Annotated in this window: 49 protein-coding genes (2 of these 49 only partly in view); 27 read left to right on the top strand and 22 right to left on the bottom strand. The window is 59.9% G+C overall.

Annotated elements, in window-relative coordinates; all coding sequences use genetic code 11:
- The 4 genes in view from edd to AB6K10_RS10635 are tightly spaced (at most 48 nt apart) and all read left to right on the top strand, a layout consistent with a single transcriptional unit that may run on beyond the window.
- Positions 1-865, top strand: the final stretch of a protein-coding gene (gene edd, locus AB6K10_RS10650; protein WP_339118671.1) for a phosphogluconate dehydratase. The gene continues 1,025 nt to the left of window position 1, outside the view; 865 of the gene's 1,890 nt are visible here — the last part of the coding sequence; its start codon lies beyond the left edge, outside the window; its stop codon occupies positions 863-865.
- Entirely contained in the window at positions 865-1,830 is a 966-nt protein-coding gene (gene glk, locus AB6K10_RS10645; RefSeq protein WP_339118670.1) for a glucokinase, read from the top strand. The genes edd and glk overlap by 1 nt, the downstream gene beginning before the upstream one ends.
- Positions 1,831-1,845: 15 nt before the next feature.
- Positions 1,846-2,715: an aldo/keto reductase gene (locus AB6K10_RS10640; RefSeq protein WP_339118669.1), complete on the top strand. Its 870-nt coding sequence runs from the start codon at positions 1,846-1,848 to the stop codon at positions 2,713-2,715.
- A 48-nt stretch (positions 2,716-2,763) separates the two neighbouring features.
- Entirely contained in the window at positions 2,764-3,729 is a 966-nt protein-coding gene (locus AB6K10_RS10635) for a carbohydrate kinase (protein WP_339118668.1), read from the top strand.
- Positions 3,730-3,750: 21 nt separating this feature from the next.
- Here AB6K10_RS10635 and AB6K10_RS10630 read toward each other — a convergent pair whose 3' ends face one another.
- The 4 genes from AB6K10_RS10630 to zwf form a co-directional block, all read right to left on the bottom strand.
- Positions 3,751-5,232 carry a glycoside hydrolase family 32 protein gene (locus AB6K10_RS10630; RefSeq protein WP_339118667.1) on the bottom strand — a complete coding sequence of 494 codons (1,482 nt, stop codon included), beginning with the start codon at positions 5,230-5,232 and terminating at the stop codon, positions 3,751-3,753.
- A 181-nt stretch (positions 5,233-5,413) separates the two neighbouring features.
- Positions 5,414-6,076 (bottom strand): bifunctional 4-hydroxy-2-oxoglutarate aldolase/2-dehydro-3-deoxy-phosphogluconate aldolase, encoded by a 663-nt coding sequence (locus AB6K10_RS10625; RefSeq protein WP_159341832.1) that lies wholly within the window; start codon positions 6,074-6,076, stop codon positions 5,414-5,416.
- A gap of 42 nt (positions 6,077-6,118) precedes the next feature.
- On the bottom strand, positions 6,119-6,784 hold the full coding sequence (pgl, locus tag AB6K10_RS10620) for a 6-phosphogluconolactonase (RefSeq protein WP_285264383.1): 666 nt from the start codon (positions 6,782-6,784) through the stop codon (positions 6,119-6,121).
- Position 6,785: 1 nt separating this feature from the next.
- Positions 6,786-8,279: a glucose-6-phosphate dehydrogenase gene (gene zwf / locus AB6K10_RS10615; RefSeq protein WP_339118666.1), complete on the bottom strand. Its 1,494-nt coding sequence runs from the start codon at positions 8,277-8,279 to the stop codon at positions 6,786-6,788.
- A 324-nt stretch (positions 8,280-8,603) separates the two neighbouring features.
- Between zwf and malE the strand changes: the two genes are divergently transcribed.
- From malE to trkA, 7 genes are all read left to right on the top strand, one after another.
- Positions 8,604-9,791, top strand: coding sequence for a maltose/maltodextrin ABC transporter substrate-binding protein MalE (gene malE, locus AB6K10_RS10610; RefSeq protein WP_159341829.1), 1,188 nt, complete (start codon positions 8,604-8,606; stop codon positions 9,789-9,791).
- Between the two features lie 62 nt (positions 9,792-9,853).
- Positions 9,854-11,413 carry a maltose ABC transporter permease MalF gene (gene malF, locus AB6K10_RS10605; RefSeq protein ID WP_339118665.1) on the top strand — a complete coding sequence of 520 codons (1,560 nt, stop codon included), beginning with the start codon at positions 9,854-9,856 and terminating at the stop codon, positions 11,411-11,413.
- A 10-nt stretch (positions 11,414-11,423) separates the two neighbouring features.
- The gene (malG, locus tag AB6K10_RS10600) at positions 11,424-12,314 is read left to right on the top strand and encodes a maltose ABC transporter permease MalG (protein ID WP_253018945.1); all 891 of its coding nucleotides are present in this window, start codon (positions 11,424-11,426) and stop codon (positions 12,312-12,314) included.
- A 183-nt stretch (positions 12,315-12,497) separates the two neighbouring features.
- On the top strand, positions 12,498-13,985 hold the full coding sequence (locus AB6K10_RS10595) for a TrkH family potassium uptake protein (protein ID WP_285264379.1): 1,488 nt from the start codon (positions 12,498-12,500) through the stop codon (positions 13,983-13,985).
- An 11-nt stretch (positions 13,986-13,996) separates the two neighbouring features.
- On the top strand, positions 13,997-15,088 hold the full coding sequence (locus tag AB6K10_RS10590) for an ATP-binding protein (protein ID WP_339118664.1): 1,092 nt from the start codon (positions 13,997-13,999) through the stop codon (positions 15,086-15,088).
- Positions 15,078-15,803 carry a response regulator gene (locus AB6K10_RS10585; RefSeq protein WP_285264377.1) on the top strand — a complete coding sequence of 242 codons (726 nt, stop codon included), beginning with the start codon at positions 15,078-15,080 and terminating at the stop codon, positions 15,801-15,803. The genes AB6K10_RS10590 and AB6K10_RS10585 overlap by 11 nt, the downstream gene beginning before the upstream one ends.
- Positions 15,800-17,173, top strand: coding sequence for a Trk system potassium transporter TrkA (gene trkA, locus AB6K10_RS10580; RefSeq protein ID WP_159341823.1), 1,374 nt, complete (start codon positions 15,800-15,802; stop codon positions 17,171-17,173). Before AB6K10_RS10585 ends, trkA begins: the two co-directional genes overlap by 4 nt.
- Before the next feature lie 40 nt (positions 17,174-17,213).
- Here trkA and AB6K10_RS10575 read toward each other — a convergent pair whose 3' ends face one another.
- From AB6K10_RS10575 to AB6K10_RS10545, 7 genes are all read right to left on the bottom strand, one after another.
- Entirely contained in the window at positions 17,214-17,951 is a 738-nt protein-coding gene (locus AB6K10_RS10575) for an anti-sigma factor (protein ID WP_339118663.1), read from the bottom strand.
- Positions 17,948-18,571 carry a sigma-70 family RNA polymerase sigma factor gene (locus AB6K10_RS10570; RefSeq protein WP_285264375.1) on the bottom strand — a complete coding sequence of 208 codons (624 nt, stop codon included), beginning with the start codon at positions 18,569-18,571 and terminating at the stop codon, positions 17,948-17,950. Before AB6K10_RS10570 ends, AB6K10_RS10575 begins: the two co-directional genes overlap by 4 nt.
- 125 nt (positions 18,572-18,696) lie before the next feature.
- A complete protein-coding gene (locus AB6K10_RS10565) occupies positions 18,697-19,221 on the bottom strand; it encodes a DUF3455 domain-containing protein (RefSeq protein WP_253018951.1) in 525 nt (174 codons plus the stop codon).
- 115 nt (positions 19,222-19,336) lie between these two features.
- Complete coding sequence (ugpC, locus tag AB6K10_RS10560) at positions 19,337-20,452, bottom strand: sn-glycerol-3-phosphate ABC transporter ATP-binding protein UgpC (RefSeq protein WP_339118662.1); 1,116 nt, start codon at positions 20,450-20,452, stop codon at positions 19,337-19,339.
- Positions 20,440-22,122: an alpha-amylase family glycosyl hydrolase gene (locus tag AB6K10_RS10555; RefSeq protein ID WP_339118661.1), complete on the bottom strand. Its 1,683-nt coding sequence runs from the start codon at positions 22,120-22,122 to the stop codon at positions 20,440-20,442. The genes ugpC and AB6K10_RS10555 overlap by 13 nt, the downstream gene beginning before the upstream one ends.
- 147 nt (positions 22,123-22,269) lie before the next feature.
- Positions 22,270-24,975 carry an HTH-type transcriptional regulator MalT gene (gene malT / locus AB6K10_RS10550; RefSeq protein ID WP_339118660.1) on the bottom strand — a complete coding sequence of 902 codons (2,706 nt, stop codon included), beginning with the start codon at positions 24,973-24,975 and terminating at the stop codon, positions 22,270-22,272.
- Between the two features lie 158 nt (positions 24,976-25,133).
- Complete coding sequence (locus tag AB6K10_RS10545) at positions 25,134-26,669, bottom strand: carbohydrate porin (protein WP_159341817.1); 1,536 nt, start codon at positions 26,667-26,669, stop codon at positions 25,134-25,136.
- Positions 26,670-27,138: 469 nt separating this feature from the next.
- Between AB6K10_RS10545 and AB6K10_RS10540 the strand changes: the two genes are divergently transcribed.
- From AB6K10_RS10540 to AB6K10_RS10515, 6 genes are all read left to right on the top strand, one after another.
- On the top strand, positions 27,139-28,410 hold the full coding sequence (locus tag AB6K10_RS10540; RefSeq protein WP_159341816.1) for an ABC transporter substrate-binding protein: 1,272 nt from the start codon (positions 27,139-27,141) through the stop codon (positions 28,408-28,410).
- A 14-nt stretch (positions 28,411-28,424) separates the two neighbouring features.
- Positions 28,425-29,417, top strand: coding sequence for a sugar ABC transporter permease (locus AB6K10_RS10535; RefSeq protein WP_339118659.1), 993 nt, complete (start codon positions 28,425-28,427; stop codon positions 29,415-29,417).
- Positions 29,417-30,259, top strand: coding sequence for a carbohydrate ABC transporter permease (locus tag AB6K10_RS10530; RefSeq protein WP_139528481.1), 843 nt, complete (start codon positions 29,417-29,419; stop codon positions 30,257-30,259). The genes AB6K10_RS10535 and AB6K10_RS10530 overlap by 1 nt, the downstream gene beginning before the upstream one ends.
- Positions 30,260-30,326: 67 nt before the next feature.
- The gene (locus AB6K10_RS10525; RefSeq protein WP_339118658.1) at positions 30,327-31,943 is read left to right on the top strand and encodes an alpha-glucosidase family protein; all 1,617 of its coding nucleotides are present in this window, start codon (positions 30,327-30,329) and stop codon (positions 31,941-31,943) included.
- A 65-nt stretch (positions 31,944-32,008) separates the two neighbouring features.
- Complete coding sequence (locus AB6K10_RS10520; protein WP_253018955.1) at positions 32,009-33,115, top strand: ABC transporter ATP-binding protein; 1,107 nt, start codon at positions 32,009-32,011, stop codon at positions 33,113-33,115.
- A 178-nt stretch (positions 33,116-33,293) separates the two neighbouring features.
- Entirely contained in the window at positions 33,294-34,343 is a 1,050-nt protein-coding gene (locus AB6K10_RS10515; RefSeq protein WP_253018956.1) for a LacI family DNA-binding transcriptional regulator, read from the top strand.
- A gap of 24 nt (positions 34,344-34,367) precedes the next feature.
- On the opposite strand, the gene gap is transcribed toward AB6K10_RS10515, so the two are convergent.
- Positions 34,368-35,372 carry a type I glyceraldehyde-3-phosphate dehydrogenase gene (gene gap / locus AB6K10_RS10510; RefSeq protein WP_159341812.1) on the bottom strand — a complete coding sequence of 335 codons (1,005 nt, stop codon included), beginning with the start codon at positions 35,370-35,372 and terminating at the stop codon, positions 34,368-34,370.
- Positions 35,373-35,614: 242 nt separating this feature from the next.
- Between gap and pyk the strand changes: the two genes are divergently transcribed.
- The gene (pyk, locus tag AB6K10_RS10505) at positions 35,615-37,081 is read left to right on the top strand and encodes a pyruvate kinase (RefSeq protein WP_339118657.1); all 1,467 of its coding nucleotides are present in this window, start codon (positions 35,615-35,617) and stop codon (positions 37,079-37,081) included.
- A gap of 54 nt (positions 37,082-37,135) precedes the next feature.
- Positions 37,136-37,612, top strand: coding sequence for a methylglyoxal synthase (locus AB6K10_RS10500; protein ID WP_339118656.1), 477 nt, complete (start codon positions 37,136-37,138; stop codon positions 37,610-37,612).
- An 18-nt stretch (positions 37,613-37,630) separates the two neighbouring features.
- Here AB6K10_RS10500 and cra read toward each other — a convergent pair whose 3' ends face one another.
- On the bottom strand, positions 37,631-38,605 hold the full coding sequence (cra, locus tag AB6K10_RS10495) for a catabolite repressor/activator (protein WP_339118655.1): 975 nt from the start codon (positions 38,603-38,605) through the stop codon (positions 37,631-37,633).
- A gap of 237 nt (positions 38,606-38,842) precedes the next feature.
- Between cra and ptsP the strand changes: the two genes are divergently transcribed.
- The 5 genes from ptsP (at position 38,843) to AB6K10_RS10470 (ending at position 46,838) form a co-directional block, all read left to right on the top strand.
- The gene (ptsP, locus tag AB6K10_RS10490; RefSeq protein ID WP_339118654.1) at positions 38,843-41,713 is read left to right on the top strand and encodes a phosphoenolpyruvate--protein phosphotransferase; all 2,871 of its coding nucleotides are present in this window, start codon (positions 38,843-38,845) and stop codon (positions 41,711-41,713) included.
- Entirely contained in the window at positions 41,713-42,684 is a 972-nt protein-coding gene (gene pfkB, locus AB6K10_RS10485) for a 1-phosphofructokinase (protein WP_339118653.1), read from the top strand. Before ptsP ends, pfkB begins: the two co-directional genes overlap by 1 nt.
- Positions 42,681-44,420, top strand: coding sequence for a PTS fructose-like transporter subunit IIB (locus tag AB6K10_RS10480; protein ID WP_339118652.1), 1,740 nt, complete (start codon positions 42,681-42,683; stop codon positions 44,418-44,420). Before pfkB ends, AB6K10_RS10480 begins: the two co-directional genes overlap by 4 nt.
- A gap of 235 nt (positions 44,421-44,655) precedes the next feature.
- Positions 44,656-46,323, top strand: a complete 1,668-nt coding sequence (pgi, locus tag AB6K10_RS10475) for a glucose-6-phosphate isomerase (RefSeq protein ID WP_044629392.1) — start codon at positions 44,656-44,658, stop codon at positions 46,321-46,323.
- Positions 46,324-46,457: 134 nt separating this feature from the next.
- Positions 46,458-46,838, top strand: coding sequence for a gamma-glutamylcyclotransferase family protein (locus AB6K10_RS10470; RefSeq protein WP_339118651.1), 381 nt, complete (start codon positions 46,458-46,460; stop codon positions 46,836-46,838).
- A gap of 6 nt (positions 46,839-46,844) precedes the next feature.
- Here the strand turns inward: AB6K10_RS10470 and AB6K10_RS10465 are convergent, their stop codons facing one another.
- The gene (locus AB6K10_RS10465; protein ID WP_339118650.1) at positions 46,845-47,408 is read right to left on the bottom strand and encodes a cysteine hydrolase family protein; all 564 of its coding nucleotides are present in this window, start codon (positions 47,406-47,408) and stop codon (positions 46,845-46,847) included.
- 157 nt (positions 47,409-47,565) lie between these two features.
- On the opposite strand from AB6K10_RS10465, the gene AB6K10_RS10460 reads away from it, so the two are divergent.
- Both AB6K10_RS10460 and AB6K10_RS10455 read left to right on the top strand, forming a co-directional pair.
- Positions 47,566-48,645 carry a PA0069 family radical SAM protein gene (locus tag AB6K10_RS10460; RefSeq protein ID WP_339118649.1) on the top strand — a complete coding sequence of 360 codons (1,080 nt, stop codon included), beginning with the start codon at positions 47,566-47,568 and terminating at the stop codon, positions 48,643-48,645.
- 38 nt (positions 48,646-48,683) lie between these two features.
- Complete coding sequence (locus tag AB6K10_RS10455) at positions 48,684-48,977, top strand: winged helix-turn-helix domain-containing protein (protein WP_339118648.1); 294 nt, start codon at positions 48,684-48,686, stop codon at positions 48,975-48,977.
- Here AB6K10_RS10455 and AB6K10_RS10450 read toward each other — a convergent pair.
- Genes AB6K10_RS10450 through coxB form a run of 4 tightly spaced genes read right to left on the bottom strand, consistent with a single transcriptional unit; the run spans position 48,898 to position 55,127 of the window.
- Positions 48,898-51,204, bottom strand: coding sequence for a cation-translocating P-type ATPase (locus AB6K10_RS10450; protein WP_339118647.1), 2,307 nt, complete (start codon positions 51,202-51,204; stop codon positions 48,898-48,900). The two genes, AB6K10_RS10455 and AB6K10_RS10450, sit on opposite strands and share 80 nt — an antisense overlap.
- The gene (locus tag AB6K10_RS10445) at positions 51,195-51,539 is read right to left on the bottom strand and encodes a hypothetical protein (protein ID WP_285264364.1); all 345 of its coding nucleotides are present in this window, start codon (positions 51,537-51,539) and stop codon (positions 51,195-51,197) included. The genes AB6K10_RS10450 and AB6K10_RS10445 overlap by 10 nt, the downstream gene beginning before the upstream one ends.
- Before the next feature lie 4 nt (positions 51,540-51,543).
- The gene (ctaD, locus tag AB6K10_RS10440) at positions 51,544-54,069 is read right to left on the bottom strand and encodes a cytochrome c oxidase subunit I (RefSeq protein ID WP_339118646.1); all 2,526 of its coding nucleotides are present in this window, start codon (positions 54,067-54,069) and stop codon (positions 51,544-51,546) included.
- On the bottom strand, positions 54,066-55,127 hold the full coding sequence (gene coxB, locus AB6K10_RS10435) for a cytochrome c oxidase subunit II (protein WP_339118645.1): 1,062 nt from the start codon (positions 55,125-55,127) through the stop codon (positions 54,066-54,068). Before coxB ends, ctaD begins: the two co-directional genes overlap by 4 nt.
- Positions 55,128-55,195: 68 nt before the next feature.
- On the opposite strand from coxB, the gene AB6K10_RS10430 reads away from it, so the two are divergent.
- On the top strand, positions 55,196-55,654 hold the full coding sequence (locus AB6K10_RS10430) for a DUF2231 domain-containing protein (protein WP_339118644.1): 459 nt from the start codon (positions 55,196-55,198) through the stop codon (positions 55,652-55,654).
- A 49-nt stretch (positions 55,655-55,703) separates the two neighbouring features.
- Here the strand turns inward: AB6K10_RS10430 and AB6K10_RS10425 are convergent, their stop codons facing one another.
- From AB6K10_RS10425 to AB6K10_RS10410, 4 genes are all read right to left on the bottom strand, one after another.
- Positions 55,704-56,129, bottom strand: a complete 426-nt coding sequence (locus AB6K10_RS10425) for a CopD family protein (protein WP_285264360.1) — start codon at positions 56,127-56,129, stop codon at positions 55,704-55,706.
- Positions 56,130-56,221: 92 nt separating this feature from the next.
- The gene (locus AB6K10_RS10420; protein ID WP_253019001.1) at positions 56,222-57,022 is read right to left on the bottom strand and encodes a DUF2797 domain-containing protein; all 801 of its coding nucleotides are present in this window, start codon (positions 57,020-57,022) and stop codon (positions 56,222-56,224) included.
- 46 nt (positions 57,023-57,068) lie between these two features.
- Complete coding sequence (locus tag AB6K10_RS10415) at positions 57,069-57,353, bottom strand: YeaC family protein (RefSeq protein WP_159341799.1); 285 nt, start codon at positions 57,351-57,353, stop codon at positions 57,069-57,071.
- 41 nt (positions 57,354-57,394) lie between these two features.
- Positions 57,395-57,671, bottom strand: partial view of a rhomboid family intramembrane serine protease gene (locus tag AB6K10_RS10410; protein WP_339118643.1) — the final stretch only. Its footprint extends 575 nt past the window's final position; the window shows 277 of its 852 coding nt (coding positions 576-852); its start codon lies beyond the right edge, outside the window; it ends in the stop codon at positions 57,395-57,397.

Genomic DNA, 57,671 nt, shown 5'->3' with positions numbered 1-57,671 from the left:
GAAGGTGTACCCCAACGGCCAGGCAGACATCAACCACTTCCAGGCAGCGGGCGGCATGAGCTACCTGTTCCGCGAACTGCTAGGCGCAGGCCTGCTCCATGGCGATATTCCCACCGTGTTTGGCACCGACCTGACCGCTTACACCCAAGAGCCCTTCCTGGAAGATGGCAAAGTGGTATGGCGCGAAGGCCCGGAAAAGAGCCTGGACGAAGAAGTGCTGCGCCCGGTCGCTACACCTTTTGCCCCCACCGGCGGCCTGACCGTGATGAAAGGCAACCTGGGCCGCGGCGTGATCAAGGTCTCGGCGGTAGCCGAAGAGCACCGCATCGTCGAAGCGCCGGTGAAGATCTTCGAAGACCAAAACGAGATGAAAGCGGCATTCGAGTCGGGTGAGCTGGACCGCGACGTGATCGTCGTCGTGCGCTTCCAAGGCCCCAAAGCCAACGGCATGCCCGAGCTGCACAAACTGACGCCGTTCCTTGGCGTACTTCAGGACCGTGGCTTCAAGGTTGCCCTCGTCACCGATGGCCGCATGTCTGGCGCATCGGGCAAAGTGCCCGCCTCTATCCACATGAGCCCGGAAGCGCTGGACGGTGGCCCGCTGGCAAAACTGCGTGATGGTGACGTGGTACGCCTGGATGCCAACGCCGGTACGCTGGAAGCCAAAGTAGACGCCGCCACCTGGGCCGAGCGTGAACTCGTCGTTGCCAATCTAGACCACTACCATGTGGGCCTGGGCCGCGAGCTGTTCTCTGGCTTCCGCCACCTCGCCATGCGCGGCGAAGAGGGTGCAGGTTCCCTGGGCGGCTTCGAAGCCGACGATCTCGCTCGTCAAGAAGGTCAGATTTTTCAAGAGGACGCCTGATGCGACCGGCATTAATCGGGGACATTGGCGGCACGAATGCTCGCCTGGCGTTGGTCACGCCGGGCGAGGTAACGCCCCACGACATTCTTAACCTACCCTGCGCCGATTACCCCGGCGTGATCGAAGCGATTCAGGACTATCTCGCACGGGTGGGCGCAACCGGCGACAACGCGCCCAAAGAAGCTTGCTTGGCGTTCGCCTGCCCGGTGCACGCCGAGCGGGTAAAGATGACCAACAACCATTGGGACTTTATGAAAAGCGACGTTCAGCAGGCGCTGAATCTGTCGCTGTTTAAAGTTATCAATGACTTCACCGCCCAAGCACTGGGCGTTCCTCATGTGGGGGAAGATAATCTGGTGGAAGTGCAGCCTGGGGAAGCCCAGTCGCACTCGACCCGCTTGGTCATCGGCCCCGGTACGGGGCTAGGCGTGGCTGGGGTGTTCCCCGGCCAGCATGCCTGGATTCCGCTGCCGACTGAGGGCGGCCACGTTACCTTTGCGCCCACCGACACCACCGAACGCGCGCTGCTGGACGTGTTCTTACAGCGCCACCAGCGGGTCAGTGTGGAGCGCATCCTTTGCGGCCAGGGGCTGTTAGAGCTGTACCAAGCCCACTGCACCCTGGAAGGCCAAGCGCCGCGCTGCGAGACCCCCGCTGACGTGACCCAAGCGGCTAACCAGGGCGATGCCATCGCCACCGCCACCCTGCTGCGCTTTTTGAAAATTCTCGGCGACGTGTGCGGCGATGCCACCCTGACCATGGGCGCCCGCGGCGGCGTGTATCTCTGCGGCGGCATTCTGCCCCGCCTGTTGGACTGGCTGCCCAAGTGCGAGCTTCGCGCAAGCTTTGTTAATAAAGGGCGCATGGGCGCGTACAACGCCGACATCCCGGTGTGGATTGTGACTCACCCATGGACCGGCCTGCTGGGTGCCGCCGAAGCGCTGCATAACGAAGAAGTCTTTTAATTGATGGGAAACGCCATGGCTGCTGTTACGTTCGACGTGCCGTTTGTACTCGGCATGATGCGCCTGCATGAAGCGCAAGAGATGCACCAAGCGAGCCGCTTGGCCGACTGGATCGAAGCTCGCTTAGAACAGGGTTTGCACTGGTTCGACCATGCCGACATTTATGGCAACGGAGCGTGCGAAACGCTGTTTGGCCAAGCGCTGCGCGCCCGCCCGGCACTGGCTAAGCGGCTGAATGTGGTGACCAAAGCCAGCATCGCCAACGACAACCCGGCACCGGATTCCGGCAAGATCAAGCACTACAATGCCAGCCCAGACTACCTAAGCCGCGCCATTGACGATGCGCTGGGCCGTTTGGGCGTCGAGCGCCTGGACCACTTTCTGATTCACCGCCCGGACCTGCTGATGGATGCCGATGCCACGGGTCGCGCGCTGGATGATGCCATCGAGGCGGGCAAAATTGGTGCGGCGGGTATTTCCAACCATCTGCCCAACCAGTGGCGCAGGCTGCAACGCCATATGCACCACCCGCTTCAGGCCAACCAGATCGAACTCTCCATTGCCCATAGCGCGCCGCTGTTTGATGGCAGCTTTGACGACCTGGGTGCCGATGGCCATGCGCCCATGGCGTGGTCTCCGCTGGCGGGCGGCCAACTGATGCAGGGTGAAGTGAGCCGCGTATTGAACCGTTTAGCAGGCGAGCTGAACAGCACGCCCGGCGCGTTGGCGCTGGCATGGCTGCGCACCCTGCCCGGTCGCCCAGCACCGGTGGTGGGCAGCGTGAAACCGGAGCGTATTGCCGACATGCTGAACGGCCCGGAGACGCTGCCCAGAGAAGCTTGGTATGAACTGCTGGAGGCCGCCCGCGGCCACTGCGTCGCTTAGGCTCGCCACCCACTCAACATGAATGCTAATAATGACAAGGAACGACCTATGACGCCGGTGATTGCTTTCGGTGAAGCCTTGATTGATATGCTCTCGAGCCGCTTGGGCGATAACACAGGGCCGGAAACCTTTACCCCCTACGCTGGCGGCGCGCCCGCCAACGTGGCGGTGGCCTGCGCGCGGCTCAACGTGCCCAGCAAGTTTTTGGGGATGGTGGGTAATGATACCTTTGGGCACTTTCTAATTCGTGAGCTGAAAAGCCACGGTGTAGATACCCAGGGCGTGGTGCTCACCAAAGAGGCCCGCACGGCGCTGGCGTTTGTCTCCCGCGACAGCAGCGGCGAGCGCACCTTCGATTTCTACCGCCCACCGGCGGCGGACCTGCTCTACCGCCTGGAGCATCTGCCCCACGGCGTGTTCGAGCAGCCCGCCATTGTGCACCTGTGTAGCAATAGCCTGACCGACCCCGACATTGCCGAGACCACCCTCGCGATTGCCGCCATGGCCAAGCGTGCGGGCTGCCTTGTGAGCGTGGACGCCAACCTGCGCCACAACCTATGGACAGAGGGCGCTGCGGATACTTGGCTTGTCACCGAGCTGATCGACAGCGCCGAGCTGGTGAAAGTATCTCTCGAAGAGCTGGACTACCTACGTGGCGACCACCCAAAAGACGCGTGGCTCGCCGAGCGCATGGCCGCAGGGGTTAAAGTGGTGGTCGTCACCGATGGCCCCAATAACGTGGTGCTCAAAGGCATCGGCATTGACCAAACCGTGACCCCGCCCAGCGTCACGGCGGTGGACACCACCGCCGGTGGCGATGCCTTTATTGGCGGCCTGCTCGCGGAGCTTTCAAGCTACGGCATCAGCGAGAGCTGGCACCAGGACAGCGCGTTTCTCACCCGCGCGGTGGACATTGCCTGCCGCTGCGGCGCCCACGCGGTCACCCGCCCCGGCGCGTATGCCGCACTGCCCACCCACGCCGATATCGAAGCCCTGCGCAGTTCGGCAGGCTAACGCTCAGCGTCGTCGAGTTCGCTACTCGGCGACGCTTTGGGTAACCCCTTCCGCCACATCCACCCGCCCGCTGACGACTTCCAACGTAACCGGTTGACGGCGATGATCGACAAAGCTCACCTGGGTGATGCAGCGCTGCTCAGCGGCTCCTTCGATCAACATTTCCAGCGTACCGTGATCGCACCACCACCTCACCGTCACCGTTAACCCATCGACGCTGCCCGCCGCGTGATCACAGGAAAAGTGCTCATCGAACGCGGCCTGACCGTTACTCCCTTGACGCTCATAGTGTAGCGACGTTGTTGATTCACCTGCGGTCAGCCACAGTCGCTGCTGATAGCCCTGCTGTAGTGATAGCGCCAGCTTCGTACCTGCCGTGAGCACCAGCGTCAGTTGACCATGAATGGCCTCCCCATCGGACAACGCAATGCAGTGCTCCCCTGCCGTTTGCAGCGAGCGAGGCGATAGGCGGCGAGGGGCGCTGAGCACTTGAGCTGCTTCGCGAGCAAAATGCTGATGTAACCGCACCCCACGAGAAGTCGCACGCAGCGTCAGCTCTCGCGGCAGGCTCATGGTGCCTCGCCAGCCCGTTTCGGGGGCATGGTTGGCGTACTGCCAGTTGTTCAACCACGCCAGCGCAAGCTGCCGCCCGGGGGTATTCGACCAGCTCTGCACCGCGTAAAAATCCCGCCCTTCGTCCATCATCAGCACGGTGTCGGCAGCGTTATCATTGGTGAAACGCTGGCCGTCAAACTCGCCGATAAAGTACTGGGTAAACGAGCCAAACGGGTTCTCCGGCGTGGCGCCAATGCCTACCACCAGCACCCAGCGCGTGGCGGACTCATCCGGCCCAGCGCCTTCCACCGGCAGCTCAAACAGATCCGGACATTCCCAGGGGTGCTGGGTATGCGCGCCCTCGCCTTCGCCAAAGGCGCTAGCAAACTGCCACTCCAGCAGGTTATGGGAGGTATAGAAGTGAATCTCCTGCCCACAGGCCAGCGCCATTACCCAGCGCTGGCTAGGGCCATGCCAAACCACTTTAGGGTCGCGGAAATCTTTAAACCCAGGCGGCGGCAGAACCGGATTCCCTTCGTACCGCTGCCAGGTACGGCCCTTGTCGCGGCTATACGCCAAGCACTGGGACTGCTGGTAATCCTCCGGGTCATCAGAGAGCACCCGGTGGCAGGTGTAAAACGCCAGGAGCCCCGGCTGGCCGTCAAACAGCCCCGTGACATCGTGCTCATCCACCACGGCGCTACCCGAAAAGCAGGCACCCTCTTCGTTGGGTGCCAACGCGATGGGCAAGTGCCGCCAATGGCAAAGGTCACGGCTAACCGCATGCCCCCAATGCATTGGCCCCCAAACGGTGCTGAACGGGTGGAACTGATAAAACAGATGGTACTCGCCCTCGAAAAACACCAACCCATTGGGGTCGTTCATCCACCCCATCGGCGGGGCAAAATGCACTGCCGGGCGCTGGGGTTCAAAATCCGCTAACGTCATGCTTAAACCCTAACTTAATCGTTTAAGTTAGCGTATCACGACTGCTTATGTTCTGAACCATCCCCTTTAGGTGTAGACACAAAAAAGCCCGAGCATGGCGACATGCTCGGGCAAACGTCTTGCTCACACGACCCGACATCAGTGAGGCAAGTAACGAGAGTGCTCGGTAAGGTGTTACCTATTAGTGATGAAAACGCTCCGCCGCTTGGCGGGCGAGTTCGCGGATGCCGTCCCAATCTTCGGCATCGACCATTGCTTTCGGCGTCAGCCAAGAGCCGCCTACACACATCACGTTGGGTAGTGACAGGTAAGATTCGGCGTTATCAACGGTGATACCACCCGTGGGGCAGAAACGCGCTTCGGGGATCGGTGCGCCGAACGCTTTGATCGCTTTGGCACCGCCGCTGGATTCCGCGGGGAAGAACTTGAAACGGCGGTAGCCGTACTGCCAGCCGGTCATCAGCTCAGAAATGGTAGACACGCCCGGCAGCATCGGTACGGGGCTCTCTACGCCATAGCGGTAAAGCGCTTCGGTGGCACCCGGCGTAACGACGAAATCAGCGCCAACTTGCTCAGCTTGACGGTACTGGGCAGGCGTGAGTACGGTGCCGACCCCAATGCTGGCGCCCGGTAGCGCCTCTTTCATGCGCTTGATGGCTTCCAGGGCACAGTCGGTACGCAGGGTAATTTCCAGCACGGTGAGGCCACCCTCAACCAAGGCGCGACCCAGCGGTACGGCGTCTTCCAGGCGCTCGATGGTGATCACCGGGATCACTTCGGCTTTCAGGCAAATGCTGTCCAGCTCGGCGGTGCGCGTTGAGGGTAGCTGTTTATCGATGGTCATGAGTGAGTCTCCAAGCAAATTGTTATTGGCGAAAGTGTAGCGTTAGGGCGCCCAGTAGATCGCCAGCGGGCAAGATAAGAACGCGCGGATGGGCAGTGTACGAACATCGTCACCATTTATGGCATTCGCCAATACGGCACGCTTATCGTCGCCGGTAATATGTAGAATGTGGCGCTTAGCCTGATGCAGGCGGTCCGCCGAGAAGGTAATGCGCGGCTGCGGCTGGCTGGGGGTACGCACGGCCACTAGCGGCTCATCAGTAGAAAGCGCTAGGTCCAGCTCTTGGCTATCGGGGAACAGCGAGGCCGTATGGCCATCGCCGCCCATGCCTAAAATCACCACGCTCGCGGGCCAAGCAAGCCCGGCGGTCGCTTCTGCCACCGCTGCCACGCCCTCTTCCGGGGTGCCAGCGTCCGAGGTGAGCGGCACGAAGTTAGCCGCCGCCGCTGGGCCTTGCAGCAGGTTGTCGCGCACCAGCTTGGCATTGCTGTCACTGCTTTGCTCGTCGACCCAGCGCTCGTCGGCCAGGGTGATATCGACCCGCGCCCACTCTAGCGGCTTTTGCGCCAGCGCTTTGAAAAACGGCACGGGCGTTGAGCCACCGGAGACTACCAGCAGCGCACGCTTCTGGTGGGAAAGATCGTCGGCTAGCGCCTGATAGACGGCTTCCGCTAGCTGCTCGGCTAGCGCTTGACGTGCTTCACTCATGTTAATAATCCTCGTACCAGCTGCGGCCATCCTGGGTAATCATGGCAATGGAGGCGACCGGCCCCCAAGAGCCAGCTGGGTAGCGGCGCGGCGGCGTTTCGCGTGACTTCCAGCCATTGATGAGCTGGTCGCACCAGCGCCACGCGTGCTCTACTTCATCACGGCGAACGAACAGGTACTGCTGGCCTTTCATGACTTCCAGCAGCAGGCGCTCGTAGGCATCGGGAATACGCGATTTCGGGAAGGCGCTGTTGAAATCCAGGTGCAGCGGGCCAGGCCGTAGGCGCATGCCTTTATCCAGGCCGCTATCCTTGGTGAGCACCTGAAGGGCAATGCCCTCTTCCGGCTGCAGGCGGATAATCAGCTTGTTGGAGGCAATGCCACGCTGGTCCGGGTCGAAGATGTAGTGCGGCTGCTGGCGGAAGTGAATGACGATCTGCGAGAGTTTCTCCGGCATCCGTTTACCGGTGCGCAGGTAGAACGGCACGCCCGCCCAGCGCCAGTTGGCCACTTCGGTTTTCATGGCCACGAAGGTTTCGGTCTGGCTCTGGGTATTGGCACCCTCTTCTTCCAGGTAGCCCGGCACGGATTGGCCGTCGCTGGTGCCCGCAATGTACTGGCCGCGCACAACGTCGCGTCCCAGCGATTCGCCGGTAAACGGTTTCAATGCCTTGAGCACCTTCACCTTCTCATCGCGGATAGCATCGGCATCCAGGTTCGAGGGCGGGTCCATGGCGATCAGGCACAGCAGCTGTAGAAGGTGGTTCTGCACCATATCCCGCAGCTGCCCCGCATCGTCAAAGTAGCCCCAGCGCCCTTCGATACCGACTTTTTCGGCAACGGTGATTTCAACGTGGGAGATATGGTTCTGGTTCCACTGGGTACCGAACAGCGGGTTGGCAAAGCGCAGGGCGATCAGGTTTTGAACCGTCTCTTTGCCCAGGTAGTGGTCGATGCGGTAGATACGCGACTCGGGGAACACGGCACCAATGGCGTCGTTGATCTCCTCGGAAGAGGCTAGGTCATAGCCAATCGGCTTTTCTACTACGACGCGGGTATCGTCATCGAGACTGTTGCTGGCCTGCAGATTGCGGCAAATGTCGCCGTAGATGCGTGCCGCCACGGAGAGATAGACCACCATCGGGCGCTTGCTGCCCTCGCGCCACTGGCGAATGGCGTCATAGCCCTCAGCGTTGGCGAAGTCGAGCTTGAGATACTCTAAGCGGTTCAGGAACCGCTCCAGGCTCTCTTTATCCTGCTCGTCTTTTTTCAGGCGCTTTTGCAGCGCGCCGCTGACTAGCTGACGGAACGCGGAAGTGTCGTACTCCTGACGCGCCAGCCCCATGATCCGCGTGCTTTCGGGCATCAAGCCTTCGCGGTCAAGATGATACAGCGCAGGAAACAGCTTGCGCATGGCAAGGTCGCCAAGCGCCCCAAAAAGCGCTAAATCAATAGCGTGATTCGGATCGCCCAGCGGGGCATGTGACTGGCTCATCTCAGCTCCTATTTATAATTAGGTCATCTAATGTAGTTAGATTACCTAAAATCTATCTGATGTGAGGCATTATACGCAATAATTCGTGTAATTTTACTACAAAATATTGTCGCCTGCTGCCCTTTCCGGTGCGTTTTACAGCGACGATGTCGCGCCCTGACCGCCTAAGCTTCTACCTTTACTCTACGCCCCTCGGATACGCCACCCCTCCTCCCCCCAAGGAGGAGGTGGCCTTGTGCGTAATTAGCGACGCTGACCGTGAACAAAGCGCGTCATATGAGAACGCGCACGACAACAACAACGTCACAATGAGGTATGCACATCATGGCAATGGTTCGTCCATTTTTCACGCCGCTGCTCGCCGCGACGCTAGCGGCCACCGCCACACTCCCCGCCTTCGCCTTTGAGGATGACCGCTTGACCATCTGGATGGGCGATAACAAAGGCCAGGAGGGCATCCGCGCTGTCGCTGACCAGTTCCTGGAAGATACCGGCATCGAAGTGGAAGTCGTGTTTCCCGACAACCTGACCGACCGTTTCCAGCAGGCGGCAGGCAGCGGCCAAGGGCCGGATATCGTCATCTGGGCCCATGACCGCATGGGTGAGTGGGCACAAAGCGGCCTACTCAAACCGATCGCTCCCAGCGACAGCTTCCGCGACGCGTTTTACGACTTCACCTGGGAGGCGGCGCTGTGGAATGGCGAGACCTACGGTTACCCCATCTCGGTGGAATCGCTGGGGCTGATTTACAACAAAGCGCTGGTGGAAACGCCGCCCGAGAGCTTTGCCGAGCTCATGGAGCTGGACGCCACGCTCTCCCAAGAAGGCAAGAAAGCCATCCTGTTCGATTACAGCGAACCCTACTACGGCTGGACGCTGCTGGCAGCCAACGGCGGCTACCCGTTCAAACAGACCGACAGCGGTTATGACGTCAGCGACATCGGCGTCAATAACGAGGGTGCCTTGCAAGGGGCTGAGCTACTGGTCGAACTGATCGAAAGCGATGTACTCCCCCGTGGCACGGACTACAACCTGATGGATACGCGCTTTAACCAAGGCGAAGTAGCCACCATGATCAGCGGCCCTTGGGCATGGCCTAACCTGGAGCGCAGCGGTATCGATTATGGTGTCGCCCTGCTGCCCAAAGTGGGTGACGAGCGAGCCAAGCCGATGTTCGGCGTAATGACCGCGATGATCAACTCTGCCACACCCAACGACTTCCTAGCGGTGGAGTTCCTGGAGAACTACCTGCTCAGCGAAGAGGGAATGCGGACGTTCAACAACGACGGTTCGCTGGGGGCCGTTGCCCATATCGACTATCAAGCCGAGCTGGCGGGCAACCCTAACATTGCCGCCACACTTGAGAACGCCGAAGTGGGCATGCCGATGCCCAACATTCCTGAAATGGGCGCCTTCTGGGCCGCCATGGAGCCTGCGCTGCAGAATATTGGCAGCGGTCGCCAATCGCCCCAAGAAGCGCTGGATGCCGCTGCGCGCCGTATGCGCCAGTAGCCTCCGTTTTAGCCTCTACTGCCCGGTAGCACCTGCTGCCGGGCAGCTTTCAGGACTCCATCATGTACACCACCAACGCGTCTCGTGGCCTGCCCCGCCACCGCTCTCGCCATCTTACCGAACGCTATACCCGCTGGGCCATGCGCGGCGTCATTGCCGTGCTGGTCGTCGCGCTACTGTGGCTGGTGCTGGCGTTTCATCTCAACGGCCAGTGGATGTTTGCCCTGCTGTTCTTGGTACTTGGCGGCTCGCTGGGCGTGGTCTTCACAAAACGCACGCTGATGAGCCATCGCTATATCTTTCCTGCGATTGCCGGACTTGGCGTGTTCGTCATTTTCCCGCTGTTGTACACCATAGGGATCAGTTTTAGTAACTACAGCTCTACCAACCTGCTCTCAGAAGAGCGGGTACGCGACCAGCTCATGAGCCAAACCTATCAAGCGGAAGGCAACGCCTTTGATCTGGCGCTTTATCCCGAAGGTGATTTGGTACGGCTCTATTTGGAAAGCCCTCAGGGCCAGCGGTTCGTGTCGTCACCGCTCAATTTTGCGAATCAGGAAAACCGCCAAATTGGTGTGCAGGCCACCGATGCCCCGCCTGCACAGGCAGCGCTGGGCATGCGGGCCATCATTCAAGCGCGTGATGCTCTGCAAGGTTTGCGGCTAGTCACGCCCGATGGCAGCGAACTGCGTATGGCGGGCTTGCGCCAGTTTGCGCCGATGGTAAACCGCTACGAGGCCCGCGAGGATGGCGCGCTGTATGATCGCCGCGATGAGCGACTGCTTACCCCCGACCCCAGCATTGGCTTTTTCGTGGCTGACGACGGCGAGCAAATTACCCCCGGCTGGCCGGTCAACGTCGGCATGGCCAACTACACTCAGATTTTCACGGACCCGGACATTCGCGGCCCGTTCATGCAGATCTTCGTATGGACCTTCGTGTTTGCCGCCCTCACCGTGGTGTTTACCCTGGCCGTCGGGTTCGTACTGGCCTCGCTGCTGCAGTGGGACCAGCTCAAGGGCAAGGCCGTTTATCGCACGCTGCTGATTTTGCCCTATGCGGTGCCAGCGTTTATTTCGATTCTGATTTTCAAAGGCATGTTCAACCAGCATTTCGGTGAGATCAACATGATCCTGGATACCCTGTTTGGGGTACGTCCGGAGTGGTTCACCGACCCGTGGATGGCACGTAGCATGCTGCTGATCGTCAACACCTGGCTTGGCTACCCCTATATGCTGCTGCTCTGCATGGGTTTGATTCAGGCCATTCCCCAGGATTTATACGAAGCCTCGGCGGTAGACGGCGGAGGACCGCTCACCAACCTGTTCAAAATCACCCTGCCGCTGATCATCAAACCGCTCACACCGCTGCTGATTGCCGCCTTTGCGTTCAACTTCAATAACTTCGTGCTGATCGCGCTGCTCACCGGCGGCAGCCCGGATATTTTGGGGGCCAGCACTCCGGCGGGCACCACTGACCTGCTAGTGAGCTACACCTACCGCATCGCCTTCCAGGATGCGGGACAGAACTTTGGCCTCGCGGCGGCCATTGCCACGCTGATTTTCCTGCTGGTGGCAGGCATGTCGCTGCTCAATTTGCGCCTTTCCAAAGTGAAGGTTTAGGAGGTTACTGATGCCCATGGTTCAACCCCGCTCCGTTGGCGCTCGCCGTTTAGGTGCCCACTTGGCGCTGATCTGCTTCGTATCGCTGATCGTCTTTCCGCTGCTACTGGTGATCTCGATCTCGTTTCGGGAAGGCAACTTTGCCACCGGCAGCCTGATTCCTGAAAACTTCTCGCTGGAACACTGGTCGCTGGCGCTGGGGATTCCCTGGGAGCGCGCCGACGGTACCGTAGTCCAGCCCCCCTTCCCCGTGCTGCTGTGGCTGTGGAACTCCATCAAGGTGGCCGTGGTGTCGTCGGTGTTGATTCTGATGCTCGCCACCACCAGCGCCTACGCGTTTGCCCGCATGCGCTTCAAAGGCAAGGAGCCGCTGTTAAAAGGCATGCTGATTTTTCAGATGTTCCCCGCAGTGCTGTCGCTGGTGGCGCTCTATGCGCTCTTTGACCGGCTGGGGCAGTTCGTCGGCTGGCTAGGCATCAATACCCACGGCGCACTGATCGTGGCTTCGCTGGGCGCGGTAGCGCTACATATCTGGACGATCAAAGGCTATTTCGAATCCATCGACGGTTCGCTGGAAGAGGCCGCCATGGTCGATGGCGCCAGCACTTGGCAGGCGTTTCGCTACATTTTGCTGCCACTTTCCGTGCCGATCTTGATGGTGGTATTCATCCTGGCGTTTGTGATGAGCATTATGGAGTACCCCATGGCCTCGGTACTGTTGGTGGACGAGCACAAGCTGACACTCGCCGTGGGTGCTCAGCAATACCTCGCCGATCACAACCAACGCTGGGGTAACTTCGCCGCTGCCGCCGTGCTCTCAGGCCTACCCATCACCGTCGCGTTTCTGATCTGCCAACGTTGGATCATCGGTGGTTTGACCGCCGGGGGCGTGAAGGGATAAGCAGGCACTTACTAGGCTGTTTCCTCGCTTGAGCATGTTGCTCGTGACCGGCGCCCAACAGCGCCGGTCTTTTATTGCTTGGGTAATTTTTAGGGAAATTTTACGGACATTTTTTTATCGGCATGATGAGATAGCCTTATTAGCCTTAGGGCATTCTAGAGCGGACCCACACAGAGCGGACTTATGGCCACGTTCCCTAGCGCGCGTTACTACCAAACGACTTACCGAAACTGGGCGCCCATTTTCAAAATCATGTCGGTACTATGGCTCGTGCTGGCCATGTTCATGACGCTGCCCCTGATCGTACTGGTCATCGAAAACGATCCCGACGCCCCGGCGTTTGCCGTCTCGCTGATGATCATTCTCAGCGCGACCTTCCTTACCTGGGCGCTTACCCGTGGCGTGCCGCTAGAGCTCAAACCCTGGCAGATGTTCATTTTGACCGCCGGTAGTTGGACCAGCATTAGCTGCTTTGCCAGCCTGCCGCTGATTCTAGGCGCTCCCCAGCTCAGCTTTACCAACGCCGTGTTCGAATCGGTATCGGCGATCACCACCACCGGATCTACCGTCTTGGTGGGCATCGAAAACCTCTCGGACGGCTTGAAACTGTGGCGCGGCTTGATGCAGTGGATGGGCGGGATCGGCATCATCGTCATGGGCATCGCCATTTTGCCGTTTCTGAAAGTGGGTGGGATGCGGCTGTTCCACACCGAGTCGTCCGACTGGTCCGATAAGGTCATGCCACGCACGGGCGGCATTGCCAAAGCCACCCTCGCCGTTTACGTAATTTTGACGCTCGCGGCCATGCTGAGCTATTGGCTGGGAGGCATGCTCCCGCTGGATGCCATCGTTCACGGCATGACGTCCCTGGCAACAGGCGGCTTTGCCAACTCCGACGCGTCGTTTGGAGCGTATGCCGAGCAGCCCTGGCTACTCTGGATGGCGAGCTTTTTTATGCTCAGCGGCGCGCTCCCCTTCGTGCTGTACATTCGCTTCATTCGCTCTTCGAAGAGCGCGCTTTGGAAAGATCAGCAGGTGCGCGGGCTTCTCAAACTGCTGCTGGCTGCCATCGTAATACTGAGCGCGTGGCGAGTCGTACAAGGCGACGACTGGTTCGTCTCGCTGACCCATGTGACCTTCAACGTCATTTCCGTGGTCACCACCACCGGGTACGCCTCCGATGATTACACCCTGTGGGGCTCACTGCCCATTGCCGCCTTCTTTTACCTGACGTTCGTGGGCGGCTGTAGCGGCTCCACCAGTGGCGGCATGAAGATCTTTCGCTTCCAGATTGCCATGCTGATGCTGCGTAACCAGCTGCGCTATTTGATTCACGCCAACGGCGTGTTCACCAACCGCTTCAATCAACAACCGGTGACCAGCGACATTTCGCGCAGCGTGGTCGCATTCTCCTTCTTCTTTTTCATCACCATTGCGGTGCTGGCGTTAGGGCTCGCCGCGTTGGGTCTAGATCTTGTCACGGCGCTCACAGGTGCCGCCACGGCAGTGGCCAACGTGGGCCCGGGGCTCGGCGACATCATTGGCCCCGCCGGCAACTTCGCCCCGCTGCCGGATGCCGCCAAGTGGCTGCTGTGCATCGGCATGTTGATGGGCCGCTTGGAGATTTTGACCGTGGTCGTATTGATGACGCCGATGTTCTGGCGGCGTTGAGGAGCTCGATCATGACGGCATCACGACGCCTGCCTACCCGACAAGAGTGGGCGCTGGTGGTGGGCACCAGCCTCGCGGCACTGCTGGCCGCTTGGTGGCTATTCGCCTGGCTCGCGCTAGCCAACCTATCGCTGATTTTCTTGACGGCAGTGCTGGCCTGCGCCGTCTTGGCCGGCAGCTATGCCGCTTTTATCAGCGCGCTGTTGAACTTCGTCATTTTCAACGTGGGCTTTACCGAGCCCTACTTCTCCTTAGCGGTTGCCGAGCGCGAACAGCTAGTCACGCTGCTGTTCTTTTTGATCGTGGCGCTGGTGGTCGGCAACATTACTGGGGTAAGCCGCGAACGTATGCTGGCTCTCAACGCATCGCGGCTGGCAGAGGAGCAGGAGCGCCTGCGCTCTGCGCTGCTCGCGTCCGTTTCTCATGATCTACGCACGCCGCTGGCGTCGATCATAGGCTCCGCCAGCTCCCTGCGCGCGCTCGACCCTCAACTGACCTCACAGGATCGTTTCGAACTGCTAGACGGTATCTTGAACGAGAGCGAGCGCTTGAATCGCTACATTCAAAACCTGTTGGACATGACGCGGCTGGGGCACGGTGAGCTTGCCATCCAACGAGACTGGATCAGCGTCGACGACTTGGTGGCCTCAGCCCGTAAACGCTTAGCAGGGTCGTTGACTCCGTTCAACGTGCAGCAGGTATGGGACAGCGAGCTGCCACTGCTACATGTTCACCCCGCGTTGGTGGAGCAGGCGCTCGTCAATGTCTTGGAAAATGCCGCCCGCTTCTCTCCGGCTGGCGGCCAGATCACCATTTCGGCCGCCACCGATAAGACGGCCTCCAGGATGACGCTCACCGTGAGCGATGGGGGCCCGGGCATCCCACGCGACTTACGTGAGCAGGTGTTTGAGATGTTCTTCACCGGCAACGACGGCGACCGCAGCTTGCACGGCACTGGCCTCGGTCTCGCCATTTGCCGCGGAATGCTGGGCGCTCACGGCGGAACAGTAACGGCCACCGATGGCCCTGATGGCCACGGCACGAGCATCATCATGACGCTGCCCTTGCCGACGACGTCGCAGGAGCCTCACCATGAGGACTAAGCCTGCTCGCATTCTCATCGTCGACGATGAGCCCGCTATCCGTCAGTTCTTGCGCATTAGCCTCGTCTCACAAGGATTTCTGATTAGCGAAGCCAGCACCGGGCAACAGGCGATTCGGACGGTGGACGAAGCGGTAGGCGCCGAAGCGATCGATGTCGTTCTACTGGACCTTGGCTTGCCCGACATGGATGGTCAGCAAGTGCTTCGTGCTCTGCGCCAGCAAAGCGCGCTACCGATCATTATCGTGTCGGTGCGTGGCCAGGAGTCCGAGAAAGTCACCGCGCTGGATAGCGGCGCCAATGACTATGTCACCAAGCCCTTTGGCATTCAGGAGCTACTGGCCCGTATTCGGGCAGTTCTGCGCCACTATCCCACTGCAACTGAGCCATCTCGCTACCAGTATGGTGCCCTGACGCTGGACATCGACGCCCACTTGGTGACCTTGAGCGGCGAGACAATACATTTGACGCCCAAAGAGTTTGCCGTGCTGGCACTACTGATCAGTCGGGCAGGCCGCATCGTGACGCAAACCCACCTGCTGAAAGCCATTTGGGGCCCTACGCATCAGGAAGACACCCACTATTTACGCATCGTAGTCAGCAAACTACGCCAAAAGCTAGGGGATGATCCGCAGGCCCCTAGCTTGTTACAGACGGAGCCTGGTATCGGTTACCGCTTCTGTGTCGAGTTCGACCGTGAGGAGTCCAACCAATGAAGATCATCATTCTAGGCGCAGGCCAAGTGGGCGCGACCCTTGCGGAGCACCTCGCCCGCGAGGAGAACGACATCACCGTCGTCGATACCGACGGCGCAAAACTGCGCGAACTGCACACCAAACTGGATATCCGCACGGTGACCGGCGCGGGCTCCTACCCCATCGTGCTGCGCCAAGCGGGCTGCGAAGACGCCGACATGCTGATCGCGGTGACCAACACCGACGAAATCAACATGATCGCCTGTCAGGTGGCCCACACGCTGTTTCGCACCCCCACCAAAATTGCCCGGGTGCGCTCCACCGCTTACCTCACCCGTAAAGGGCTATTCGCCCACGAAGCGATCCCCATCGACGTGCTGATCAGCCCCGAGCAGGTAGTCACCGACCACGTGCGCCGCTTGATCGAACACCCCGGCGCGCTGCAGGTGCTGGAGTTTGCCGGTGGCTTAGTGCAGCTGGTGGCGGTGAAGGCCTTCTACGGCGGCCCGCTGGTGGGTCAGGACCTGGCCTTTTTGGGCAAGCACATGCCTAACGTGGAAACCCGCGTGGCGGCCATTTACCGCCGCAACCGGCCAATCATTCCCCGAGGCGACACGGTGATTGAAGCCGACGACGAGGTGTTCTTTTTGGCCGCCCGCCGGGATATTCGCGCGGTAATGAGCGAGCTGCGTAAGGTGGAGCGGGACTTCCGCCGGGTGGTGATTGCCGGGGGCGGCAATATCGGCGAACGGCTAGCAGAGCACTTGGAGCACAGCCATCAGGTCAAGATCATTGAGCATAGCCTGGAGCGCTGCACCACGCTTTCCGAGCGGCTGGATCGCACCGTGGTGCTCCACGGCAGCGCCACCAGTAAGCGGCTGCTGGAAGAGGAGAACATCGAAGACTGCGATATCTTCTGCGCGCTGACCAACGACGACGAAGTGAACATCATGTCGTCGCTGCTCGCCAAGCGGCTGGGGGCAAAGAAGGTGCTCACGCTGATCAACAACGCTGCCTACGTGGATTTGGTGCAGGGCGGCGATATCGACATCGCCATTTCCCCCCAGCAGGCCACCATTGGCAGCTTGCTGACCCACGTGCGCCGGGGAGATATCGTCAATGTTCACTCCCTGCGCCGGGGCGCGGCGGAGGCCATCGAGGCCATCGCCCACGGTGATAAACAGTCGTCGAAAGTGGTGGGCCGCACGATCCGCGAGATTGATCTACCCGACGGCACCACCATAGGTGCCATCGTACGCGGTAAAGAGGTACTGATTGCCCACGGCGACGTGAGGGTGGAGAGCGGCGACCACGTGATTCTGTTCGTGATCGACAAACGACGCATTCGCGACGTGGAGCGCCTGTTCCAGGTCGGGTTGAGCTTCTTTTAACAGAAGCTTTCAATAAACATCGCCACCAGGGGTGGCGATGTTAGATTTCGACCGCGCGGCCAATAAACTCAATCGGGCCGGTGGGCAGCCCAGAGGGCGAGCCAGAATCATCTTCCAGCGTCAGCTCGAATAGCTGGTTATCCTCAAGCGGCGGTAACTGATCCAAACGCAGGCGCAGCGGTTGCCCTGGCTCGACGAGCCCCAGCGAGACAGGCGCTTGCCAATCATCGGCTTTGGTCCAGAACTCAAGCGCTTTGCCCTCGGGCACCTCAAACGTGCCCAAAGGAATCAACTGAATCTCCTGGCGATTCGCGGCCTGCACCACCCACCCCGCCGACTGAGTTTGCGGCGCGAGCAGCACCACCATGTACTCTGGCGTTGCGGGAGCGGTCGTGACGTTGGTCAGCAACACCCCCATGGCCAGCGCAGCCGCTAATCCCGCCCCAGCGATTCCGCGCCAAACCGGCAGGCTGTGCCACCAACGGCTACCCGGCACATGAGCGTGCGGCGCACGACGGGAGACCGTTTGTGGTGCTCGGGTGGCCGATGCGTTTAGGCTGCGCTCAATACGCGGCCAGAGATAATCGGAGGGCGTAACCGGCTCCACCATCGCGGTATAGGGAAAGAAACGCTCTTCCCAAGCCGTCACTGCTTTTTGCAATTCAGGGTCGTTGGCTAAACGCGCCTCAAAGGCTTCACGCTCGGCCATGGGCAGCGTGCCTAGCACGTACTCCCCGGCCAGGGCATGAAGGTCATCGGGTTCGTTCGAAGGGCTCATGCCATACACTCCCGTAAGCGAAGCAGGCTGCGCTTGATCCAGGCTTTGACCGTACCTAGCGGCGCGCCCGTGTGCGCCGCAATCTCTGCATGGGACAAACCATCCACATAGGCATGCAGCACGCAGTTACGGCGTTCGGTTTCCAACTGCTGCAGGCACTCGTCCATCCGTTGGCCGGTTTGCCAATCGAAGGCGTCCGTCACCCGCGACGCCTGTTGGAAGGTGTCGTCGTCATCGAGTTCGTGGGGGTCATCCAGGTCGACACTCACTTCGCGGTCACGGCCACGGATGGCATTCAGCGCCAAGTGGCGGGCAATGCTGAAGATCCAGGTACGGGCCGCGCCTTTTTGCGGGTCGAAGCTGTCCGCGCGCTGCCAAATGTTCAGGCAGGCATCGTGAACGATATCTTCCGCCATGCCTCGGTCTTTCACTATGCGCAAAACAACGCCCAGCAGCTTGGCACCTTCCTGTTGATAAAGCTGTTGGAGCGCTGCGTGCTCTCCCCGGGCACAGCGGGCGAGCGCATCAGCGTAATCGAATTCTTGAGCGGGCCTTACGTGGCCGTTCTCGGTACTAATGGTGTTAGCCTTACCTGTTTCAGACATATCACGTTCAGACACATATTCGCTCCCTGGTAACGCGCCGGCATCGGTCGTCGCACTGCCAGAAGCATAGCGGCTAGGGAGCCTGGATACGAGTCCCTAGCCTTACTGAACTTAATAAAGTTTAGTCAGTATTGGAACGCTTAGTTAGCGGTCCAGAAGATGTAGTCGGCTTGATACGTCACGACGGCAGTGGCGCCCTCGTGGCCCTCATCACAGGCAACGTCAGGGGCAACGCCGCCTTGAGTGTTCAGGCGCTGGATGTAGCTCACGCCGCTCATGGCGCCTTCGCCTTCAGCTGGGTTGGCTTCAACAAGCTGCAGCGGAATGTTGCCATCGCCATTCGGCGCCACGGCTAGCTGGGTGCCGGTAATTTTAGAACCATCCAGGGCTTCCCAAGTGGCGGGCGGGCCGTAGTAGCTGCCTACCTGGGTGCCTTCGCTATCGTTCAGCGCAGCGTGCGGGCCTTTAAATACCCAGCCCATGGTGCCGTCTTCTTTGGCTTCACACATGTAGGTAATAGCGCCAACGCCCACGGTTTCGAGAGCGACGGTGTTGCCGTCCGGTACTTGGACTTCGGCGGGCGTCATGTCAGCCAGCGCGACGTGACTGAAGGATGCAATCAAGGTAGCGGCGAGAGTAGCACGCGTCATATGTTGGATGGTCATTTCAGTCTCCTTGGGTTTTGTATCAACCGCTTTAAATAGCGGCTGTATAGGGGATACACACAAGGAGACCGATTGGATGCACTCTTTTTTAAAAAAAGTTTAATTCTTTAAAAAATTATCGGCTCACCCCATCCACCGTGACTTGGCGCGGGCAGGCATTGCCGTTGGCATCAAACAGGTGGCAGCGCTGACCAGCGATTCCCAAGCGCGAGACCTGCCCCTCTTCCAGCCGTGTCAGGCCATCCAGGCGCTGGGTCAAAGGGGTATCGATACCCGCCACCTGCCAGTGAGCGAGGGTTTCATAGCCCAGCTTTTCGGCCACCATCAGGGTCGCGCTCAGCGTTGCATCCGCTTGCTCCGCCGGCACAAGGTCTTCGGCCCGCAGCCCTAACGTGGCGTGCTCACCGGCCTGAAGCTGCTGACCGTTTACCGCCACCGCCAGCGTTTCACCGCTATGCAGGCGCACCACCGTTTGGCGCTCGCCGGGGTCAACCACCGTCACCGGCAACGTATTGATACGCGGCGAGCCGATAAACTCAGCGACTTCCAACGTGGTGGGAAAGTGATACAGCGACAGCGGCGCGCCTACCTGGGCAATACGCCCTTTCGAGAGCAGCACGATGCGGTCGGCCAGGGTCATCGCCTCCACCTGATCGTGGGTGACGTAGATCATGGTGGCGTTTAAGCGCTTGTGCAACGCGGCGATCTGTACCCGCATATCGACTCGCAGCGCGGCATCCAGATTGGAGAGCGGCTCGTCGAACAGAAACACTGCGGGCTCTTTGACCAGGGTGCGGCCAATAGCGACTCGCTGGCGCTGGCCGCCGGAGAGGTCTTTGGGCTTGCGCTCCAAAAGCTCGGTGAGGTGCAGCATCTCGGCGGCGTGCTCCACGCGGCGGCGAATTTCCGCTTTGTCGGTGCGCGCCAGCTTCAAGCCAAACGCCATGTTCTCGGCCACGCTCATGTGCGGATAGAGCGCGTAGGATTGGAACACCATGCCGATGTCCCGCTCCTGGGGCGGAATCTCGTTGATACGCTGACCATCGAGCTGCATATCCCCAGTGGTGATGTCCTCCAAGCCCGCGATCATGCGTAGCAGCGTGGATTTACCGCACCCGGAGGGGCCCACGAAAACGACGAACTCGCCGTCTTCGATGGTGAGGTCGATATCTCGTGAGATTTCGACACCATCGAAGGATTTACCGATGCCGCTGAGGGTTAAACGTCCCATGGCGCATCCTCCTCCTGTGCTTGCGGGCAGCGGGCAATCGCCACCCCAAACGGCGGCAGCGTCAGCGTACCTGCTTGCCACTCGCCGTTTAGCCACTTAGGCGCATCCTTCAATGCTTCAGCACCCTCGGGAGCCGGGCGGGTCACGGTTTGATCGCTAAAGTTCAGGGCCACCAGCAGGCGTGTTTGCTGATAGATGCGCTCCAAGCAAAGCACCTCGTCGCGTACCGGGTGATAGCGCACGTCGCCTTTAACCAACGCAGGCTGCGTGCGGCGGAAGGCTAAAAATGCTCGGTAGGCATTGAGCAGCGAATCGGCATCCTGCTCTTGCTGGTCCACCGCCAAACTTGCGTGGGAATCGGGCACCGGCAGCCAGGGAGTAGCGCTGCTAAAGCCCGCATGGCGGGCGTCCGCCTGCCAGGGGTGCGGGGTGCGGCAGCCATCGCGACCTTTATAAGCAGGCCAGAAGGTGATGCCCGCCGGATCGACGAGCTGCTCGAAGGTCAGCTCCGCCTCGGGCAGGCCCAGCTCTTCGCCCTGATAGAGGCATACGCTGCCCCGCTGGCTGAACAGGAACACCAAATAGAGGCGCAGCTTATCGAGCTGCCCTTCCGCCTGCCAGCGGGTTGCCAGCCGCGTTACGTCGTGGTTTCCCAGCGCCCAGCAGGGCCAGCCATCGCCAATGCGCGCTTCCATTTCGGTAAGCGTTTCGTGCAAGTAGCCAGGGTCGGCTTTATCGGTCAGCAGGTTGAACGAGTAGCACATGTGCAGGCGCTTGCCACCCTGGGAGTACTCCGCCATCACGCCGAGCGCATCGTCGTCGCCCACTTCACCTACACTCGTGGTGCCGGGGTACTCATCCAGCAGCGCCCGCAGCCGCTCTAGAAACACCAGATTTTCCGGCTGGGTTTTGTCGTATTGGTGGAGCTGATAGCCGTAGGGGTTGTCGGGGCGAACGCCCAGGAAGCTCTCGGTAACTTCCTGGCGCGGCGGGTTGTCTTTTAACTCGCCGTGGGTGCAGAAGTTCACCGCATCCAGCCGGAAGCCATCCACGCCACGCTCCAACCAGAAGCGCACCTCTTCCAGCATGGCGTCGACCACCGCAGGGGTGCGGAAGTTAAGATCCGGCTGGCTGGCCAAGAAGTTATGCAGGTAGTACTGGCAGCGGCGGGTATCCCACTGCCAGGCGCTGCCGCCGAATACCGACTGCCAGTTGGTGGGCGGCGCGCCGTCGGGTTTGGGATCGGCCCATACGTACCAGTCGGCTTTGGGGTTGTCGCGGCTTTGGCGGCTCTCTTCGAACCACACGTGCTGGTCGGAGGTGTGGGACATCACCTGATCGATCGTCACTTTCAGCCCCCGCGCGTGGGCCGCTTCAACCAGTCGGTCGAAGTCTTCCAGCGTGCCGAACATGGGGTCGACATCGCGGTAGTTGCTGATGTCGTAGCCGAAATCTTTCATCGGCGAGGTAAAAAACGGCGACAGCCAAATCGCATCGACGTTTAATGAAGCGATGTAGTCGAGCTTGTCGATCACCCCTTTCAAATCGCCAATGCCGTCGCCGTGACTGTCCATAAAGCTGCGCGGGTAGATTTGGTAAATCACCGCGCCGCGCCACCAGTCGGCTCCTTGGCTGCCAACGTAGTGAGAAGTAGAAGGTGTCTGCATCATGGTCCTTATCCTTGTTATTGCCGACGGTGTCTCAAATCGTTGAGTCATCACCCATGGTCGGCATGATGCAGGCTACGCCGCTTGATAGAATCCTCCCCCACTGGGCGCATCAGGCGTAGGCGTGGGGAGGAGTGGTCACACGGCGCCTCACTCCCCCTGAATATGCGCCAAGAGCTGCCCTGCCAGCGCAATGGCTTCGTCTCGGCGGCGTATGTTCTGCTTTTGGTAGAGGCTGCGGATATGGGTCTTGATGGTAGTCGGTGCCACCGAGAGCTGTTCGGCAATCTGTTCATTGGAGAGCCCGGCGTGGATCAACCCCAGGATTTGCCATTCGCGGCGGGTCAACGGCGACGTGCGAATCAGCTCCGGCACGTCAGGTCTTGCGACGATATCCGCGATCACCGTTTCGTCCAACATCAAGCGCCTAGCGCTTCCAAAGTCTTTCTGCTGACCCGCCAGCGCCAGCAGCCGCTCTGCCCTCGCTTGCTCCAGCGCTGATAGCGTGCCGTCCGTCAATAAGCCCGACAGCAGATCTCCCAGCGGTTTGCCCATGCGCAAAAAGCTGCCTATCAACGCCGTGCGAGACGCCAAACTGAGCGCTTGATGCATGTGGCGGCGGGCTTGCTCCTCCTGGCCAGCCGCCCACGCAGCGGCCGCGAGGCAGAGCTGGTTGCGGTTGGCATCGGTGACCAGCCCAAGTCTTTGAGTATGGACTTCGAGTGCTTCCAACAGCGCGCGGGCCTCATCAAAGCGGCCCAGCAGCGTAAGCGCCCGAGCGTGATTGCGTACGTTGCATTGGGCAAAGTGGTTGGTGGCCCCTTCGGTGATGGGCGCGGGCGCTTCCTGACGCCAGCGCTCCACTGCGTCGAGATCTTGCGTGGAGTGCCACCAGGCCAGCAGCGTGGCGTGGGCATTGGCCACCCAGTCGATATGGTAATCGCCTTCGGCCAGGATTTTACGCAGCCGCCGAATATGGTCAGCGCACTGAGCCTGATCGCCACGGCTCTGGGCAATTTTGGCCAGTTGAATGTGGCACTGCAGCGTCCAGCGCTCGCCCTGGTTATCCAGCACGGCAATGCCTTTCAGTGCGGCCTGCTCGGCTTCATCCAGGCGATGCCACTCCCAGAGCACTTGGCTGCGAATCCGGTAGAGAAACTCCGCCACGGGCAGGTGCTCGAGCTCTGCCCGCTCCAGATGGGCAAAAGCGCGCTCTTGAATATCGTAAGCGGCCTGCAAGCGCCCCTGGGCCACCAGCGTTTCCGACTGATGGCAGAATGACCACAGCAGTAGCTGGTGATCCTCTCGCTGGCGTGCCAGACGCTCCACCTCGCGCACCCGTTGCAGCGACTCGTCCAGATAGCCCAGCACGAAACGCGCCTCGCTCAAGATGGCGGTCGCGGTCAGCGGGGTGGAGGCTAAATAGCGGGCGGGCACGGCCAGCGCCTGTTCAGCGAGCGGCGCAGCGCGCTCGGCGTTGCCCTGATTGATCGCTAATTGGGCGCGCAGGGTGGCAAACTCGGCAGTCAGCCGCTGCCACTCTGGGGCCTCCAGCTGCGCTTCGATCCATTGGATGACTCGTGCGGTGATATCGAACTGGAACTGCGCATGGGAGACCCAGCCGTAGAGCAGCGCCAGCTCTGGGCGTGTCGAGATTTGCGGCTCCCCCAGCAGCCCAAGCCCTTGAGCCAGCAGCGCGTAGGCCCCGCTGGCCAACAGCGCTGGCCCTTGCGCGACCAGTAGACTAGCCACCTCCTCGGGCGATTCCGCCAAAATGGCTTGGCGCAGTGCCATGATCGGGTCGTTGAGTGCCAACCAGGCTTGGCTGGCCCGCTGATGCAGGGTGCGCTGGGTGGCCAAGCTAAGCTCGTGGCGACGGTGGCGCAGGTACTCCCCGAACAGCCGTTGAAAGCGGTACCACTGGGCGTGGGGGTCGGGCCGCTCGATGAACAGACCCGCTTGCTCGAAGGCATCGAGCCGCTGGGTAAGCCGCTCGCCCTCTAGCAGGCGCGCCATCAATTCGGGGGAGAAGCGCTCCAGCACTCCAAGCTGCAGCAGGAGTTCACGCTCTTCAGGGGGCAGCGCCTCGGCCAGCCGTTCATCGAACCAGGCCACAAAATCGGGATGACCGCCGTTTAGCCGCTCGACCAGCGCATCGAATCCGGCGCGGGTCGTCGTACGCTCCACCAGCCAGTTCAGGGCCATCACCCAGCCGCCGCTTCGGCGCAGCGCCCGCTCCAGGCTCACCCGAGTAGGCGGAAAACTGAGCTGCTCGGCGCAGAGGGTTTGCGCCTCTTCGCTATCGAAGGCCAAGGCGCCTAGATCGATCTCTTCGAGTTCGCCGCGCAGCCGCAGACTGGCAAGGCCCAGCGCAGGCCGAGAGCGACTTGCCAGGGTCAGAGTCAGCCAGGGCGGTTGATGGCGCAGCCAGTGGGCCAGTCCGGCCAAAATGTCAGGATGCGTCAGGTGTTCGAACTCATCCAATACCAGCCGACAAGCGGCTCGCTGCTTTGGCAGCTCGCCCAGCCAGCGCTCTAGCTGCTCCACGCAGTCCGCCGCCTCGGACAAAGGCGACAGCAGCGCATCCTCCCGTAACAGCGTATCGATGGCGGCTTGCCAGTAGCGCAAAAAGCGTTCGGGCTGATTATCGCGCTGGTCCAGGCGCAGCCAGGCGGCGTCTTGCTCTAGGGCGGGTAGGCGTTCTGCCAGTAGCGTGGTCTTTCCATAGCCCGACGGGGCTTGAACGAGAAGCAGGCGCACGCGCTCGTTCAATGCAAAGGCATCATTGAGGCGTGGCCTTGCCACGACGCCCAGTGGCAACGTCGGTGCGGTAAGCTTTTCTTGTAGCAGCGGCATGGCCCTCTCCTGTGTGTCTACCAACGTCCTCGTCTCATGACTTAGGCTACTCATTTGGACAATAAAAAGCCCGCGACGAGTCGCGGGCAATCAGCATTGGCAAACGTCGCTCATGTCTCCATGAGCTCAAAACAGTCTTGCTAGCGAGCGGTTCGCCCTTAGAACCATACTTCGGTCTGGACACCGAAGGTAAACTCACCACCTGTGAAACCGTCGCTGCCCAGAGAGCTGGCACCGTAGCTGTTCAGGCTCTCATCCCAGTCGCTGTAAGTGGTGAACAGACGAATTTCAGGACGCTTCCAGAACCCGCCAACTTCCGGCTTGAAGGTCGGGGCGATGGTGAACTTCATGTAGTCGCCGTCCACCGCATTGCGACCGCTGTAGCCCTGCGGCTCGAAGTCCATCCACTGGTAGCTGGCTTCGTACTGCATTTCGAAGTTCTGGTTAATCTCATTCGCCAGGCGAACGTTCAGAGTGGCCCAGTCGTAGCTGTCGCCGCTAGCAAAACGGTCGTCGCTGGTTTCTGCCAGAATGGCCGGCGCAATACGCCACTGCGGAGCGAGGTAGGTCGTACCGTAGAGTGCCAGACGCGTTGCGCTAGCATCATCGGTCAAGTCGCCGTTGCTACCCAAGCCTTTCACCTCGGCACCCAGGCCTTGGCCGTGCAGTACGGCGGCCTTGAAGTTACCGTCGCCCATACCGAAGAAGCTATCACCGTGGTAGGCCACCATGGTGTGCCAACCGGTATCGGCAGCGGTTTGACCCACGCCAATATCGCGCTCGTCGTTATCGGCAGCGGACATGCCGTTGACCATCACCTGCCAGTTACCGAAGTAGTTATTGGAGGTCAGGACCAGGTTGTCGGTATCGCTGTTTTCGCCATCCAAACCGGGGTTTTCACGGTTGATGACCGGGTAGTCGCTGAAGCTGCGACCATAGAGCGAGAAGTTGGTTTTCCAGTTCTCCGCCAGCTGCACGTCGTACACACCGCCACCGGTACCGGCGAGGAAGACTACATCGCTGTCGAGCCAGTGAATGTCGAAGTTATTACGATCAAACCGTTTACCGGCCCAAATCGAGGCGTTCTCGAAGGCACCGGTGAAGCTCGGCAGGTCGCTGAATTCTGCGTACACCTGACGCACGTTTAGGTTGGTGTCATCACCCACCCAGTCGTTGCTGGAATTGGTGCCATGGGCCAGCATGGTGGTGTAACGGGCTTTGGCGCCGTTATCGAACTGCATGCGGTAGTTCAGGATGGCTTCAGAGTAGGTGTCCGGCTCGTTACCCAAACGCCCCACCGCGCCGCCATTACCACCGGCGGGCGTTAGGTACGGGCCGCCCGGTGCGCTTTTGCCATCTTCACCGATCAACAGGCCAGAACGAGCATACACGTTGAACGAGAAGCCCTCTTCGCCGCTGGCCTGGCGTTCGACGCGGGCCAGGCGCTCTTCGATATCGGCATTGGTAGTCGCCGCAGCCGGGGCGCTGGATGCAGGCGCGGTTCCACGACCTTGCTCGGCTAGCTCGGCGCGGCGCTCGGCCGCTTCAGCCCGCTGCTCAGCGGCTGCAATGCGTGCTTCCAGCTCGGCAAAGCGCTCTTCCAAGGTCATGTCAGCATTGGCGGCACCGCAAAGACCGAAGCTGGCAGCGGCGACGGCAATGGCTAAAGGTGTTTTGAACGTCATTTTATGCATTGTTTTTCAACCCTAGTGTTAAATCCTATTGTTTTTTATCCCGAACGCCCGAACCCGTTTGGCTCCCTACTTTTTGATCACCGGCCCCAAAACCGGTGTAAAAAAGCCAGCGTTTCAGTGCTGCCACCCGTGTCGTTACTTCGACTCGCCGAAGCCTGTGCCCAACAACGCGACAAGGTGATTGACCCAACGTGTTGCAAAGCAACTTTCGTGTTGTGTGAAGATAGAGTGACAGTTGAAACTTAATCGATTAAGAGCACGTAAACCAACAAGCTTTTACTAATTATCGACCAATGTCTAAAAGGTTATTTATCTTAGAGAAATTGAATTGACATAGATTAGACAAAAGTCGCTATTGAACTTCACGACGACAGACGGCTAACTGGCAGCGTACTTAATCGTTTAAGTAGGCGCTATGAGCGCATTGATACCCCATCACCCACAACAATAAACGCCGAGGAACGCCGTAATGAAAAAGACACTACTCACTTCAGCTATTGCTTTGGCCAGTCTTGCCAGTGCCACCGGGTCTGCCCAGGCGGCCGAACTGACGATTTCCTGTGGTGCGGTTGGCGCAGAGTTGACCCTTTGCCAAGAAGGCGTACGCGCTTGGGAAGAGAAAACCGGCCACAGCGTCGATGTGGTTTCAACGCCCAACTCGTCTACTGAGCGCCTGTCTCTCTATCAACAAATTCTCTCCGCTAACTCTAGCGATATCGATGTGATGCAGATCGACGTGGTATGGCCCGGTCTGCTAGCCAACCACCTGCTCGACCTGCGCGAAGTACTGGGTGAAGACGCCGCAGCCGGTCACTTCGACACCATCGTGACCAATAACACCATCGATGACCGCCTGGTCGCCATGCCCTGGTTTACCGATGCGGGTGTTCTTTACTACCGCGAAGACCTGCTGGAAAAGCATGGCCACGAGGTGCCCACCACGTGGCAAGAGCTGACGGAGATCGCGCGCGATATTCAAAACGCCGAGCGTGAAGCGGGCAACGACCGTATGCAAGGCTTCGTGTTCCAAGGCCGCGCCTACGAAGGCCTGACCGTCAACGCCCTCGAGTGGGTTGCCAGCTTTGGCGGCGGCACCGTGGTCGATAACGAAGGCGAAGTGACCATCAACAACGAGCGCGCTGCTCAAGCGCTGGATCTGGCCGCCTCTTGGATTGGCGACATCTCCCCTGAAGGCGTGCTGAACTACACCGAAGAGGAAGCACGGGGTGTTTTCCAGGGCGGCAATGCCGTCTTCATGCGCAACTGGCCCTACGCGTGGTCATTGGCCCAGAGTGACGATAGCGACGTGCGCGGCAAAGTAGGCGTCGTGCAGCTGCCTGCCGGCGGTGAAGAGGGCCAGAGCGCCGCGGGCCTGGGCGGCTGGAACCTGGCCGTGTCGCGCTACAGCGAGCATCCTGACATCGCGGCGGACCTGGTTGCTTACCTGACCGGTGAAGAAGAGCAGAAGCGCCGCGCCATTCAGGCTTCTTACAACCCGACGATCGATTCGCTCTACCAAGACCAGGAAGTGCTGGATGCCGTGCCCTTCTTCGGCACGCTTTACGATACGTTCACCAACGCGGTGGCCCGCCCCTCTGCCCCCACGGGCGATGCCTATGGCCGTGTCAGCAACGCGTTCTTCAGCACCTCTCATGACGTGCTGTCCGGCACCAAAGATGGCGCTCAAGCCGTCGCCGACCTTGAAGGCGAATTGCTGCGCCTGAAGCGTCGCAACTGGTAAACGCGGAGACACCTATGTCGAGCTCTTCTCACCACTCTCACCAAAACGCGCCCCTCGGGGCGCGTTCCGCCACGCCAGCGCGGCGGCAACGGGGTACCAAGGTCCGCCGCCAGCGCGTAAAGGCGGCGTGGCTATTCTTAGCCCCCATGCTGATTGCCCTCACGCTGGTGGCGGGCTGGCCGTTACTACGTACGTTTTTCCTGAGTTTTACCGATGCGTCGCTCTCCGATTTGGGCTCGGCGAATCTGATCGGTTTCGAAAACTACCTGGTCTACGACAACGGCCGCTGGTTTGGCGTGCTGGCGGACCCGGTGTGGTGGCAGTCCGTGTGGAACACGGTTTACTTCTCGGTGGTGTCGGTATCGCTGGAAGTCGTTTTCGGCGTCATCGTCGCACTGATTTTGAACGCAGAATTCAAAGGCCGCGTGATCGTTCGGGCGGCCGTGCTGATTCCCTGGGCCATTCCTACCATCGTGTCGGCTCAGATGTGGGCGTGGATGCTCAACGACCAGTTCGGCATCATCAACCACCTGCTGATGATGATCGGCATCATCGATGATCCGATCGCCTGGACGGCCAGCGCCACCTACTCCATGTGGGCGGTGATCATGGTCGACGTTTGGAAAACGATTCCCTTCGTAGCTCTGTTGGGCCTGGCCGCGCTGCAGATGCTGCCCAAAGATTGTTACGAAGCCGCCGAGGTGGATGGTATTCACCCCGTACGCGTGTTCTTCAAGGTCACGCTACCGCTGATCACTCCGGCGCTGATGGTGGCGGTCATCTTCCGCCTGCTGGATGCCCTGCGGGTCTTCGACGTGATCTATGTATTGACCTCCAACTCCACCAGCACGATGTCGATGTCGGTCTACGCGCGCCAGCAGCTCGTTGAGTTTCAGGATGTCGGCTACGGCAGCGCCGCATCAACGCTGCTGTTCTTGATCATCGCGCTGGCCACCGTGGCTTATCTCTACCTGGGCCGCAAACAGATTCAATTGGGAGGTGACTGATGAACAGCCGTCAGTTAGCCAAAGTAGCGAAACGCGTCGGGTTCTGGGCACTGATTGCCGTCATCATGGTGTATGCGGTGTTCCCGTTTTATTACGCGGTGATCACCTCGGTGAAACCCTCCAGCGACCTGTTCCGCGTGGAGCTATGGCCATCGACCTGGAACCTGGATAACTACGCACAAATCTTTAGCCAATCGAGCTTCGTGCGGGCGATTTTCAACTCGATCATCGTCGCCTTTAGCGTAGTGTTTATCGCCCTGCTGCTGGGTATCACCGCTTCTTACGCGCTGGGTCGGGTACGCTTTCGCGGCCGTTCGACGGTGCTGCTGGTCATTCTGGGCGTTTCGATGTTCCCTCAAGTGGCCGTTCTCTCTGGGCTGTTCGAGGTGATTCGCGCGCTGAATCTCTACAACAACCCGGCAGGCCTCATCCTCAGCTACACCATCTTTACCCTGCCCTTCACGGTGTGGGTGCTCACCACCTTTATGAAGCAGCTCCCCATGGAGCTGGAAGAGGCGGCCATCATGGATGGGGCGACGCCCTGGGTGACCATCACCAAGGTGTTTTTGCCGCTGATGTGGCCGGCCATGGCGACCACGGGCCTGCTGGCATTCATCGCCGCCTGGAACGAATTTCTGTTCGCACTGACCTTCACACTGACCGATGCGCAGCGCACGGTGCCGGTTGCGATTGCCCTTCTGTCAGGCGGTAGTGCCTACGAACTGCCCTGGGGGCCGATCATGGCGGCCTCCGTCGTGGTCACCGTACCGCTAGTGATTTTGGTCATTATTTTCCAGCGCCGCATCGTGTCGGGCCTGACCGCGGGTGCCGTCAAAGGCTAACCCACGCAACGAATATATTGATGGGCTGATGTTTATCCGTCAGCCACTTTTTTTAAGGAACACAGTAATGCAAGACAACATGATGTGGTGGCGCGGCGGCGTTATTTATCAAATCTATCCGCGTAGCTTCTTAGACAGCCGCGGCGACGGCGTAGGCGATCTGAACGGCATCACCGAAAAGCTGGATTACGTGGCCTCCCTCAACGTGGACGGCATCTGGCTATCGCCCTTCTTTACTTCTCCGATGCTCGACTTCGGCTATGACGTGAGCGACTACCGCGACGTGGATCCGATGTTCGGCACGCTGGAAGACTTCAAGGCGCTGCTGGAAAAAGCTCACTCGCTGGGCTTGAAAGTGATGATCGACCAGGTGATCAGCCATACCTCCGATCAGCACCCCTGGTTCCAGGAGAGCCGCCAGGATCGCACCAATCCTAAAGCCGACTGGTTTGTGTGGGCCGACCCGAAACCCGACGGCACACCACCCAACAACTGGCTGTCGATTTTTGGCGGCTCGGCGTGGACCTTCGATTCCCGCCGCCAGCAGTACTATCTGCACAACTTCCTGACCAGCCAGCCGGACGTGAACTTCCACAACCCGGAAGCGCGTCAGGCACAGCTCGACAACATGCGTTTCTGGCTGGATTTGGGTGTCGACGGTTTCCGCTTGGATACGGTCAACTTCTACTTCCACGATGCCGAGCTGCGGGACAACCCGCCGGTACCGAAAGGCGAAGCCAAAACCCTGGGTGCACCGGAAGCGAACCCCTATACCTGGCAGCGCCACGTCTACGACCTCAGCCGCCCGGAAAACCTGGACTTCCTCAAAGACCTGCGCGCGCTGATGGATGAGTACCCCGGCACCACCACCGTGGGTGAGATTGGCGACGACAACCCGCTGGAGCGCATGGCTGAGTACACCGCCGGTGGCGATAAGCTGCACATGGCGTACACCTTCGACCTGCTCAACATGCCCCACTCCGCCAGCTACCTGCGCGAAGTGATCGAGCGTTTCCAACGCTTGGCAGGTGACGCCTGGCCCTGCTGGGCAACCTCCAACCACGATGTGGTGCGCAGCGCGACTCGCTGGGGCGCTGACGAAGATCCCCACGCCTACCCGAAAGTGATGCTGGCGATGCTGTTCTCACTGCGCGGCAGCGTATGCCTGTATCAAGGTGAAGAGCTGGGCCTGCCGGAAGCCGACGTACCTTTCGAGCGCATTCAAGACCCCTACGGCAAAGTGCTGTGGCCTGAGTTTAAAGGCCGCGACGGCTGCCGCACGCCCATGCCGTGGACCGACGGCGAACAGGGCGGCTTCTCTCCGGTGGAACCGTGGCTGCCCATGGAAGCTCGTCACTTGGATTTGGCGGTGAGCCGCCAGCAAGATGACCCCAACGCCACACTCAATAGCGTGCGCGCCCTGCTAGCGTTCCGCCGCAGCCACCCGGCGCTGTTTGATGGCGATTTGTCCTTGGTCGATGTCGGTGACGACCTGCTCGGCTTTACCCGTCAAAAAGGCGACGAGACCCTGCTGTGCGTGTTCAACCTGACCGGGCAAGAGCAGCAAACTACCCTGCCTGTGGAGGTCGCAAGCGACTTGCCGGTCGCCCACTTTACCGCCACGCGAGACGGCAGCACGCTCACGCTGCCCGCGTACCAAGCCGCCTTTATGCAGGTTGCCTAAACGCCGCCCATAACAGTTAATAACGATAGCCGACCCGCTCCGGTCGAGGTCGGCAAGGAGTTACCATGGCAAGTGTTACGCTTGAAAAGGTCAATAAGGTATTTGGCCGCGATCACATCATCAAAGACGTTGATCTTTCCATTGGCGACGGTGAGTTTGTCGTGTTCGTGGGCCCCTCCGGCTGCGGTAAATCCACCCTTCTGCGCCTGATTGCCGGGCTTGAATCGATCACCGATGGCGACCTAAACATTGGCGGCACCGTGGTGAACGACCTGCCCCCCCGCGAGCGCGGCGTGGGCATGGTGTTTCAGTCTTACGCGCTCTACCCGCACATGACCGTCTACGACAACATGGCTTTTGGCCTGAAACTGGCCAACACCGCCAAAGAGACCGTTCACGAACGAGTGATGAGCACGGCCAAAATCCTGCAGCTGGAAGAGCTTCTGCACCGCAAACCCAAAGCCCTCTCTGGCGGCCAGCGCCAGCGCGTGGCGATGGGACGCGCCATGGCGCGGGAGCCGCGCATCCTGCTATTCGATGAGCCACTCTCCAACCTGGATGCCTCGCTGCGGGTGCAGATGCGTAACGAAATCGCCCGCCTTCATAACCGTCTTGGCTCTACCATGATCTACGTGACCCACGATCAGGTCGAAGCCATGACCTTGGCGGATAAAATCGTAGTGCTCAACCGGGGCCATGTGGAACAAGTGGGCAGTCCCCATGAACTGTACCAGCGTCCGGCCACCAAATTCGTCGCCGGCTTCATTGGCTCGCCCACCATGAACTTCATGCCCGCCGAGCTGATCAGCGGTACCGCCGACGGCTGCCGCGTCAAAGCAGCCGGCATCGGCGACGTATCGCTTCCCCAAGCGGGCGACGCTTACTCACAAGGCACCTCGCTCACGCTCGGAGTGCGCCCCGAGCACCTTCGTTTGGAAGCGCCCCAAGGCGATAACTGCTTCGATATCGTCAACGTCGAGTACCTGGGTAACGAGGTCTACGTGTATCTGGAGCCGAAAGCGGGGTCGACCCTGCTGATCCATCGCAGCGAAGCACCCAGCCAGTGGCAAGAGGGCCAGCAGGTGTCGCTGGTACCAGATACCGAACACGTACACCTATTCGATGAAAGCGGCGCCGCGTTGACACTTGGCAACGCGCGCTCGGCAGCTTAAACACTGATTGACAGACCCATCACGGCCTTGGCTGGGTGAGACACCTTTCGAAGAGGGTAGTCGACACACCATCAAGGCCGTTATTCTTGTGCGCGACAATTAAATAATTAGCCTGCGCTGTAAATGCGTCCGGCACGCACTCTCTCCACCAACGTTCTTCACCTGTTTAGGAAGCACCGTGACCGCCCCTCGCCGAATGACCCTAAAGGACCTTGCGCTCGAACTCGGCGTCTCTACCGCGACGATTTCCAACGCCTTCAACCGCCCCGATCAGCTCTCTCCGCTGCTGCGCGATCGTATTCTCAAAGAAGCCAAGCGCTTAGGGTATAGCGGCCCCGATGCCAAAGCGCGCAGCCTTCGCACCGGACGCTCCAGCATCGTGGCGGTGATTCTAGCCGAAAGCCTGACCTACAGCTTGAACGATGCCGTCGCCAGTGAGTTTCTCTCTGGTGTGGCTGAAGTGCTGGATGCCCACGGCCATACCATGCTGCTATTACCGGGCCGAGGCCACGCATCGCAGCCGCCCGGCTCGGCTAATATCGCCGATGGCTTCATCGTGTACGGTTTGATGCCCAACAATAAACTGCTGAATGAACTGCCCTCCCAGCGCCCCCTGGTATCGGTCGACTTCGATATCGACGGCTGTCCCACCGTGCACATCGATGACCGCGATGCCAGCTACGCCATGGCCATGCATGCCCTCAAAGAGCGCCCTGCCCGTCCTGCCATCATCAACCTGCGCTTGACCAAAGAGCACTGCAATGGCCGAGTGACGAAGGCGCATACGATGCTGCCCGACAGCAGTACGATCAGCCGGGCACGTCTAGCCGGGTTTCACGCCGCGCTCAGCGAGCATGGTTTTGATACCGAACAGATTCCGCTATGGAACATCGAGGAGAACGTGTTCGACGTGTGCTCACCGGTGATTACCGAGATTATTGATTTGCCCGACGAGCAGCGCCCCGACCTGCTGCTGTGCATGTCAGACCGCATTGCGCTCACCGCGCTGACGCTGGCCGAGCAGCGGGGCATTCACGTACCGGAGGCGTTACGCATTACGGGGTTCGATGGCATTGCCGAAGGCCAGTACCGTGCCCCTCGTTTGACGACCGTGCGCCAGGACAGCGCAGGCAAAGGACGAGTCGCCGCCAAAATGATTTTGGGGCGGATACCAAAAACCCAGCAGCTGCTCAAAACTGAGCTGCTGCTGGGCGATACTTGTCCTTAGCGGACTCCCCCTAAAACGGCGGGATTATTGCGCGGTTTTCTGCATCGCGATGGCGGTATCCAACATACGGTTGGAGAAGCCCCACTCGTTGTCGTACCACGCCATGATCTTCACCAGACGACCATTAACGCGAGTATGGTTAGCGTCAAAGGTAGACGAGTGCGCATCGTGGTTGAAGTCGATGGAAACCAGCGGCTGGGCGTTGACCGCCAAGACCGGCGAGTTCGCAGCGGCTTTTTCGACGATTTCGTTGATCTCTTCCTTGGTGGTCTCACGGCCCGCCGTGAAAGTCAGGTCCACCAGAGAGACGTTGATCACCGGTACACGCACCGCCAAGCCATCGAACTTGCCCGCCAGCTCCGGCAGTACCAAACCCACGGCTGCCGCAGCGCCGGTTTTGGTCGGAATCATGGAGTGGGTGGCGCTACGGGCACGGTACGGGTCGGAGTGATACACATCCGACAGATTCTGGTCGTTGGTGTAGGCGTGAACGGTGGTCATTAGGCCGTTTTCGATACCCACGGCGTCATTCAGCGCTTTAGCGACTGGTGCCAAGCAGTTGGTGGTGCAAGACGCATTCGATACCACCGTGTGCTCAGCGGTCAGAATGTCGTCATTCACACCGTAAACGATGGTGGCATCCGCATCCGGGCTAGGCGCAGAAATAAGAACGCGCTTGGCACCGGCAGCGATGTGCTTAGCGGCCGCCTCGCGTTTGGTGAACAGGCCAGTACACTCCATGACGAGGTCGATATCCATGGACGCCCATGGCAGGTTGGCCGGGTCGCGCTCGGAGGAGATCGCGATGCGATCACCATCCACGCTGATGCTCTCGGCATCATGCTCGACGCTGAACGGGAAGTGACCGTGCACCGTGTCATGGCGCAGGAGATGGGAGTTTAGGGAAGGGTCACCCAGATCGTTGATCGCAACTACCTGAACGCGATCACGGTAGCCATTTTCATACAGCGCACGCAGTACGTTACGGCCAATCCGTCCAAATCCGTTAATGGCAACTCTTATTGTCATGGTAGCACCTCAATCAAGCAGTGGTCGTAGATGGCGTATCCAGTAAAAAAATTACTAAAAATACGTATTTAATCACCTATAGGCCGATTAAAACCTGCCATAACCGCCCCTAAAGGCTAATAACTATCCAATATGTAGTAAAATTACTATATAAAGGCTATCGTAGTCCAATACTTAATCAACGATTCACCCGCCCTTTTTTCGGGCCTCGTTCAGCCAACGCTGCTCATCAGGAGTACCATATGACACGTGCAACGTCCCCGACTCCCCTACGCCGTACCAAAATCGTCGCCACGCTTGGCCCAGCCAGTGACCGCCCTGGGGTGTTGGAAGCCATGCTAAAAGCGGGCGTTGACGTGGTGCGACTGAATTTCTCCCATGGGTCTGCCGAAGATCATCGCCGTCGGCTAAGCGCTGTCCGCGAGATCGCCCAGCGCCTGGGCCGCAGCGTGGCTGCACTAGGCGACTTACAAGGCCCCAAAATTCGCATTTCGCGCTTTGCCGACGGTGCCGTTCACCTCGAGGTTGGCCAGCCTTTCGTGCTGGACATGGCGCTGGATGCCAATGGCGGCAGTAACGAGCGCGTCGGCTGTGACTACAAAGCGCTGATCGATGACGTCGCCCCCGGTGACCGCCTGCTGCTGGACGATGGCCGCGTCGTACTGGACGTCACTTCTATCGTTGGGCAAGAAGTTCACACCCGAGTTCACGTGGGCGGCAAACTGTCCAACAATAAAGGCATCAACAAACAAGGCGGCGGTCTTTCTGCCCCGGCGCTGACCGATAAGGATAAAGAAGATCTCAAAACCGCCATCGAGATTGGCGTAGACTATCTCGCCGTCTCGTTCCCACGCAGCGCCGCCGACATGCAGGAAGCGCGCGCTCTGCTGGGTGACGAGGGTAAAGAGATCGGGCTGGTCGCTAAGCTGGAGCGTGCCGAGGCCGTTGCCAACGACGAAACCCTAGACGCCATCATCGAAGCGTCAGAAGCGGTGATGGTCGCCCGTGGCGACCTGGGCGTAGAGATTGGCGATGAAGCGCTGATCGGCACGCAAAAGCGCATCATCAAGCATGCCCGCTCACTGAATCGCGCGGTGATCACGGCCACCCAAATGATGGAGTCAATGATCGAATCGCCGCTCCCCACCCGTGCGGAAGTCTTCGACGTGGCCAACGCCGTGCTCGACGCCACCGATGCGGTCATGCTTTCGGCGGAAACGGCGGCAGGCGACTACCCGGTGGAAACCATCGAAGCCATGGATCGCGTCTGCCTAGGTGCCGAGCGCGAGCGCATTGCCCAAGCCTCCGGCCACCGTATTCATGAAGGCTTCGAGCGGATCGATGAAACCATCGCGCTTTCTGCTATGTACGCTGCCAACCACCTAACCGGTGTACGCGCCATTGCCTGCATGACCTCCACCGGCTACACGCCGTTGATTGCCTCGCGCATCCGCTCTGGCTTACCGATTGTCGGCTTGGCCCACAGCCCCATCGCCCAACGGCGCATGGCGCTCTACCGTGGCGTAGTCTCGATTCCATTCGATACGACGCACATGGAGGCCACCGAGGTGAACCATGAAGCCATCAAACTGCTGAAGGCCCATGGATTGGCACGCCCAGGTGAGCATGTCATTCTTACTCGCGGCGATCATATGAATGCCCACGGTGGCACCAACACCATGAAAGTACTGGCCGTTGATACCGAGTAACTAACCGCTTCGCCGCTCTATGAATAACAAACGAATGATCAGGAGAGCCATGCCATGAACGATGCCCGCCCACCCCGCCAAGCCGTGCGCACGCTGCAACCGCGCAAGCGTATTGCGCTGATTGCCCACGATGGCAAAAAAACCGAGATGCTGGAGTGGGCGACGCGCTGGCAAGACACACTGAGCCAGCATACGCTGATTGGCACAGGCACTACCGCAGGGCGGCTGAAAACCGCCCTGGGGCTAGAAGTGGAAGGCTTAATGAGCGGGCCGCTAGGCGGCGACCAGCAGATTGGGGCGCGCATCGCCGAGCAGCAGCTCGACGTGCTGATCTTCTTCTGGGACCCCTTTGCACCGCAGCCCCACGACCCGGACGTGAAAGCACTGCTGCGCCTTGCCGCGCTGTGGAACGTGCCGGTGGCGTGTAATGCGGCTAGCGCCGACTTTCTGCTCTCCTCACCCTACTTGGCCGAGCGTTATGACATGTCGATTCCAGACGCCAACGCCTGGGCACAGGCTCGCAAGGTATAAACCGAGCGCGCCTTATACTTAGCGGGTACGCAGGTGGCGCGCGACCACCTGCTGCCCGCATTGGTAGCTTCCATTCATCGCGCCCAGCGCGCACTGAAGCGTCAGCTCGGCGATGCGGTCATAATCCTGCAACGCCGAATTAACCGGCTGAGGCAGAAAATCTAACAGGCGGTGGTCACCAAAAGTGGCTAACCGCAGCGTCTCCGGCAGCCCGCCCTGGGCAAGCAACTCATCAAACACACCTTCCATCAGCGCGTAGGAGGCCGTGACCAGCGCATCTACCTCGCCTGCAGCAAAAAGCTGTTGCGCCAGTTCAACGCCCACATCCCGCTCGTAGCGCCCACCGCTAAAGGTAACGGCTTCAACGCCCTTCCCTTCCAGTGCGGCAAAAAATCCTGCACGGCGCTCCCGGCTTACCGAGAGTTCAGGCATCGCATCCAACCACGCGATTCGCCGAGTTGCACTGCCCATCACCGAGCGCGTCAGCGCATAAGCGGCTTCTTGGTCATTGCTCACCACGCTGGCAAAGCGCTCGGGCGTCAGGCCCCGGTCCATCCCAACAACGCTCCATCCTTCGTCGGCCAAATCCGTATAAAAAGTGTCGTTTTCCGGCAGGCAGCTGGCGGTAATCAGCACCTCACAGCGCTGGGCGCGCAGGGCCAAAGCCAGCGTGCGCTCACTGTCCGCGCAGTCATCGGAACTCACCACCAACAGTTGGTAGCCGCGCTCGCGAGCACCTCGCTCGAGGCGTTTGGCAAGGCGTGCGTAGCTGATGTTTTCCAAATCCGGCACGATCAAACCGATCAACCGGCTAGCGCCACGGCGCAGCGCGGCGGCCTGAGGATCAATGTGATAGCGGTGCTGACGCACAACGGCCATCACTTTATCGATAGTGGCCGGGCTAATGCGCCGCTGCTCGGCCTGGCCGTTGATTACATAGCTTGCCGTGGTGCGCGAAACCCCGGCGAGCCGGGCAATATCGGCAAGTGTCATGCTGGTTTCCCCTTAAATGAAGACGGCAGTTTAGCAGCCGTTTTACCCTCTTCAGACCAAAGTCTAAAAAGACAACCCTTGTGTCCAAAAGTGAATCGATTCAGCATAGCCAACTATACACAGGTGACACGATTCATCCAGCTAACCACAACGATCTACGACTAACGTTTTATGCGCGCATTTTCGCCGCCAATCGCAGACGTTGCCGTTGCCTGACCGCGTTTACAGGAGACCCCTATGTTGACACTCGGCCCCGATGACATCTTGCTCGACCGCCACGCGGACAACTGGCAAGCTGCGCTCGACAGCGCCGCCAACGCCCTGGCAGAGGCTGGCTTGGTTGCGGCCGAGTACCGCGATGGCCTCCACGCCCGCGAAGCGCAGTCCTCAACGTACCTAGGCAACGCAATTGCCATTCCCCACGGCACTCCGGAAAGCCGCCATCACGTCAAGCGTACCGGCGTGCGGGTACTGCAGTTCCCTAAAGGGGTGCAGTGGCACGACGGCAACACCGTACATGTGCTGGTCACCATTGCGGCACAAAACGACGAGCACCTGGATATTCTGCGCCAGCTTACCCACGTACTCGACCGTGACGGCGTAGCAACCGAGTTGGCCCGCGCCAGCTCCACCGCCGATGTTGCGCGCCTGCTCTCGAAGCCGTCATTAGCACCGCGCCTGGATGCCGATACGCTGTGCATCAACTTCCCCGCCCGCGCCCCCCAGGAACTAGCCCTAGCGGCGGCAGCGCGGCTGCGCCAAAGCGGCTGCGTGGATAACGGCTTTATTAGTGCCGTGGCGAGCGCCCAGCCCCAGTGGTTGGGTAAAGGCTTATGGCTTTCAAGCCACGCGCAAGGTGTGAACCAGCCCGCACTAGGCGTGGCGACGCCCGCCGATGGCACTATCGAGCACGGCGGTCATCCGGTTCATGCGCTGTTCTGCCTGGCCGCCAGCGGCGATGCCCACCGGCCGCTGCTCGAGCAGCTGATGGCGGTACTAGAGAACGGCGAAAGCGACAGCTTTGTGGGCAAAAATAGCGCCCAGCTGCTGGCAGCGCTGGCCGGTGAAACCGCCAGCACCCAAACCCGCCGCGTGCGGGTTCTGAATCCCCACGGCTTGCACGCTCGCCCGGCTAAACAGCTGGTACAGATCGCCCGCGCCCAGCCCATGCCCATCAACGTGCGCCTGGAAGAAGGCAGCGCCACCACGGTATCTGCTGCCAGCTTGACCAAAGTGATTGGCCTGGGTGCGCGCCGTGGCCAATGGCTGATCTTCTCTGCCGAGGGCGAACAGGCAAGCGCCGCGCTAGATGCCATTGCCGCCGCTGTCGAAGAGGGCTTGGGTGAAAAAGTCACGCCGTTCGACGGGGGCCGCGATGCCACGCCCGCCGCCAACGCCAGCAAGCCTGCCGTGGAGCCGCTGGCCGCCGACAAGCCGCACACCGGCGTGGCAGCCTCCCCAGGATTAGCGATTGCCCCGGTGTTCGTCATTCGCCCGATGCAGTTTGATTACCCGGCGCATGCCAGCGACCCCACCCAAGAGATCGCACGCTTAGAGGCCGCTCTCAAAGAGGGCGCCACCCAGCTGCAGGCGCTGGTACATAAAGCGCCCGGCGGCGAAGTGGCCGATATTCTCTCTATGCATGAAGAGATGCTTGACGACCCCGAATTGCACCAGGCGGCGATTGACGCCATCCGCGAAGGCCGCTCGGCGGAAGCGGGCTGGTGGGAAGCTATCGACACCGCCGCCCACGCCCAAGAGATGCTGGCAGACCGGCTGCTGGCCGAACGCGCCGCTGACCTGCGCGATGTAGGCCGCCGCGTGCTCGGCGTGCTTTGCGACGTTACCCTGCCCGAGCCACCCGATCATCCCTATATTTTGGTGATGGACGATATCGGCCCCTCCGATGTAGCCCGTTTGGATACATCCCGCGTGCGTGGCCTGCTGACCGTTCGCGGCGGTGCCACGGCGCACAGCGCTATTCTGGCTCGCGCGCTGGGCATTCCTGCCGTAGTAGGTGCCGGTGAAGCAGTGATGGCGCTACACAACGGCGGCATGATGATTCTGGATGGCGAGCGCGGCCGCGTGACCTCGCAGCCTTCCGAGGAGCGCCTGCGCCGCGCCGAGCAGCAGTTGCTCGACCAGCAGCAGCGTGAAGCGGACGCCTGGGAGCTGCGCTTCGAGCAAGCGCAAACCCGCGACGGTCATAAGGTGGAAGTGGCTGCCAACCTGGGCAACACCGCCCACGCCGCCGATGCGGTAGAGCGCGGCGCGGAAGGGGTCGGCCTGCTGCGCACCGAGTTCCTGTTCATGGCCTACTCCAGCGCGCCGGATCTCGCTACGCAAATCGCCGAATACCGTGAAGCCACCGATGCCCTCAATGGCCGCCCGCTCGTCGCCCGCACCCTGGACGTCGGCGGCGACAAGCCGCTGCCCTACTGGCCGGTGCCCCAGGAAGACAACCCCTTCCTCGGCCTGCGCGGTATTCGTCTAGCGCTGACCCAACCAGAAGTTCTGGAAACTCAGATTCGCGCGCTGCTCATGGCCGCCGTCGGCAAACCGCTACGCATCATGCTGCCGATGGTTAAAGACGTGGCCGAGTTCCGCGCGGCGAAGGCGATTTATGACCGACTGCTCAAAGAGATCGCCCCCCAGCAGCGCGCTACCGACGTACAGCTTGGCGTGATGATTGAGGTGCCCTCCAGCGCCTTGTTAGCGCCCACGTTGGCCGCCGAAGTCGACTTCTTCTCAGTGGGTACCAACGACCTAACGCAGTACACTCTCGCGATTGATCGCGGCCACCCAGAGCTTTCCGCTCAAGCCGATGGCCTGCACCCGGCGGTACTGCGGTTGATCCAAATGACCGTTGAGGCCGCCCACGCTCACGGCAAATGGGTCGGCGTGTGTGGCGAACTGGCTTCTGATGCCATGGCCGTGCCGGTTCTGGTGGGCTTAGGTGTCGATGAACTCTCGGTGAGCGCACGCCAAATCCCGCTGGTCAAAGCCCGCCTGCGCGAGTTTGATCTTGCCCAAGCCCAGGCCAGCGCCCAGTTAGCGCTGAGCAAAGCCACCAGCGACGACGTCCGCGACGCCTTGGAGGCCAGCTAATGGCAAGAGTTGTCTGTATTACGCTCAACCCAGCGCTGGATCTCGCCTTCAATCTGGATGCGCTGACGCTGGGGCACGTCAACCGCCCCACCGGCGCGCAGCTGGAAGCCGCAGGTAAAGGGGTGAACGTCGCGCGGGTATTGGCAAGCCTGGGCCACGAGGTGATCGTCAGCGGCTTCTTGGGCGAAGAGAACGACGCTCCTTTCAGCCTCGCCTTCCCCCGTTACGGCGTCGAAGATGCCTTTGTGCGAGTGCCGGGCAACACGCGCATCAACGCCAAACTCGCTGAGCAGAGCGGCCGTGTAACCGACATCAACGGCCCCGGCATGCCCATCGAAGCCGCCCATCTGGAGGCTTTACGCACCAAACTAAACGGCCTGTTTGAAAGTAGCGCGCCGCCTGAAGCCGTGGTGGTCGCAGGCAGCCTGCCTCCCGGCATCGACCAGCCCGCGTTTGGCGAGCTGCTTGCCTTCCTGAAAGGTTTCGGGGTGCCGCTGTGGGTGGATACCAGCGGACCGGCGCTGCTCACGGCGATTGCCGCGCGGCCTGCCGCAGTCAAGCCCAACGAAACCGAGCTGGCCGACTGGGCCGGTAGCGCCCTTGATAGCGACCAACAGCGCCAAGCCGCCGCCGAGCGGCTGCACGCCAGTGGAATCGAGCACGCGCTGATTTCAGCGGGTGCAGAAGGCGTTTTATGGGTGAGCCAGCACGGCACTTGGCAATCCACGCCGCCGACCGTTACCGCCACCAATACCGTTTGCGCGGGCGACACCTTTGTGGCCGGCATGCTCCACGGGCTGCTGAGCCAGCACTCGCCCGACGATACGCTTCGTTTCGCCACGGCGCTTTCTGCCGAAGCGGTACGCCATGTCGGTGTGGGTACTTCCCACGCCGATGATTTTGACTCACTCCAACAACAGACCCGGGTACGGCGTCTTGACGACACCCACACCGAGGGAGCCACGCGATGAACCTAATCCTGATTACCGCCTGCCCCAGCGGCATGGCGACTACTTTCCTGGCCGCCAAGCGCCTAGAGCAAGCCGCCACGCGGCTGGGCTGGAACGTTCATGTAGAGATGCACGGCGAGATTGCGCCACTGCAAGCCGCCAGCGCCGAGCAGATTGCTAACGCCGATTTGATCGTCGTGGCCGCCGACCACGTACCCGCCCCGGAGCGGTTCGAAGGCAAGCGGCTATTCCAGGCCCCCATTGCCCGCGCCCTGCCCGACCCCAGCGCCTTTTTAAGCCAGGCCAAGCGGGAAGCACCGATTTACAGCGCCCCGGCAGCCACTGCTGCCGCCCCGGCCAGCAGCGGGAATGGCAAAAAAATCGTTGCCGTCACCGCCTGCCCCACCGGTGTTGCCCACACCTTTATGGCCGCCGAAGCGCTGGCCGAAGCGGGTAAGGCCATGGGCCACCAGATTCGTGTGGAAACCCAAGGCTCGGTGGGCGCGCAAAACAAACTCACGGAAGCGGAAATCGCCGACGCTGACGTGGTCGTGTTGGCCTGCGATATCGAAGTGGATCCTTCACGCTTTGCAGGCAAACGGGTTTATCGCACCTCTACCGGCAATGCGCTGAAAAAGCCGCGCCCGACCCTGGAGGCTGCCTTCACCGACGCCGCTGTTGAAGATGGTGCCAGCGCCGCTAACAGCAGCGCATCGGCCAAGAAAGGCATGAAAGAAAAAGGCGTCTATAAACACCTGCTAACCGGTGTGTCCTTTATGCTGCCCATGGTGGTGGCGGGTGGCTTGTTAATAGCCCTCTCGTTCGTGTTCGGTATCGAAGCGTTCCAGGAAGAAGGCACCCTGGCCGCTGCACTGATGCAGATTGGTGGCGGCACGGCCTTCGCGCTGATGATTCCCGTTCTGGCGGGTTACATCGCCTACTCCATCGCCGACCGCCCCGGTATTGCCCCCGGCATGATTGGCGGTATGTTGGCCGCCGAGATTGGCTCTGGGTTTATCGGCGGTATTTTGGCCGGTTTCCTGGCGGGCTACGTGGCCCTTGCCGTCACGCGCTACGTAAAACTGCCCTCCAGCGTTGAGTCGCTCAAACCGATTCTGATCATCCCGCTGATTGCCAGCTTGGTCACCGGCCTGACGATGATCTACGTGATTGGCGAGCCGGTGGCTGCCGTGCTGAGCGCGCTCACCGGCTTCCTGGAGTCCATGGGCTCGACCAATGCCGTGCTACTGGGCATTCTGCTCGGGGCCATGATGTGCTTCGACCTGGGTGGCCCGGTCAACAAAGCGGCCTACACCTTTGGCGTCGGCCTGTTGGCCTCTGAAACCTACGGTCCAATGGCCGCGATCATGGCCGCCGGCATGGTGCCCGCGATTGGTATGGGTATTGCCAGCTTCGTGGCGCGTAACAAGTTCTCTGCCCCCGAGCGAGAAGCGGGTAAAGCCTCGTTCGTGCTGGGCCTGTGCTTTATCAGTGAAGGCGCGATTCCCTTTGCGGCGAAAGACCCGCTGCGCGTGATTCCCGCCTGTATCGCCGGTGGTGCGGTCACGGGTGCGCTCTCCATGCTGGTGGGTGCCAAACTGATGGCCCCCCATGGCGGTATCTTCGTGCTGCTGATTCCTAACGCCATTACTCCCGCTCTGCTTTACCTGGGCGCGATTGTGGTGGGCTCATTGATCACCGGCCTGGGCTACGCGTTTATCAAACGTGGCGCTGCCCAAGTAGCCGTTGCCAGCTAAAAGCGGCACACTAAGGGCGAGGCAATCTCGCCCTTTTGTTTTTCAGTCAGACATTCAAGACGACCACCACCCCGCTGTTTTATTAACCATTTTTCTTACCATTGATCGCTAACTGTTGTTCTCAAGCGCGCAACATGTAGTATTTTTACATAAATAACAGCGACGCCAAGGGTCGGACACGCCCCGTTAGCGATAACGATGTAAAACAGATGTAAAAACAACAGGACCGCCCGTTATGTTTCAACTCACTCGCAGCGTTACTTGGCAGGCCCTAGAGCGCCTGCGCGATAAAACCGCCAATGACCGCATTCGTGACTACTTTACGAATGACCCGCAGCGCTTCGAAAAAATGAGCCTCCGCGTCGGCGGCCTTTTTCTAGATTACTCCAAGCATCAGGTATCGGATGAAGTGCTGGCTAAACTAATCGAGCTAGCCGACCATTCCGCCCTGGTACAGCGCCGCGCCCAAATGTTTTCTGGCGACATTATCAACGTGACCGAGAACCGCCCGGTACTCCACACCGCCCTACGCCATCTTGGTGATGAACCGGTGTATGTGGACGGCGAAGACGTGATGCCAGAAATCACCCGCACCCGCGAGCAGATCAAGCTGTTCTCGGAAGCGGTGCGTAGCGGCGAGTGGAAAGGCTATAACGGCCAGCGTATTAAAGATGTGGTCAATATCGGCATCGGCGGCTCGGACCTTGGCCCCAACATGGCAGTGCGTGCGCTGTTGAAGTATCGCCACCCAGAGCTGCACTTCCACTTCGTTTCCAACGTGGACGGCACCCATATACAGAAAGTGCTGTCGCGGCTAGACCCCGCCACCACTCTGTTTATCGTCTCTACCAAAACCTTCTCCACCCAGGAAACCCTGCTCAACGCCAAGACGGCGCGGCGCTGGTTCCTGGAGAACGCTGGCGAAGACGCGGACGTGGGCGCGCACTTCATTGCCGCTTCCACCAACCGCAAAGCGGCGATGGAGTTCGGTATTCGCGAAGAGAACGTGTTTGAGTTTTGGGCCTGGGTGGGCGGCCGCTACTCCATGTGGTCTTCCATCGGCTTACCGATTGCGCTCTCGATTGGCTTTGAAGGCTTTATCGAGCTGCTGGAAGGCGCCCATGAGATGGACCGGCACTTTATCGAAGCGCCTTTCGCTCAAAACATGCCGGTCCTTATGGCGCTAATCGGCATCTGGTACATCAACTTTATCGGCGCGGAAACCCAAGCCATCGTACCCTACGACCAAGCGCTCAACCAGCTGCCCTCCTTCCTGCAGCAGTTGGATATGGAGTCTAACGGCAAGTCGGTGGATATTTTCGGCCACCCGGTGAACTACAAAACCGGCCCAATTGTGTGGGGCCAAACCGGCTCCAACGGCCAGCACGCCTTCTTCCAGCTGCTGCACCAGGGCACGCGCTATGTGCCCATCGATTTTATCGCCTCGCTCAAGCCGGAACCGGGCGTGGAAGACCACCACTTCGCGCTACTGACCAACATGCTGGCCCAAGCCAACGCCTTTATGGAAGGCAGCCAAGGCGACAGCAAAGAGCTTAGCCAGCTCGACCCCTACAGCTGCCCCGGCAACCGCCCCTCCAGCACTCTGCTGCTCGACGAGCTAACGCCGAAAAACCTGGGCGCGCTGATTGCGCTCTACGAGCACAAGGTGTTCGTGCAGGGCGTGATCTGGAACATCAACTCGTTCGACCAGTGGGGCGTACAGCTAGGCAAGCGCATCGCCGGTGAAATCAGCGAGCGCATCGACGCCAACGCCGCCGACTTCGACGCTTCTACGCAGGGGCTGCTTGAGCTGGTGCGTGCCCACTTCCCCACCAGCGCACGCAAAGCCGATAGCGCCGAGCCAGCAAGCAGCGATAAAAAACCGGTGCGGAAGAAGCGTTAGGATAAAAAGTAAGTAAGCACAGCGCCTTGGCAGACTGCCAGGGCGCTTTTGGGTCAATGCCTAATGAGTGGCTCTCAACCGTCGACAATCGGCGCGTAGCCGTGGCTTATTTAATATTGTGAAAAGGTGAACCCATGCAGCATCTTCACCAAGCCATCCAGCACTGCCCACGAGTCGCGGTATACGGCACGTTAAAGTACGGCCATCGCAATCATCACTGGCTAAACGGCGCTAACATGCTGGGCCAAGACCGTTTAACGGGAATCACACTTTACGACCTTGGCCCCTACCCAGGCGCTAAGCTCACGCCATCCACAGGCGTTAAGGTGGAAGTGTATGCCATTAACGCCGAACAGCTAGCACGACTGGATGAGCTAGAAGATTACTTGCATCACTCTCCCGCAGAAGGGATGTACGACCGGATGGTGCTGGCAACACAGTATGGCGATGCCTGGTGCTATATCTACAATCCACCGGTTGAGGCAACGTCGCAGATCAAGAGCGGAGAGTGGTAAAACGATTTACAGTAAGGCAAATGCCTCTTCCGTACTCACAACCTCCGCATACTCCCCTGCTAAATTCGCCAGCGACATCGCATGCACCTCTTCGGCAGTGCGATAGGTGCCGGCGTAATCTTGCTTTGCGAACGTGAAGGTGGCATCGCTCACCACATAAGCATCGAAGCCTAAATTCCCCGCCGAACGTACCGTGGCTTCGACTGAATTACTGGTACTGACGCCTACAATGACCAGCTTATGGATGCCGCGTACGCGTAGCCAGCGCTCTAACCCAGAGTGCGTGAACGCATCGGGCACGTTTTTATCGACGATATGTTCGGTAGCGAGTGGCTCAAACGCAGGCTGGAACAGCACGCCGCTCTGCCCGGGCCAAAAAGGCGATTCGGGTGAGCGAGAGAGATGACGCACATGAACCACTGACTGCTGGCTTTGCCGCCAAGTGGCTAGCAGTCGCTGAATGTTGGCTTCGGCTTGCGGGTTATTGCGCTCTCCCGCTTTTTCAGTCGCCATGCCTTGCTGCATGTCGATAATGATCAGCGCCATACGCTGATTCGTCGTCGCGTACATGCTTTCCCTCCTGCAATCATCCAAGTAAGTCGCCCCTCTTTTCCCAAAATACCATTAGCGCTGTCGTGGCTGTACTGCCCGCTTGGTTGCGGTGCTGAGCAAACCCCATATACTGTATTTATAAACATATATATTGATACTACGTATGAGGTGGCAGATGACATCACTGGATCCCTCTCGCGCTACCGTGCATAAAGGGCGCGGTGCAACCTACGACCCACATAACCGCTTTGCCCCTACCCGCAGCGTGGCAGAGGATGACGGCTGGTGGCAGGAAGAAGCCTCTATCTCGCTGGCAACAGAAGTGCGCGAGGAAGCCAGTAAAAGCGCACTCTCTTGGAACAAATCGCCAGATTTACCTTTTGATCGTTCGCTTAACCCGTATCGCGGCTGTGAGCATGGCTGTGTCTACTGCTATGCGCGTCCCTCCCACGCCTATTGGGATTTATCACCGGGGCTGGATTTTGAAACCAAATTGATCGCCCGCCACGGGCTGGTGGAGCATTTAAAAGAGGAGCTTTGCCACCCCTACTATGTTTGCCGCCCCATTAACCTCTCCGGCAATACCGCCTGTTACCAGCCGCTAGAGGCCACCTACCAAACCACTCGCCGCTTGCTGGAATTGCTGTTGGCTTGCCGCCACCCGGTGACGCTAGTGACGAAAAGCACGCTGATCTTGCGGGATATCGATCTACTAGCAGAAATGGCGGAGCATCGCTTGGTGCGGGTGTTCGTGAGCTTGACCAGCCTAGACGCTAACCTAAAGCGCACGCTGGAACCCCGTGCGGCATCGCCGCAGGCGCGCTTGAAAGTGATTCGTGAGCTAAACACGGCGGGAATACCGGTGGGCACGCTAGTATCACCGATTATTCCCGGCCTGACCGACCACGAAATTGAGCGCATTCTGGAAGCCGCCAGCCGTGCCGGGGCGCGCACCGCGACCTGGATGCTGCTAAGGCTGCCCCACGAGGTCGCGCCGCTGTTTGAAGCGTGGCTAGAAGCCCACTACCCCGAGCGCGCCGCTAAGGTAATGAGTTTGATGCGCCAGTGTCGGGGCGGTAAAACCTACGATGCTGCCTTTGGTAAGCGCTTTCGCGGCGAGGGGGTATTCGCTGACTTAATCGCCCAGCGGTTTCAGCGTGCTAGCCGCCAATGGAACATGCAGCCACGCACCGAGCAGGGGCTGAATACCCGTGATTTTCGCCCGCCCCGGGCACAGGGAGATTTATTTGATTAGACTGCAGGAATACCCATCACTAAGAAGACGCCCTCTCCATGTCGCTCAGCAAAACAAAATCCAGCTTTTACCGCCGCCTTTACGTGGCCCACTTGATTGAGCAAGGCGTGGCCAGCGTACCCGCGCTGATGGAAGCCACCGGCATGCCGAGGCGAACCGCCCAGGACACCATTACGTCCTTGGGGGAATTGGATATTGAGTGCGTATTTGAAAAAGGCCACGGCGAGCGCCACAACATTGGCCACTACACCATTAAGCAGTGGGGAGCGATTGACCCGCAGTGGGTGGCATCGAACGCTGAGCGGATGGGGCAGGCATTGGGCTATCGCTAGCCTCGTCAGGCTCTGCCCACGCAAGGCGCGCTGTGTTTAACGTCACGCTGAGCGAGCTTGCGACCATCGCCAGTACGGCGGCCAAGGGCGGTACCGCCATCATGATCACCAGCCCAAGCGCCAGCGTGTTATAGAGTGCCGAAAACACTAGGTTTTGTACCATGACTCGGCGGGTGCGCTTAGCCAGTGCCAATAGCCTTACGATACCGCTCACCCCAGGCCAAAGCAGCTGCGCGGCGGCTCCTTCGCGGGCGGCTTCGCTGGCTTGCATGGGGGCGACGCCTACCCCGGCTTCGGCAAGGCTCAAGGTATCGTTCACCCCGTCGCCCACATAGAGCGTGGGCGATGGCAGCGCTTTGAGCAGCGCAGCTTTGGCTTCCGGCGAACGCTGGGCGTAGCACGCGTTTTTTGCTAGCCCCACCTGCAGGCCAAGCCAGCCCACCGGCCCCTGGCGGTCGCCGCTGATCAGCGCCACGATGTACCCTGAGCGCTGTAGTTCGGCAAGGCTCGCTGTCGCATCGCTTACCGGCTGGTCGGCACAGTAGAGCGTGGCAAGCCAACCGCGGCTGTTGGCTACTACCACCTGTGAAGCAAAGGCGTAGTCAGGGTGTTGGGCGTTATCTGGCAACGATGTGCCCAGCTGCTGCTCTATCCATGCGGCGCTACCTGACCACCATCGCTCTCCGTTTTGAAACGTTGTTTGCTGGCCTTTGCCGGGATGCTCCTCAAGATGAAGTACTTTATGAAGTGCCTTGGGCGGCGTTGCTGTTTCAGCCTTGTTCGCCCAGTCCAGCAAACCGCTGGCTAGCGGGTGTTCGCTTTGGCTGACGGCGCTGTGCAGCATCGTCTGAAAAATCGTGAGATCTTCGCCCTGGCGCAGTGCGGCGTGCACTACCTGATGCTGACCCCGGGTGAGCGTACCGGTTTTATCGAAGGCAATGCCGCGTACGTTCGCCAGGGTTTCAAAAGCAGCAGGGTCGCGAAGCGCAATGCCCTGCTGTAACGCTTGGCTGCTACCGGCAAGGCTTGCCAGCGGAACCGCCAGCCCCACCGCGCAGGGGCAAGCCACCACCAAAACAGACAGCGCACGCACAGCAGCGTCTTCTAGACCAAGGCCCAATAGCAGCCCGAGTGGGAGTGTCAGCACAGCCAGCAGCAGCGCTACGGGGCTTAGCCATGAGGCAAAGCGGTCGGCCAGCTTGTGCAATTCGCCCTTTTTTGCCTGGGCGCGGCGCATTTGCTCGCACAGTTTATCCACCCGCCGCTGGCCGACGGTGGCCGTCACAGTCACCTTCAAAGGCGCTGCGTTTAGCCCCGCCGCATAGCGGCAGCCCGCATAGACGCGCTGCCCAGCATGCAGATAACAGGGCACGCTTTCCCCAGTGAGCGTGGCGGTATCCAGCCAGCCGGGCGTTTCCAGCAGTCCATCCAGAGGCACCTGCTCACCAGGGGGCACTTCAATCACGGCTTCTATGGAGACTTCCCCAACGGGCTGCGTGTCGCGCTGCCCGCCTTGGCAAACCACCACATCAGCTTCCGGCAGCCTTAGTGCATCAAAGGCTTTAAGCCCCCGTTGCCTGCACAGGGTTTCGACCAGCCGGCCCACCAGAAGCAGCACAATCAGCATCACCGCAGTATCGAAATAGACCTCTGAAGAGCCGCGCAGCAGCAGCCCTACCGATACCGCCATGGCGCCAAACACACCCAGGCTTATCAATACATCCATGCCGGGACGTCGGGCCAATAGCGTGCGCCACCCCGCTCGGTAAAACGGAAGGCCGGAATAGAGCACGACGGGCAGAGAAAAGGCACCGGCCACCCAAGCAACGACCAGCTCTATGGTGGCATTGGGCAGCGCGCCCACGTAGATCAGCAGCGATGCCAACATGGTCCACATACCCAACACCGCACCTACAATCAGGCGCAGCGTGAGGTAGCGGCTCTCTTGGGCTAAGCGCTGCTGGGCATCTTGCACTGGCTCTAACTCGCTCAGCTGATAGCCCAGCCGTTTCACCACGGGGGCTAACGCCGCCAACTGGGTTGCTGCGGGAGTGCCTTTCACCCATACCGTTGCAGTAGGGTAATGAACGCTGGCCTCAGCGACTCCCGGCACGCGGGCTAGCGCGCCCTCTACCGCCAGCGCACAGCTGGTGCACCACATGCCATGAAGCGTATAGAGCGGTGCGTCGTCATTAGCAGGCGAGTCACTGTTCACGGTTACAGACAAGGCGGCACGCCAATGATGGGTAGCCCCGCAAACGCCACGCCAAAGGCAGAAAACAAGTAGAGCCAACCGGATACCACGGCATGAAAGCGCTGACGCCCCTGATGCTGCTTGGCTGTGCGGCAGCACCCCCAGGCCAACAGCACAAGCCCAGCAGCACAGAGAAGGGTAAAACCGCCCAGACCTGCGTTGAGCAGCGTGAGTGATCTTGCCTCCGGCGACGGTGGATTTACCGCACAGGCCACCGATAGGCCGCTATAAACGGCCACAAACCAAACGCTCCAGAGCGTTAGCCCCACTATCAAATGGATAGGGTGGGTAAAGTTCAATCGTTCCATCGCCCTACCCTCCTAACACGCGGGGCAGCACCGCCAGCGCCCCTATGAGCAGCCCAAAGGTGACCACGTTATAGCGCCAAAGCAGGGCTACTACGCCCGGCTCGAAGGGAGCATGAGCGCCCACATAGCCATAACCCACACGCAGGCCTTGAAGCACGGTCAAGACGACCGCTAAACCGCCGTGGAACAGGGCGTAGACAAGGCCGACCAGCATCACCGCATCGTGGGAGGTTTGTGTGGGAGCAAGTTCGGCTTGCCACAACGCCCAGCCCATTAGCCCCACTTGCAGTGCACCTAACGCAGCGGCTAAATAGAAGCCTGCGCCTAGCCCGGCATCACGTTGCTGGCGCAGCCCGCGCACCAGCCGCTCCATCACCACACATCCGGCCAACACCGCCACGCCCGCTGCCAACATAAGCATGAGCGATAGCGGCGGCGTCTCCGGCATCTGCCATTCCGGTGAAACGGTCCAGAGGTAGAACCAGCCAAACAGATAAGAGAGATAAAACGATCCGTTGGCGATCAGAAAAACACCCATCGCCCAAAGGCCTGGACCGTCCATCGTGCGCGAGTGGAGCGGTGGGTCGCCCGGTTTTACGCCCGCATCCGGTGCCGCTTTAGGATGCGCGCCGTTCTCCCAGGACCAGCGCAGCAGAAAGATACCGGCAATCATCACGAACACGCCTGCCAACGCGTACACCTTGGTCAGCAGGCTCAGGCACACCACCGCCAGCGCGGCAGCGGCAAACAGCGGCCACCAGGAGTTACCGGGCAGATGAATAATCTCGCGCACCTTGCCGGTAATTGGGTCGGTACCCCACATCTCCCGCCTGCCGTGGGAGGCCACCGCCAGCGAGTGCTTACCCTCGGCCATGGTATGCGGCAGATTTGGGTCATCCCATAGCGGGTGGCGGGTTTCGACATTGGGGAGGCTGACAAAGTTATAGGCGCTGGGCGGCATGGTGTTGGCCCACTCCAGCGTATCGGCATTCCAAGGGTTATGCTTGGCGGGCTTGCCAAACCGGAAGTGCAGCGCGATATCCAACAGCACCATGGCAATCCCTGCCGAGAGCACAAAGCTACTGATGGATGAGAGCAGGTTGAAAATCTCCCAACCTGAGCCCGCTTCATAGGTGTAAATCCGCCGGGGCATACCGAGCAGCCCAGTCCAGTGCATGATCAAGAAGGTGCCGTTAAAGCCCAGGAAGGTAAGCCAGAAGCCCCAGCGCCCCAGGTTTTCGGAGGGCATTCGCCCAGAAAAGAGCGGCAGCCAGTAGTAAAGCCCGGCGATTAGCGGGAAGAACATGCCCCCCACCAGCACGTAGTGCATGTGCGCCACCACAAAGTGGGTGTCGTGCACCTGCCAGTTAAACGGCACCAGCGCCAGCATGACGCCGGTTAACCCACCACACACAAAGATAATTAAAAAGCCCATCACCCACAGCATGGGCAGCTTCATTTTGGGTTTGCCAAGCCAGAGCGTGGCTATCCAGACAAACACCTGGATCGCCGTGGGCACGGCCACTAGCATACTGGCCGCCGAGAAAAACGCCTGGGCCAGCTGCGGAATGCCAATTGTGAACATGTGGTGAACCCATAGCCCAAAGCTGATAAAGCCCATGATGGTGATCGCTGCCACTACCCAGCCGTACCCCACAATGGGCCGCCCGGCAAACACCGGAATCAAAGTGGAGACAATACCAGCGGCAGGCAGAAAGATGATGTACACCTCCGGATGGCCAAACAGCCAGAACAGGTGCTGCCAGAGTACCGGGTCGCCGCCGCCCGCAATTTGGAAAAACGGCATGCCGACTGCTCGCTCAAGCTCCAGCAGCACGCTGCCAAGTATCAGCGGTGGGAAGCCCACCACGATCATCAGCGCCATGGCGAGGATATACCACGCAAACAGCGGCATTTTGTGCAGCGCCATGCCCTGGGTGCGGGTGCGTAAGATAGACACCACCAGCTCCACCCCCGCCGAGAGCGCTGATATCTCCACAAAGGTGATGCCCAGCAGCCAAAAATCAGAGCCCAAATCTGGGGCAAACTCTTTACTGCTTAGCGGCGTGTACATAAACCAGCCGCTTGAAGGCGCCATCTCAATAATTAGGCTGGAAGTGAGGATAATCCCGCCAAACAGATAGCAGAAATAGCCCAGCGACGTTAGCCGTGGGCACACCAAGTCACGGGCACCAATCATTTTAGGGATCAGGTAAATCGCCAGGCCCTCCAGCATAGGAATGGCGAACAGAAACATCATCACCGTGCCGTGCATGGTGGTGACCTGGTTATAGATCTCCGGCGACATAAAGTCCTGGTCGGGCATCGCTAGCTGGGTACGCACCAGCATGGCGAGAATGCCGCCAATCAGGAAAAACACCATCCCGGTGATCATAAAACGCAGACCTAGCGTTGTATGGTTCACGATGGTGAGGGCCTTTAGCCCTTTCGGGTTACCCCAAATGTCATGTAGGTCTTCGTGTAGTTGCTGCGGGTCCTGCTCTGCCGCCTCTTGATTCACGCTCTTCATGGGGTCAAGGTCTCCAGCCAAGCACCCAGGGCATCCAAGGTGTCCGTATCAATATCGTCGTGAGCGGGCATTTTATTGCCTGGCTTCAGCGTTTGGTGCTGCTGCAGCCACTGGCTCACCGCGCCCTCTTCCATGGCCATCACACCGGCACCCAGCATCGTGCGGCTACCGACATCCGAGAGATTCGGCCCTACACCGCCCTGGCTGACGCCAGCCACTCGATGGCAGCTCGCGCAGTGGGTCGCAAAGGCCTCTCTTGCGCTATCGTGGGCTGAATCTTGGGTCGCTAATTCGTTTAGTTCTGCGTCTTGGCGAGCCGCTAGCCATGCATCAAATGCTTCACGAGGCACGGCTTCGACATACAAATGCATATGGGCATGGCCCACCCCGCACAGCTCGGCACACTGGGCGCCAAACACGGCGGGCTCATCGGCTTCCAGGCGGATTTTATTCACCCTTCCTGGCAGCATGTCGATTTTTCCGCCCAGGCGCGGCACCCAAAACGCGTGAATGACATCCGCGCCGCTCACGTGAAAATCCACCGGCTCCCCAGCGGGCATAACGAGCTGGTTAGCGGTGACGACTTCGCCGCCTTCGGCGCCTGGGTAGCGCACCTCCCACCACCATTGGTGGCCGATCACTTCAATCACTTCAGGCGGCTCGCCTAGCGGGAGCGGTAGCATGCGCTGCCCGGCGGGCACCCCAAACATTAGCAGCGCCGTAATACTGGCAATGGGCAAAATGAGGCCACCGCCAATGATCCAACGCCGGGCAATACGTCGTTCTTGGGCAGGCGTGCGCTCCACGTTGCGCGGTTTGAAGGCGTACAGCCAAACCACGGTGACACCAATCAGCACGATGGTGGCAAACCCCAGCATCACCCACCAAATTAACCGCACGTCTCTTGCGGCGGGCCCAGCAGGGTCTAAGATAGAGCTGTCGCCGCTGCAACCCGCGACACCTAACAGCAAGCCACCCCCTAGCCAATAGGCCAGTCGACGGGCTCGGCGCGCTGTTCGATACGACAGGATGCATGTGGCGCTATGGCGTTCCCTCATTAGCGTTTTCCCTGACATACAGTTGATCTATCTAACTGTTTTGATTTGTCTAACCACAGGAAGTGACCATGACACAGACTCCCCAACGCTCGATCAAAAGCCGCGCATCGCTGGCAGGGCACCCGCTTCACCCAGTGATGATTCACTTCCCGGTGGCGGCCCTGATGGCGTTGGTCGCCTGCGACTTGGCCTACTGGTATACCCAGGATATGTTCTGGCTGCGCGGCGGGCTCTGGCTGGCGGGGGTTGGCGCGTTTGGCGGCTGGATTGCGTCGGTGGCCGGGATTATCGACCTGGTATCGGTGGCCCGCATCCGCCGTTTGATCACGGGCTGGAGTCACGCGATAGTCGCTGTCGTCATGCTCTCTCTGGCGTCGCTGAACTGGCTGCTGCGTTTCACTGAGCCCGATGCGGTGCTGCCGTGGGGGTTGGCCATCTCGCTGGTAACGGCCGGTTTGATTGCGCTGGCCGGGTGGCTCGGTGGCCAGCTGGTGTACGAGCACGCGGTGGGCGTTGAAGTAGAATAGTAACCCGAGCGGCTCAATGGCAGCCCGTAATAGGACATTGGCCATTGAGCTAGCTCCACTCCAGCGGCTTGGAAAGCACAAACCCAAGCACGCCAACAATACCGACCAGCGCCAGCAGCAGTGCACACAGGCTGGCCGTCTTCACCCCGTTGAAAATGCCCATCTCCAGACGCAATATGAGCCAGCCAAAGCAGCCGTGGGCCGCCACCATCAGCACCACGGCGCCTAATTTGAGGATCAACCAACCGCCCAACAGGCCATGCAGAAGAAACAGCAGCGTGCCCGAAGCAATCGCAGCGAGAGCGGCCGGTGTGGCGATAGAGTTGTAAAAAAAACGCGGCATTGGAGGTGTGCCTTGGGCAAATCCCGCGTCTTTACGTAGCTGCAGCGATTGCAGTAACAGTGCTGGAAGATAAAGAAGTGCGCCGCACCAAATGACCAGCGCGGCGATGTGCAGCAGTTTTAGCCATGGCATCGAGGCTTCCTTGCGTAACTAGGCAGTGTCTGTGATGACCCTAATAACCCTAGTCAACCGATGCCACTCTGGCTAGGCAAAATGCCTATTTTTCACGCTACCGAAATTTCGTAACCCGTGAATTTACGTAGATTAATCACCCCCGTATCGAACATGAGGTATTGCCCTTTAACACCCTGAAGGGTGCCTTCAACCAGCGGCTGCTTATCAAAATTATGAGAGACCACTTTGCGCGGAAACGCTGCAACCGGATAGTCGAACTGCAGAGGCGCTTCGTCCAGCGTGCGAATGGCGTCTTCGCCGTGAACACTTCGTAGCTGGCTTAAGCCGTCTGCCAGAGTGTTCAACAATCGGTCACGTTCAGCGCGCAAATCGAGTAGTTCTACCTCACCTTTGAGCATGGCACGCCAATTGGTGCGATCGGCTACCTGCTCTTTGAAGAGCATCTCGACGAACCCGGACTGCTGGCGGGTATTCACTTCGAGAATCGGCAGTGCCTGAATAGCGCCTTGATCCAACCAGCGGGTGGGCATTTGGGTTTTGCGGGTAATGCCCACCTTCAAGCCGGAAGAGTTAGCCAGATAGACGATGTGGGGCTGAAAGCAGTGCGCCTCACCCCACTCCGGCTCGCGGCAGGTGCCTTGGTAGTAGTGGCAGGTCTCCGGCTTCATGATGCAGGTGTCGCACTGTGCCAACCGTTTGAAACACGGGTAGCAGTAGCCTTGTGCAAAACTTTTTTTGGTTGCCCGACCGCAGTGGGTACAGGCAATGGCCCCGCTCCATGAAAGGCGCATGGGGGAACCAATACGCTCATTCAATGCCACCCGATGCTCACCTGCGCGCAGGTGGTAAACCACCTGTTCGTCTTGGCGACGAGGCAGCGCCGCCGCCATTTTTTGCAAACACCCTTTAACGGGAGAGACCTCTGGGATTAACAAATCAGTCACGCGTGGCATCCCGGCCCAGGCCCGCCATTTCGGGACTCACACCGGCGCCCGTTGCACCTGCCCCACAGGTGCGACGTTCTAGGTATCCTACGCGGTTCTCTTCCGGTACGTTATTTTCGGCTTCATAGCGCATGACCGCTTCCAAGCACAGCTCGGTTTGCTCAGGCGTCAACCGGCGGCCATCGGGCCATTTACGTAGCGAGACCGCCTGCTTCAGGCTTTCATAAATCGCAGGTGTCATTTGGTTAATCATTTTATCGAAGGTCATATCGCTCACGGTCAGCACCTCACGTGTTGGCTGCGTTCAAATTGGCGGCGTTAGGCTTTTCTACGTTGGGAGGAATAATACCAGCCCGAGGCGAGCCCCACGAGCAGCCCGCCCAAGTGAGCTTCATTGGCCACGTTGCCAAAGCCGACGGTACTGGCGATGTCGGTCATGGTGAACACCATCCAGCCGAGCATAAAGACCACCAGCATTTGCGGCACGAAGAAACCGCTTTGCGGGGCACGGCGGGACATAAGCCACACATGGGCCAGCAACGCATACACCACGCCAGACATGCCACCAAACAGCACCGTCCCAGTCACGTATTGC

This window comes from Halomonas sp. BMC6 (assembly GCF_964204995.1).
Classification (GTDB): Bacteria; Pseudomonadota; Gammaproteobacteria; order Pseudomonadales; family Halomonadaceae; genus Vreelandella.
The sequence above is the reverse complement of the archived record's forward strand: the minus strand, read 5'-3'. Positions and strand labels throughout refer to the sequence as shown.

Excerpts from the sequence above, each read along its gene's own strand:
- AB6K10_RS10535 (WP_339118659.1), top strand. The coding sequence starts at position 28,425 with ATGTCGAGCTCTTCTCACCACTCTCACCAAAACGCGCCCCTCGGGGCG.
- pgl (WP_285264383.1), bottom strand. The coding sequence starts at position 6,784 with ATGAGTGAAGCACGTCAAGCGCTAGCCGAGCAGCTAGCGGAAGCCGTC.
- AB6K10_RS10420 (WP_253019001.1), bottom strand. The coding sequence starts at position 57,022 with ATGGCGGCGGCGCTGCCTCGTCGCCAAGACGAACAGGTGGTTTACCAC.
- AB6K10_RS10565 (WP_253018951.1), bottom strand. The coding sequence starts at position 19,221 with ATGACCATCCAACATATGACGCGTGCTACTCTCGCCGCTACCTTGATT.
- AB6K10_RS10500 (WP_339118656.1), top strand. The coding sequence starts at position 37,136 with ATGAACGATGCCCGCCCACCCCGCCAAGCCGTGCGCACGCTGCAACCG.
- glk (WP_339118670.1), top strand. The coding sequence starts at position 865 with ATGCGACCGGCATTAATCGGGGACATTGGCGGCACGAATGCTCGCCTG.
- AB6K10_RS10625 (WP_159341832.1), bottom strand. The coding sequence starts at position 6,076 with ATGACCATCGATAAACAGCTACCCTCAACGCGCACCGCCGAGCTGGAC.
- AB6K10_RS10460 (WP_339118649.1), top strand. The coding sequence starts at position 47,566 with ATGACATCACTGGATCCCTCTCGCGCTACCGTGCATAAAGGGCGCGGT.
- ugpC (WP_339118662.1), bottom strand. The coding sequence starts at position 20,452 with ATGGGACGTTTAACCCTCAGCGGCATCGGTAAATCCTTCGATGGTGTC.
- AB6K10_RS10590 (WP_339118664.1), top strand. The coding sequence starts at position 13,997 with ATGACGGCATCACGACGCCTGCCTACCCGACAAGAGTGGGCGCTGGTG.
- AB6K10_RS10445 (WP_285264364.1), bottom strand. The coding sequence starts at position 51,539 with ATGGAACGATTGAACTTTACCCACCCTATCCATTTGATAGTGGGGCTA.
- AB6K10_RS10545 (WP_159341817.1), bottom strand. The coding sequence starts at position 26,669 with ATGCATAAAATGACGTTCAAAACACCTTTAGCCATTGCCGTCGCCGCT.
- pfkB (WP_339118653.1), top strand. The coding sequence starts at position 41,713 with ATGGCAAGAGTTGTCTGTATTACGCTCAACCCAGCGCTGGATCTCGCC.
- ptsP (WP_339118654.1), top strand. The coding sequence starts at position 38,843 with ATGTTGACACTCGGCCCCGATGACATCTTGCTCGACCGCCACGCGGAC.
- pgi (WP_044629392.1), top strand. The coding sequence starts at position 44,656 with ATGTTTCAACTCACTCGCAGCGTTACTTGGCAGGCCCTAGAGCGCCTG.
- malF (WP_339118665.1), top strand. The coding sequence starts at position 9,854 with ATGTACACCACCAACGCGTCTCGTGGCCTGCCCCGCCACCGCTCTCGC.
- AB6K10_RS10465 (WP_339118650.1), bottom strand. The coding sequence starts at position 47,408 with ATGTACGCGACGACGAATCAGCGTATGGCGCTGATCATTATCGACATG.
- coxB (WP_339118645.1), bottom strand. The coding sequence starts at position 55,127 with ATGAGGGAACGCCATAGCGCCACATGCATCCTGTCGTATCGAACAGCG.
- AB6K10_RS10480 (WP_339118652.1), top strand. The coding sequence starts at position 42,681 with ATGAACCTAATCCTGATTACCGCCTGCCCCAGCGGCATGGCGACTACT.
- AB6K10_RS10520 (WP_253018955.1), top strand. The coding sequence starts at position 32,009 with ATGGCAAGTGTTACGCTTGAAAAGGTCAATAAGGTATTTGGCCGCGAT.
- gap (WP_159341812.1), bottom strand. The coding sequence starts at position 35,372 with ATGACAATAAGAGTTGCCATTAACGGATTTGGACGGATTGGCCGTAAC.
- malT (WP_339118660.1), bottom strand. The coding sequence starts at position 24,975 with ATGCCGCTGCTACAAGAAAAGCTTACCGCACCGACGTTGCCACTGGGC.
- AB6K10_RS10530 (WP_139528481.1), top strand. The coding sequence starts at position 29,417 with ATGAACAGCCGTCAGTTAGCCAAAGTAGCGAAACGCGTCGGGTTCTGG.
- AB6K10_RS10555 (WP_339118661.1), bottom strand. The coding sequence starts at position 22,122 with ATGATGCAGACACCTTCTACTTCTCACTACGTTGGCAGCCAAGGAGCC.
- AB6K10_RS10470 (WP_339118651.1), top strand. The coding sequence starts at position 46,458 with ATGCAGCATCTTCACCAAGCCATCCAGCACTGCCCACGAGTCGCGGTA.
- ctaD (WP_339118646.1), bottom strand. The coding sequence starts at position 54,069 with ATGAAGAGCGTGAATCAAGAGGCGGCAGAGCAGGACCCGCAGCAACTA.
- cra (WP_339118655.1), bottom strand. The coding sequence starts at position 38,605 with ATGACACTTGCCGATATTGCCCGGCTCGCCGGGGTTTCGCGCACCACG.
- AB6K10_RS10540 (WP_159341816.1), top strand. The coding sequence starts at position 27,139 with ATGAAAAAGACACTACTCACTTCAGCTATTGCTTTGGCCAGTCTTGCC.
- AB6K10_RS10430 (WP_339118644.1), top strand. The coding sequence starts at position 55,196 with ATGACACAGACTCCCCAACGCTCGATCAAAAGCCGCGCATCGCTGGCA.
- AB6K10_RS10525 (WP_339118658.1), top strand. The coding sequence starts at position 30,327 with ATGCAAGACAACATGATGTGGTGGCGCGGCGGCGTTATTTATCAAATC.
- AB6K10_RS10595 (WP_285264379.1), top strand. The coding sequence starts at position 12,498 with ATGGCCACGTTCCCTAGCGCGCGTTACTACCAAACGACTTACCGAAAC.
- AB6K10_RS10640 (WP_339118669.1), top strand. The coding sequence starts at position 1,846 with ATGGCTGCTGTTACGTTCGACGTGCCGTTTGTACTCGGCATGATGCGC.
- AB6K10_RS10455 (WP_339118648.1), top strand. The coding sequence starts at position 48,684 with ATGTCGCTCAGCAAAACAAAATCCAGCTTTTACCGCCGCCTTTACGTG.
- AB6K10_RS10425 (WP_285264360.1), bottom strand. The coding sequence starts at position 56,129 with ATGCCATGGCTAAAACTGCTGCACATCGCCGCGCTGGTCATTTGGTGC.
- malG (WP_253018945.1), top strand. The coding sequence starts at position 11,424 with ATGCCCATGGTTCAACCCCGCTCCGTTGGCGCTCGCCGTTTAGGTGCC.
- trkA (WP_159341823.1), top strand. The coding sequence starts at position 15,800 with ATGAAGATCATCATTCTAGGCGCAGGCCAAGTGGGCGCGACCCTTGCG.
- zwf (WP_339118666.1), bottom strand. The coding sequence starts at position 8,279 with ATGAGCCAGTCACATGCCCCGCTGGGCGATCCGAATCACGCTATTGAT.
- AB6K10_RS10585 (WP_285264377.1), top strand. The coding sequence starts at position 15,078 with ATGAGGACTAAGCCTGCTCGCATTCTCATCGTCGACGATGAGCCCGCT.
- malE (WP_159341829.1), top strand. The coding sequence starts at position 8,604 with ATGGCAATGGTTCGTCCATTTTTCACGCCGCTGCTCGCCGCGACGCTA.
- AB6K10_RS10575 (WP_339118663.1), bottom strand. The coding sequence starts at position 17,951 with ATGAGCCCTTCGAACGAACCCGATGACCTTCATGCCCTGGCCGGGGAG.
- pyk (WP_339118657.1), top strand. The coding sequence starts at position 35,615 with ATGACACGTGCAACGTCCCCGACTCCCCTACGCCGTACCAAAATCGTC.
- AB6K10_RS10630 (WP_339118667.1), bottom strand. The coding sequence starts at position 5,232 with ATGACGTTAGCGGATTTTGAACCCCAGCGCCCGGCAGTGCATTTTGCC.
- AB6K10_RS10635 (WP_339118668.1), top strand. The coding sequence starts at position 2,764 with ATGACGCCGGTGATTGCTTTCGGTGAAGCCTTGATTGATATGCTCTCG.